Source organism: Nonlabens sp. Ci31, from assembly GCF_012974865.1.
In the GTDB taxonomy this organism is placed as follows: Bacteria; Bacteroidota; Bacteroidia; order Flavobacteriales; family Flavobacteriaceae; genus Nonlabens.
This window is the reverse complement of record NZ_CP043633.1, coordinates 1326443-1384113: the sequence shown is the minus strand read 5'-3', so window position 1 is coordinate 1384113 and position 57671 is coordinate 1326443. Positions and strand designations below refer to the sequence as shown.

Annotated in this window: 59 protein-coding genes (2 of these 59 running past the window's edge); 16 read left to right on the top strand and 43 right to left on the bottom strand. The window is 36.6% G+C overall.

Features of this window, described 5'->3' with window-relative positions:
• The 3 genes from F0365_RS06215 to F0365_RS06205 all read right to left on the bottom strand — a co-directional run.
• A protein-coding gene (locus tag F0365_RS06215; protein WP_169932907.1) for a hypothetical protein crosses the window boundary here: on the bottom strand, positions 1 to 403 show its 5' portion. It extends 1007 nt beyond the left edge of the window; the window shows 403 of its 1410 coding nt (coding positions 1-403); it begins with the start codon at positions 401 to 403; its stop codon lies off the left edge, out of view.
• A gap of 278 nt (positions 404 to 681) precedes the next feature.
• Complete coding sequence (locus F0365_RS06210) at positions 682 to 981, bottom strand: hypothetical protein (RefSeq protein ID WP_169932906.1); 300 nt, start codon at positions 979 to 981, stop codon at positions 682 to 684.
• Between the two features lie 116 nt (positions 982 to 1097).
• Positions 1098 to 1448, bottom strand: a complete 351-nt coding sequence (locus tag F0365_RS06205; protein WP_410505481.1) for a DUF6973 domain-containing protein — start codon at positions 1446 to 1448, stop codon at positions 1098 to 1100.
• 218 nt (positions 1449 to 1666) lie between these two features.
• Between F0365_RS06205 and F0365_RS06200 the strand changes: the two genes are divergently transcribed.
• Positions 1667 to 1876: a hypothetical protein gene (locus tag F0365_RS06200; RefSeq protein ID WP_169932904.1), complete on the top strand. Its 210-nt coding sequence runs from the start codon at positions 1667 to 1669 to the stop codon at positions 1874 to 1876.
• A gap of 2 nt (positions 1877 to 1878) precedes the next feature.
• On the opposite strand, the gene F0365_RS06195 is transcribed toward F0365_RS06200, so the two are convergent.
• Positions 1879 to 2331 carry a hypothetical protein gene (locus tag F0365_RS06195; protein WP_169932903.1) on the bottom strand — a complete coding sequence of 151 codons (453 nt, stop codon included), beginning with the start codon at positions 2329 to 2331 and terminating at the stop codon, positions 1879 to 1881.
• Positions 2328 to 3086 (bottom strand): hypothetical protein, encoded by a 759-nt coding sequence (locus F0365_RS06190; RefSeq protein WP_169932902.1) that lies wholly within the window; start codon positions 3084 to 3086, stop codon positions 2328 to 2330. Before F0365_RS06190 ends, F0365_RS06195 begins: the two co-directional genes overlap by 4 nt.
• 40 nt (positions 3087 to 3126) lie before the next feature.
• Here F0365_RS06190 and F0365_RS06185 point away from each other — a divergent pair, with 40 nt between their 5' ends.
• On the top strand, positions 3127 to 3336 hold the full coding sequence (locus F0365_RS06185; RefSeq protein WP_169932901.1) for a hypothetical protein: 210 nt from the start codon (positions 3127 to 3129) through the stop codon (positions 3334 to 3336).
• A 2-nt stretch (positions 3337 to 3338) separates the two neighbouring features.
• Here F0365_RS06185 and F0365_RS06180 read toward each other — a convergent pair whose 3' ends face one another.
• From F0365_RS06180 to F0365_RS06100, 17 genes are all read right to left on the bottom strand, one after another.
• Positions 3339 to 3788, bottom strand: a complete 450-nt coding sequence (locus F0365_RS06180; RefSeq protein WP_169932900.1) for a hypothetical protein — start codon at positions 3786 to 3788, stop codon at positions 3339 to 3341.
• A complete protein-coding gene (locus tag F0365_RS06175; protein WP_169932899.1) occupies positions 3785 to 4531 on the bottom strand; it encodes a hypothetical protein in 747 nt (248 codons plus the stop codon). The genes F0365_RS06180 and F0365_RS06175 overlap by 4 nt, the downstream gene beginning before the upstream one ends.
• A 30-nt stretch (positions 4532 to 4561) precedes the next feature.
• Positions 4562 to 5425, bottom strand: coding sequence for a hypothetical protein (locus tag F0365_RS06170; protein WP_169932898.1), 864 nt, complete (start codon positions 5423 to 5425; stop codon positions 4562 to 4564).
• A 588-nt stretch (positions 5426 to 6013) separates the two neighbouring features.
• Positions 6014 to 6385, bottom strand: a complete 372-nt coding sequence (locus F0365_RS06165; RefSeq protein ID WP_169932897.1) for a hypothetical protein — start codon at positions 6383 to 6385, stop codon at positions 6014 to 6016.
• A 5-nt stretch (positions 6386 to 6390) separates the two neighbouring features.
• Entirely contained in the window at positions 6391 to 7290 is a 900-nt protein-coding gene (locus tag F0365_RS06160; RefSeq protein WP_169932896.1) for a hypothetical protein, read from the bottom strand.
• Positions 7291 to 7296: 6 nt separating this feature from the next.
• Positions 7297 to 8109, bottom strand: coding sequence for a hypothetical protein (locus F0365_RS06155; RefSeq protein WP_169932895.1), 813 nt, complete (start codon positions 8107 to 8109; stop codon positions 7297 to 7299).
• 644 nt (positions 8110 to 8753) lie between these two features.
• Positions 8754 to 10307 (bottom strand): aldehyde dehydrogenase family protein, encoded by a 1554-nt coding sequence (locus F0365_RS06150; protein ID WP_169932894.1) that lies wholly within the window; start codon positions 10305 to 10307, stop codon positions 8754 to 8756.
• A gap of 16 nt (positions 10308 to 10323) precedes the next feature.
• A complete protein-coding gene (locus F0365_RS06145) occupies positions 10324 to 11319 on the bottom strand; it encodes an NAD(P)H-dependent glycerol-3-phosphate dehydrogenase (protein WP_169932893.1) in 996 nt (331 codons plus the stop codon).
• Between the two features lie 401 nt (positions 11320 to 11720).
• Positions 11721 to 13568 carry a SulP family inorganic anion transporter gene (locus tag F0365_RS06140; RefSeq protein WP_169932892.1) on the bottom strand — a complete coding sequence of 616 codons (1848 nt, stop codon included), beginning with the start codon at positions 13566 to 13568 and terminating at the stop codon, positions 11721 to 11723.
• A gap of 110 nt (positions 13569 to 13678) precedes the next feature.
• A complete protein-coding gene (locus tag F0365_RS06135; RefSeq protein WP_169932891.1) occupies positions 13679 to 14437 on the bottom strand; it encodes a hypothetical protein in 759 nt (252 codons plus the stop codon).
• A gap of 1 nt (position 14438) precedes the next feature.
• Positions 14439 to 16205 carry a BatD family protein gene (locus F0365_RS06130; RefSeq protein WP_169932890.1) on the bottom strand — a complete coding sequence of 589 codons (1767 nt, stop codon included), beginning with the start codon at positions 16203 to 16205 and terminating at the stop codon, positions 14439 to 14441.
• Positions 16205 to 17053 carry a tetratricopeptide repeat protein gene (locus tag F0365_RS06125; protein ID WP_169932889.1) on the bottom strand — a complete coding sequence of 283 codons (849 nt, stop codon included), beginning with the start codon at positions 17051 to 17053 and terminating at the stop codon, positions 16205 to 16207. Before F0365_RS06125 ends, F0365_RS06130 begins: the two co-directional genes overlap by 1 nt.
• Positions 17046 to 18077, bottom strand: coding sequence for a VWA domain-containing protein (locus tag F0365_RS06120; RefSeq protein WP_169932888.1), 1032 nt, complete (start codon positions 18075 to 18077; stop codon positions 17046 to 17048). The genes F0365_RS06125 and F0365_RS06120 overlap by 8 nt, the downstream gene beginning before the upstream one ends.
• A 331-nt stretch (positions 18078 to 18408) precedes the next feature.
• The gene (locus F0365_RS06115; protein WP_169932887.1) at positions 18409 to 19422 is read right to left on the bottom strand and encodes a vWA domain-containing protein; all 1014 of its coding nucleotides are present in this window, start codon (positions 19420 to 19422) and stop codon (positions 18409 to 18411) included.
• Complete coding sequence (locus F0365_RS06110) at positions 19422 to 21068, bottom strand: hypothetical protein (protein WP_169932886.1); 1647 nt, start codon at positions 21066 to 21068, stop codon at positions 19422 to 19424. Before F0365_RS06110 ends, F0365_RS06115 begins: the two co-directional genes overlap by 1 nt.
• Complete coding sequence (locus F0365_RS06105) at positions 21065 to 21928, bottom strand: DUF58 domain-containing protein (RefSeq protein WP_169932885.1); 864 nt, start codon at positions 21926 to 21928, stop codon at positions 21065 to 21067. The genes F0365_RS06110 and F0365_RS06105 overlap by 4 nt, the downstream gene beginning before the upstream one ends.
• A gap of 204 nt (positions 21929 to 22132) precedes the next feature.
• Positions 22133 to 23137 carry an AAA family ATPase gene (locus F0365_RS06100; RefSeq protein ID WP_169932884.1) on the bottom strand — a complete coding sequence of 335 codons (1005 nt, stop codon included), beginning with the start codon at positions 23135 to 23137 and terminating at the stop codon, positions 22133 to 22135.
• Between the two features lie 348 nt (positions 23138 to 23485).
• On the opposite strand from F0365_RS06100, the gene F0365_RS06095 reads away from it, so the two are divergent.
• The 4 genes from F0365_RS06095 (at position 23486) to F0365_RS06080 (ending at position 26597) form a co-directional block, all read left to right on the top strand.
• On the top strand, positions 23486 to 24238 hold the full coding sequence (locus F0365_RS06095; protein WP_169932883.1) for an SDR family NAD(P)-dependent oxidoreductase: 753 nt from the start codon (positions 23486 to 23488) through the stop codon (positions 24236 to 24238).
• A 185-nt stretch (positions 24239 to 24423) separates the two neighbouring features.
• Positions 24424 to 24810 (top strand): hypothetical protein, encoded by a 387-nt coding sequence (locus F0365_RS06090; RefSeq protein WP_169932882.1) that lies wholly within the window; start codon positions 24424 to 24426, stop codon positions 24808 to 24810.
• A gap of 1 nt (position 24811) precedes the next feature.
• Positions 24812 to 25786, top strand: coding sequence for a porphobilinogen synthase (hemB, locus tag F0365_RS06085; RefSeq protein WP_169932881.1), 975 nt, complete (start codon positions 24812 to 24814; stop codon positions 25784 to 25786).
• Between the two features lie 334 nt (positions 25787 to 26120).
• Positions 26121 to 26597 carry a regulatory protein RecX gene (locus F0365_RS06080; RefSeq protein ID WP_169932880.1) on the top strand — a complete coding sequence of 159 codons (477 nt, stop codon included), beginning with the start codon at positions 26121 to 26123 and terminating at the stop codon, positions 26595 to 26597.
• Between the two features lie 97 nt (positions 26598 to 26694).
• Here the strand turns inward: F0365_RS06080 and F0365_RS06075 are convergent, their stop codons facing one another.
• The 7 genes from F0365_RS06075 to F0365_RS06045 all read right to left on the bottom strand — a co-directional run bounded on the left by F0365_RS06075 (position 26695) and on the right by F0365_RS06045 (position 33545).
• Entirely contained in the window at positions 26695 to 27567 is an 873-nt protein-coding gene (locus tag F0365_RS06075; RefSeq protein ID WP_169932879.1) for a cupin-like domain-containing protein, read from the bottom strand.
• Positions 27568 to 27617: 50 nt separating this feature from the next.
• Positions 27618 to 28706 (bottom strand): biotin synthase BioB, encoded by a 1089-nt coding sequence (gene bioB / locus F0365_RS06070; RefSeq protein ID WP_169932878.1) that lies wholly within the window; start codon positions 28704 to 28706, stop codon positions 27618 to 27620.
• A gap of 79 nt (positions 28707 to 28785) precedes the next feature.
• Positions 28786 to 29907, bottom strand: a complete 1122-nt coding sequence (locus F0365_RS06065) for a beta-ketoacyl synthase N-terminal-like domain-containing protein (RefSeq protein WP_169932877.1) — start codon at positions 29905 to 29907, stop codon at positions 28786 to 28788.
• A 222-nt stretch (positions 29908 to 30129) separates the two neighbouring features.
• A complete protein-coding gene (gene bioA, locus F0365_RS06060; RefSeq protein WP_169932876.1) occupies positions 30130 to 31407 on the bottom strand; it encodes an adenosylmethionine--8-amino-7-oxononanoate transaminase in 1278 nt (425 codons plus the stop codon).
• A complete protein-coding gene (gene bioD, locus F0365_RS06055) occupies positions 31404 to 32021 on the bottom strand; it encodes a dethiobiotin synthase (RefSeq protein WP_169932875.1) in 618 nt (205 codons plus the stop codon). The genes bioA and bioD overlap by 4 nt, the downstream gene beginning before the upstream one ends.
• A complete protein-coding gene (locus F0365_RS06050) occupies positions 32014 to 32427 on the bottom strand; it encodes a hypothetical protein (protein WP_169932874.1) in 414 nt (137 codons plus the stop codon). Before F0365_RS06050 ends, bioD begins: the two co-directional genes overlap by 8 nt.
• Positions 32424 to 33545 (bottom strand): aminotransferase class I/II-fold pyridoxal phosphate-dependent enzyme, encoded by a 1122-nt coding sequence (locus F0365_RS06045; protein ID WP_169932873.1) that lies wholly within the window; start codon positions 33543 to 33545, stop codon positions 32424 to 32426. Before F0365_RS06045 ends, F0365_RS06050 begins: the two co-directional genes overlap by 4 nt.
• Before the next feature lie 470 nt (positions 33546 to 34015).
• On the opposite strand from F0365_RS06045, the gene F0365_RS06040 reads away from it, so the two are divergent.
• The 4 genes from F0365_RS06040 to F0365_RS06025 all read left to right on the top strand — a co-directional run bounded on the left by F0365_RS06040 (position 34016) and on the right by F0365_RS06025 (position 35865).
• Positions 34016 to 34555 carry a DUF2975 domain-containing protein gene (locus tag F0365_RS06040; RefSeq protein WP_169932872.1) on the top strand — a complete coding sequence of 180 codons (540 nt, stop codon included), beginning with the start codon at positions 34016 to 34018 and terminating at the stop codon, positions 34553 to 34555.
• A 2-nt stretch (positions 34556 to 34557) separates the two neighbouring features.
• On the top strand, positions 34558 to 35091 hold the full coding sequence (locus tag F0365_RS06035) for a DUF2975 domain-containing protein (protein WP_169932871.1): 534 nt from the start codon (positions 34558 to 34560) through the stop codon (positions 35089 to 35091).
• 3 nt (positions 35092 to 35094) lie between these two features.
• Positions 35095 to 35298 carry a helix-turn-helix domain-containing protein gene (locus F0365_RS06030; protein ID WP_169932870.1) on the top strand — a complete coding sequence of 68 codons (204 nt, stop codon included), beginning with the start codon at positions 35095 to 35097 and terminating at the stop codon, positions 35296 to 35298.
• 138 nt (positions 35299 to 35436) lie between these two features.
• On the top strand, positions 35437 to 35865 hold the full coding sequence (locus F0365_RS06025) for an ankyrin repeat domain-containing protein (protein WP_169932869.1): 429 nt from the start codon (positions 35437 to 35439) through the stop codon (positions 35863 to 35865).
• A 307-nt stretch (positions 35866 to 36172) separates the two neighbouring features.
• On the opposite strand, the gene F0365_RS06020 is transcribed toward F0365_RS06025, so the two are convergent.
• The 5 genes from F0365_RS06020 to F0365_RS06000 all read right to left on the bottom strand — a co-directional run bounded on the left by F0365_RS06020 (position 36173) and on the right by F0365_RS06000 (position 42643).
• The gene (locus F0365_RS06020; RefSeq protein ID WP_169932868.1) at positions 36173 to 36448 is read right to left on the bottom strand and encodes a F0F1 ATP synthase subunit epsilon; all 276 of its coding nucleotides are present in this window, start codon (positions 36446 to 36448) and stop codon (positions 36173 to 36175) included.
• Between the two features lie 74 nt (positions 36449 to 36522).
• Positions 36523 to 38034 carry a F0F1 ATP synthase subunit beta gene (atpD, locus tag F0365_RS06015; protein WP_169932867.1) on the bottom strand — a complete coding sequence of 504 codons (1512 nt, stop codon included), beginning with the start codon at positions 38032 to 38034 and terminating at the stop codon, positions 36523 to 36525.
• 284 nt (positions 38035 to 38318) lie between these two features.
• Complete coding sequence (glmS, locus tag F0365_RS06010; RefSeq protein WP_169932866.1) at positions 38319 to 40166, bottom strand: glutamine--fructose-6-phosphate transaminase (isomerizing); 1848 nt, start codon at positions 40164 to 40166, stop codon at positions 38319 to 38321.
• 12 nt (positions 40167 to 40178) lie between these two features.
• Positions 40179 to 41810: a DUF4270 domain-containing protein gene (locus F0365_RS06005; protein ID WP_169932865.1), complete on the bottom strand. Its 1632-nt coding sequence runs from the start codon at positions 41808 to 41810 to the stop codon at positions 40179 to 40181.
• On the bottom strand, positions 41807 to 42643 hold the full coding sequence (locus F0365_RS06000) for a glycogen/starch synthase (RefSeq protein ID WP_169932864.1): 837 nt from the start codon (positions 42641 to 42643) through the stop codon (positions 41807 to 41809). The genes F0365_RS06005 and F0365_RS06000 overlap by 4 nt, the downstream gene beginning before the upstream one ends.
• 108 nt (positions 42644 to 42751) lie before the next feature.
• Here F0365_RS06000 and panC point away from each other — a divergent pair, with 108 nt between their 5' ends.
• A complete protein-coding gene (gene panC / locus F0365_RS05995) occupies positions 42752 to 43609 on the top strand; it encodes a pantoate--beta-alanine ligase (RefSeq protein WP_169932863.1) in 858 nt (285 codons plus the stop codon).
• 3 nt (positions 43610 to 43612) lie between these two features.
• Here the strand turns inward: panC and F0365_RS05990 are convergent, their stop codons facing one another.
• The 4 genes from F0365_RS05990 to F0365_RS05975 all read right to left on the bottom strand — a co-directional run bounded on the left by F0365_RS05990 (position 43613) and on the right by F0365_RS05975 (position 45415).
• Positions 43613 to 43990: a hypothetical protein gene (locus tag F0365_RS05990; protein WP_169932862.1), complete on the bottom strand. Its 378-nt coding sequence runs from the start codon at positions 43988 to 43990 to the stop codon at positions 43613 to 43615.
• 173 nt (positions 43991 to 44163) lie between these two features.
• Entirely contained in the window at positions 44164 to 44511 is a 348-nt protein-coding gene (locus tag F0365_RS05985; protein ID WP_169932861.1) for a hypothetical protein, read from the bottom strand.
• A gap of 1 nt (position 44512) precedes the next feature.
• Positions 44513 to 44956 (bottom strand): hypothetical protein, encoded by a 444-nt coding sequence (locus F0365_RS05980; protein WP_169932860.1) that lies wholly within the window; start codon positions 44954 to 44956, stop codon positions 44513 to 44515.
• Positions 44957 to 44959: 3 nt separating this feature from the next.
• Entirely contained in the window at positions 44960 to 45415 is a 456-nt protein-coding gene (locus F0365_RS05975; RefSeq protein ID WP_169932859.1) for a hypothetical protein, read from the bottom strand.
• 947 nt (positions 45416 to 46362) lie between these two features.
• Between F0365_RS05975 and panD the strand changes: the two genes are divergently transcribed.
• From panD to F0365_RS05950, 5 genes are all read left to right on the top strand, one after another.
• Positions 46363 to 46713, top strand: a complete 351-nt coding sequence (gene panD, locus F0365_RS05970) for an aspartate 1-decarboxylase (RefSeq protein WP_169932858.1) — start codon at positions 46363 to 46365, stop codon at positions 46711 to 46713.
• A 3-nt stretch (positions 46714 to 46716) separates the two neighbouring features.
• The gene (locus tag F0365_RS05965; RefSeq protein ID WP_169932857.1) at positions 46717 to 47700 is read left to right on the top strand and encodes a YbhN family protein; all 984 of its coding nucleotides are present in this window, start codon (positions 46717 to 46719) and stop codon (positions 47698 to 47700) included.
• A gap of 30 nt (positions 47701 to 47730) precedes the next feature.
• Positions 47731 to 48906, top strand: coding sequence for an alpha/beta hydrolase (locus F0365_RS05960; protein ID WP_169932856.1), 1176 nt, complete (start codon positions 47731 to 47733; stop codon positions 48904 to 48906).
• Positions 48907 to 50277: a DNA repair protein RadA gene (radA, locus tag F0365_RS05955; RefSeq protein WP_169932855.1), complete on the top strand. Its 1371-nt coding sequence runs from the start codon at positions 48907 to 48909 to the stop codon at positions 50275 to 50277. It abuts the gene before it with no gap.
• A gap of 322 nt (positions 50278 to 50599) precedes the next feature.
• Positions 50600 to 51133 carry a TlpA family protein disulfide reductase gene (locus F0365_RS05950; protein ID WP_169932854.1) on the top strand — a complete coding sequence of 178 codons (534 nt, stop codon included), beginning with the start codon at positions 50600 to 50602 and terminating at the stop codon, positions 51131 to 51133.
• Between the two features lie 89 nt (positions 51134 to 51222).
• Here the strand turns inward: F0365_RS05950 and F0365_RS05945 are convergent, their stop codons facing one another.
• The 5 genes from F0365_RS05945 to F0365_RS05925 all read right to left on the bottom strand — a co-directional run.
• The gene (locus F0365_RS05945) at positions 51223 to 51579 is read right to left on the bottom strand and encodes a hypothetical protein (protein ID WP_169932853.1); all 357 of its coding nucleotides are present in this window, start codon (positions 51577 to 51579) and stop codon (positions 51223 to 51225) included.
• 67 nt (positions 51580 to 51646) lie between these two features.
• A complete protein-coding gene (locus F0365_RS05940; protein WP_169932852.1) occupies positions 51647 to 51979 on the bottom strand; it encodes a hypothetical protein in 333 nt (110 codons plus the stop codon).
• Positions 51980 to 52029: 50 nt separating this feature from the next.
• Positions 52030 to 52818 (bottom strand): hypothetical protein, encoded by a 789-nt coding sequence (locus F0365_RS05935; protein ID WP_169932851.1) that lies wholly within the window; start codon positions 52816 to 52818, stop codon positions 52030 to 52032.
• The gene (locus tag F0365_RS05930; protein WP_169932850.1) at positions 52808 to 53827 is read right to left on the bottom strand and encodes a hypothetical protein; all 1020 of its coding nucleotides are present in this window, start codon (positions 53825 to 53827) and stop codon (positions 52808 to 52810) included. Before F0365_RS05930 ends, F0365_RS05935 begins: the two co-directional genes overlap by 11 nt.
• A gap of 568 nt (positions 53828 to 54395) precedes the next feature.
• Positions 54396 to 57671, bottom strand: the 3' portion of a protein-coding gene (locus tag F0365_RS05925) for a hypothetical protein (protein WP_169932849.1). Its footprint extends 132 nt past the window's final position; only the last 3276 of its 3408 coding nucleotides appear in the window; its start codon lies off the right edge, out of view; it ends in the stop codon at positions 54396 to 54398.

The window sequence follows — 57671 nt, the reverse complement described above, 5'->3', positions numbered from 1 at the left end:
TTAAATCTGCATCTACATTGTTTTGATAATAATAGCTCAACAAATAGGATTCAAAAGTACCATCCATCTGTTTTTCTAAAAACACGTTATACAATACGGTAGAATCTTGGTTTATTTTATACGCAGGTATATTATAACTTTCATAATCACCACTTATAATTTGACTTGCATAAGTGTCATCAATAAACAATTGATTGACGCTGTCATAAACGCTAAGAAGTTGATTCTTTGATTTAGAGGTAATTTCTGATAGCGATCTCTTTAACTCATGGTTAGATAACATTTGTTCTTTGGTTATCTTATTAACTTGTATGGTACTTTCTTTTAGATTGGTTTCCTCTTCTATAACAGCATCTCGCTCACAACTACTTACAATAAAAATGAATGCAGTGAGTGTGAACAAAAACGGTATGACCCAGTTAAATTTCTGTGTTTCTGTGTTTAAACATAATTTAAAGGTTTGAATTAACTCTTAAATATAAAGAGTTTTGAACTATTAAAAAAATGGGTGTTGACAGTTAAATTTACTTGTCTAAATCTTTTAGATTTCTATAGAATTAGTTACAAAAAAACCGCCTTATTTCTAAGGCGGCCCTAAAAAGTCTTATTCTATTGTTTTACAACTTCAGATCCTGCGGAAATACTCAAGGTATCAGTAAAATAAACATTATATTCTATGTTTTATATGGAACCTAAAGCATCAAAATAACCAAAATGTAATGTCGTATCTTTTTCTTTGATAATTGCATGCAAACCAAAACTACCTTTAACCTTCATCTTTTCCCATTTTAAATTTACCCTTTTATCGGTATTTGCATCTAGTCTATCTAATCTCAATGAGTCAACACCGTTGGTAATTATAATTTCTTCGATAGGTTGAGAACTCGAGTTTTTCAAATTAAAGAACACAGATTGATTATCAAAAAAGCTACAAGCTATTAGATTGATAACTATAAATAATATTAAAAGTTTATTTTTCATTATTGATCAGTTGAAAATTGACGAGTTAAATCAGATATTCCATGATTGCCATCTCTAGGCTCTGGTGTTATAGGATTATCCATAAAGTTGGGGTCATTATAATCTATAGGAAGTAACTAATTTAAGTCACCATTTACAGCAGCATCCCAAACTAATAACTTTAATACTGCATGACTTAAATCTCTATTACTCTCTCCTAGGTTATGACCAACATTGTTATTAAACAAATCCATTTCTCTTTCTTTAATCCACCTTAAAGGCGTTCCTGTTTCATGAGCATTTGAAAATTGTTCTGCAATAAATCTACCTGCAAATTTTGTGTTTATTGCATTGAAAAATGCATGCCTAAACGCATCTTTCTTATCATTAATACCATAATAAAGGTGTGGTGCATTATTACTTGGGAAGAACTCTTCTGTTATATCAAAGGCAACTACTCTGTTTTCAGACATAAAATAAGCTTGTATTGAATATTGCTAATCTCTTTTCCTCTTCGGTTAGCGCTCCCCAGATTCCATATGGGTCTTGTTCATATATCTCTACTATTGTTCTACTTTGAAGTTCTAGGATTAATTCTAAAGTAAATTCCTGTGCCTCTTGGGAATTATATTCTGACCTTATAAAATTATTAATGTTGTTTCTCAACTCATTCTGAAGAAAATTTTGAATAAAATTATAGAGAGCTATGTCTGTAGGGTTATTTAAAGTATTAAAAAATGCTTGGGTAGTATCAGAAACTGTTACTAATGGTCTGACTTCTCTTCCATCATTGGGTTCTACTGGAATCACAAGGTCATCAGATAAACTGCCACCAGATGAATTACGCGTTCCAGAATCATCAATTACTCCGTCTGAATCTCCACCACTACAGGCACTGTCTCCAGCTTCTAGTTGAGCTCAAGGCCTAACTTCTTCTATCCATTGCTCTAGATCACCTATTTGTTCTTTTACAAAGGTTTTCCAATGAGTTGTATGAGTTAAGCCTTTTTCTTCTAGTGCATCTAGATACCATTTTTTATATATAAACATAGGAAGTCCATCGAACTCATGGGTTTCTGTTCCTATTTTCCAAACTTTTCTTAGAAAAGCAATTAATTCGGTTTTTTCAAAGTTTGTTTTAGAAATGTTTGGTGTTTCTTGACCCCAGTGAAATACTTCTATTAACTCCATATCGCATAATATCTCAACAACTTTCAGTCCATCTGCACGAGCTTGGGCTGTAAGATGTGATTTATCATTTAAAACTTGATAGTATCCAATATTAGCCAAGATAAAATGAATAAATTCTATTCCATCTGGAGTGAAAATATTTAAATTTTCTTCATTAAATAAATTTGACTTTTTTATCATAAGCTAGTGAACTTGATTATCCTTGGATTATTATAGATACTCGGAAAATTTAATTGAAGGGTTGCAGGGAAATTGGATCCTGAAGCGGTTACTGGTCTGAATGTAATAAAATTTCCATTGCCCATATTTGCTATTCTTGAGCCATTGGATTGAATTACCAAATTACCTATTTTATCTTTAGTAAGTGCGGTAAATGTTTCACTAGCTTTTGATACTGGAGCATTGGTTTTAAATATTCTAATCGAATTGTTTCCACCACTTCTAGTTCCCCATAATCCAACTTTACTAACTGTATTATTTAAACGCGTTCCCCTCAAAACCCAGCTTATTGGAATCTTTTGCAGTAATTTTATAGCAGCTGGCGCACCTACTTCAAAAAGTGCAATTTCAAGTAATATCTCTGCTACATCAACATAAGCTCCAACAATAGCCGCCGTCATTTGAGCATTGTACTGTCGAGTTATGGATTTAAAAGTATCATATATATCTTGTATATCACCATTAGTGTAATCGAATGAATTTTCTATATCTGTAACTACATCTTCAAAATATGATGCAGTAACATCTCCTTCAGGTCCATGAAATCTTCTCAACCCTGCAGCCATAGTATTGATTGATGCAAGGCAGTCGTGATCCAATCCACAAGGTATTCCTTCTTCATTAAGAATTTCAAAATCTATTAACCATTTTACAAAATCTTGAGCCTCTTGGGAATTATATTCTGACCTTATAAAATTATTAATGTTGTTTCTCAACTCATTCTAATGAAAATTTTGAATAAAATTATAGAGAGCTATGTCTGTAGGGTTATTTAAAGTATTAAAAAATGCTTGGGTAGTATCAGAAACTGTTACTAATGGTCTGACTTCTCTTCCATCATTGGGTTCTACTGGAATCGCAAGGTCATCAGATAAACTGCCACCAGATGAATTACGCGTTGCAGAATCATCAATTACTCCGTCTGAATCTCCTCCACTACAGGCACTGTCTCCAGCTTCTAGTTGAGCTCAAGGCCTAACTTCTTCTATCCATTGCTCTAGATCACCTATTTGTTCTTTTACAAAGGTTTTCCAATGAGTTGTATGAGTTAAGCCTTTTTCTTCTAGTGCTTTTAAATACCAATCTTTATATTTAATCATAGGCATGCTGTAAAAATCTTGTGTACTAGCACCAACAAACCAAACTTCTCTCAAATATTCAATTAATTCTCTTTTAGAAAAATCTCTTTTAGAAATTTTGGGAATATGAATCCCCCAGCTAAATATTTCAATTAGTTCTAGATTGCATAGAATCTCAATTGATTGCAATCCATGGCTCCTAGCTTCTTCTGTAGTAAAATTCTTACTAAAGTCCTTATAATAACCCAAATTTTCTAGAACATTGTATATAAATTCAACTCCATCAGGTGCAAATAACCCAATTTTATCTTCTTTAAATAGATCTTTTTTAATTATCACGGTGTTATAAATTTTACATTTCTGACTTGAGTCCATATGCCTCCAGCCCTGAAGTCTAAAGAAATTGTTGCTGGAAAATTAGAGGTAGATGCTGTTACAGGTCTATAAATAATAAAATTACCACTCCCCATATTTGCACTTATAGAACCGTTTGAACCGGTTACAAAATTACCTATTTTATTTTTAGTCAAGGTATTGAAAATACCTCTTGAATTAGCTACGGGTGCATTAGTCTTAACTATTCTAATAGAATTTTGAGCACCAACTTCACCCATCAAGCCCACTTTCCTGACTAAATTATTTAACCGGTCACCTCTAAGAACCCAAGAAAGAGGTATTCTTTGAAGAAGCCTAACTGCTATGGTACCACCAACCTCAAATAATGCTATTTCAATTATAGGGGTTACTCCGTCTACAAACCCTACTACTATTGAATGTATCATTCTGCTGTTATACTGCTTAGTAATATTTAAAGCAACATTATAAATTTCCTGTATATCATTAACCGTATATTCTGAGGGGCTTGTATTAATATCTGATAGTACACTTTCAAAATAGGCCGCAACTTCTGCCCCTTGTGCTCCATGAAACCTTCTTAACCCTTGTGCCATTCTATTTATTGACACCAGACAATCGTGGTTACTGTTCCATCCGCAAGGAGTCGGATCTTCTTTTATAATGGCAAAATCTATTAACCATTTTACAAAATCTTGAGCCTCTTGCGAGTTAAGCCCTGACCTCAAATAATCATTTATTTCTCTTCTTAACTCATTCTAATGAAAATTTTGAATAAAATTATAGAGAGCTATGTCTGTAGGGTTATTTAAAGTATTAAAAAATGCTTGGGTAGTATCAGAAACTGTTACTAATGGTCTGACTTCTCTTCCATCATTGGGTTCTACTGGAATCACAAGGTCATCAGATAAACTGCCACCAGATGAATTACGCGTTGCAGAATCATCAATTACTCCGTCTGAATCTCCACCACTACAGGCACTATCTCCAGCTTCTAAAAAAAGCCATCGAGTAACACACATTTCATAAGCTCTAATTTCTGCAGAACAATCAAGATCTTCAGGGTCTGTATGTTGACCAGGTCTATTGCAATGAACCATATAACAACTAGTGTATGGAATTGTAATGGTCGAAGAGCACTTCATGAAACTAGGCAATAAGTCATCCCCAAAGACTTGAGTTAAACTAATATGATCCATATCGTAAGCATGTCCTGATAGAACTGTATAGTCAACTAAATGCTGGACGTAAGTGGAATCATTAACTACGGTGAGTATATAATTTCTCAATACAAATTGCTTCTCTATACTATCTTGTACTACTTGAAAGGTATAAGAATCATACTGGTTTGTTTCGATAATTTTTACAAAACTAGTGTCAATTTGTATGGCTGAACTATTGGTAGATTTGTTTTGACTATTAGACGATAATGACAGGATTTTATCCCTTAATGCAGGTTGTCGTAGCAATTCCTTTACAGTTGTCGTTCTGCCTTCAAGTTTAGGAAAGTTAATTTCAGAACTAGCTTCTTCTAATTGTTCCCTCTCACAACTCGTAAAAAAAATTAGCGTTGTTATGACGGTTATTAAAACAGAAAAAATCCATTTTAGGTTATTGCGCATCTTATTATAATTAAGGCTTTTAACATTTATCTTGTTGTATATTAGTGATTAACTTCAATAAAATTATATTTTTATATCTGATAATCCGTCATATAAATCTATGTACTGGTCTATATTCATGAATGTCGACTAATTTTACTGCCTTATTTATCCTTGTAGTATTTGGATCAACTAAGGCTACATCACATCCTACTCTTATTCTCGTAGATGGTCGAAGCTTAACAATGGTGACCATCAGGTACTGGAGTTAATTATAAGAGGATTGATATATTCATATCCTAGATGCGTACCTAAGTCTGCATCTAGGATTGTATTTCTGGATTTCATCAACATCTTCTTGATGAAATCCCCGCGGTATTTGCGCGAATGTTTGCATGTAGCATCCAAAAGGTTGAAATAAAAGTCACAATGAGCTTGTCGAAGTGTAGCTTTATTTTGTTTCAGATTCTATTTTACATAAAATAAATCCCGATAGGATTCAGACGATGCCAACATAAATAGTTGGCATGTCGAATCTGAAAAGCTGAAATAAAAGCACAAAAAAACCACCTTATTTCTAAGGCGGTTTTGAGAATAGTATAAAAATCATTAATCTGTAAAAATAAAAATTCCTTTATCAAACTTCTCAGGATCAAATTCTCGAGGTTTTTTAATGATAAAAAATATAGCATTTTCCTTATCTATTTGGTCTCCATTTTTCCAATGACTCCTCAACATTCTAATCCATTCCTCTTCTGATTTCAAAGGTTTTCCGTCAATATCCTCATCTAAAAAGCTAACATTTTCAGATCTGTACATAATTCTTACGATAAATACTAAAATTTCCAACAACTCTTCATCATTGTTATATAAATCTGGAGCAAATTTCTCTAAGAAATTAATCACATCACCTAAACAATCTGTATGCTTTTGATATGTAGACAAAAAGATGACTTTTGATAGCCCTGTAATATTCATCATTTACTTTAATTATTAAATCTAAATTTACCAATTTCTACTCCATTTCTAAAATAACTAATCGTTTTATCTAAGCCAGCACTTGTAGCAAAGTCTCTAGCTACATATTTATAATTTCCATCTATAATTATTTGAAGTGGTTGATTGTTGGAGTTTAACCTATCTACCCATGGTTTATTTAGCTTATTACTGATCAAGTTTTTGAAATCTGCCATTGTTCTATTTTGAATTTGAATGTTTACAGTCGCTCTAGATCCCGAAATTGAAGTAAATCTTATTTTATTCGTGTTGTTTGCTAAAGGAGTAGCCGAGTGTACTGACCTTACATTTGTTGAAATACCCACGAACACATGTGCAGCATATATGTAATAAGTGGGGTCTGTTAAAGCTTGCGCCCATAAATTACTTAATCCATTAATAAAATCCCCTGATGCCATGGCGATATCTCCTTCAGAAGGAATACCTCTGATATAAAATATATTTGCTGCAGCTCTATAAGTTTCAATTTTTTCTCGAAAATCATCAAGAGCATCTGCTTTTACTAAGTACTCAATATCATTTAAAAGTGATCCGTTAGAGTTATATCTCGCTGCGGTGTAGAATGATAAATTGTTGTCGCTATCATAATGAGGTAATAATGTATAGTCTTGAACTGTAACAGAATTTCCACTCATTGAATAAGAAGAAGTTTCAACTAATAGATATCCTTTATATCTGGATATCAAATAAAATTCTATTGCATCGCCAAATATGGGGTCATCCAATCTATCAATTGCAAGAGCAGTTGCGATTACATTAATATCATTTTCATTCTCTGATGTAGCTCGTCCAATAACCTGTCTAACATACGCCAGTGCCTCTTGGGAATTATATTCTGACCTTATAAAATTATTAATGTTGTTTCTCAACTCATTCTAATGAAAATTTTGAATAAAATTATAGAGAGCTATTTCTGTAGGGTTATTTAAAGTATTAAAAAATGCTTGGGTAGTATCAGAAACTGTTACTAATGGTCTGACTTCTCTTCCATCATTGGGTTCTACTGGAATCACAAGGTCATCAGATAAACTGCCACCAGATGAATTACGCGTTGCAGAATCATCAATTACTCCGTCTGAATCTCCACCACTACAGGCACTATCTCCAGCTTCTAAAAAAAGCCATCGAGTAACACACATTTCATAAGCTCTAATTTCTGCAGAACAATCAAGATCTTCAGGGTCTGTATGTTGACCAGGTCTATTGCAATGAACCATATAACAACTAGTGTATGGAATTGTAATGGTCGAAGAGCACTTCATGAAACTAGGCAATAAGTCATCCCCAAAGACTTGAGTTAAACTAATATGATCCATATCGTAAGCATGTCCTGATAGAACTGTATAGTCAACTAAATGCTGGACGTAAGTGGAATCATTAACTACGGTGAGTATATAATTTCTCAATACAAATTGCTTCTCTATACTATCTTGTACTACTTGAAAGGTATAAGAATCATACTGGTTTGTTTCGATAATTTTTACAAAACTAGTGTCAATTTGTATGGCTGAACTATTGGTAGATTTGTTTTGACTATTAGACGATAATGACAGGATTTTATCCCTTAATGCAGGTTGTCGTAGCAATTCCTTTACAGTTGTCGTTCTGCCTTCAAGTTTAGGAAAGTTAATTTCAGAACTAGCTTCTTCTAATTGTTCCCTCTCACAACTGGTAAAAAAAATTAGCATTGTTATGACGGTTATTAAAACAGAAAAAATCCATTTTAGGTTATTGCGCATCTTATTATAATTAAGGCTTTTAACATTTATCTTGTTGTATATTAGTGATTAACTTCAATAAAATTATATTTTTATATCTGATAATCCGTCATATAAATCTATGTACTGGTCTATATTCATGAATGTCGACTAATTTTACTGCCTTATTTATCCTTGTAGTATTTGGATCATCTAAGGCTACATCACATCCTACTCTTATTCTCGTAGATGGTCGAAGCTTAACAATGGTGACCATCAGGTACTGGAGTTAATTTTGGAGGATTGATATATTCATATCCTAGATGCGTACCTAAGTCTGCATCTAGGATTGTATTTCTGGATTTCATCAACATCTTCTTGATGAAATCCCCGCGGTATTTGCGCGAATGTTTGCATGTAGCATCCAAAAGGTTGAAATAAAAGTCACAATGAGCTTGTCGAAGTGTAGCTTTATTTTGTTTCAGATTCTATTTTACATAAAATACATCCCGATAGGATTCAGACGATGCCAACATAAATAGTTGGCATGTCGAATCTGAAAAGCTGAAATAAAAGCACAAAAAAACCACCTTATTTCTAAGGCGGTTTTTGATAACATATAAAGAAATTACTTCTTACAAATCAAATTTGATTCCCTGCGCAAGAGGCAACTCAGTAGTGTAATTGATCGTGTTGGTCTGTCTTCTCATGTAGATTTTCCAAGCATCAGATCCAGACTCACGTCCACCACCAGTATCTTTTTCTCCACCAAAGGCGCCACCTATCTCAGCACCACTAGTTCCTATGTTGACGTTTGCAATACCACAATCAGATCCTCTTTGAGATAAGAAATGTTCTGCTTCTCTTAGGTTATTGGTCATGATCGCACTAGATAATCCTTGTGCTACACCGTTTTGTTGTTCCAAAGCATTTTCTACCGTACCAGAGTATTTTAATAAATACAATACCGGAGCAAAAGTCTCGTGTTGTACGATTTGCATATCGTTAGTAGCTTCTGCAATCGCAGGTCTTACATAACAACCGCTTTCATAACCAGCACCAGAAAGTACACCACCTTCTACAAGAACTTTACCGCCTTGTATGACAACTTGCTCTAAAGCATGGTTGTAGTTAGCAACAGCATCTGTATCGATTACTGGACCTACGTGGTTGTTCTCATCTAATGGGTTACCTATTTTTAACTGGCCATAAGCCGCAACTACGGCATCTCTTACTTTATCATACATAGATTCATGAACAATTAGACGACGTGTAGAAGTACAACGCTGTCCAGCAGTTCCTACAGCTCCAAAAACGGCACCTATTACAGTCATTTTTAAATCGGCATCTGGAGTTACTATAATGGCATTGTTACCACCTAATTCCAATAATGACTTCCCAAGACGTTCTGCTACTTTACTGGCAACAATTCTTCCCATACGAATAGAACCTGTAGCACTGATAAGTGGCACGCGCTTATCTGTAGACATCATTTCTCCTACTTTATAATCTCCATTTACTAGGGAAGAGATTCCTTCTGGCAGGTTGTTGTTTTTAAGAACTGTTGCGATGATATTCTGACAGGCCACACCACAAAGAGGTGTTTTTTCACTTGGCTTCCAGATACACACATCACCACAAACCCATGCAAGCGCTGTATTCCAGGCCCAAACAGCCACTGGAAAATTAAAAGCACTAATGATTCCTACTATTCCTAATGGATGGTACTGTTCATACATTCTATGTCCAGGACGTTCTGAGTGCATGGTTAAACCGTGCAACTGACGAGAAAGACCAACTGCAAAATCACAGATATCGATCATTTCTTGAACTTCTCCTAAACCTTCTTGATACGATTTACCCATTTCATAAGAAACCAGTTTACCTAGAGGTTCTTTTAATCTTCTTAATTCATCACCGAATTGACGAACAATTTCACCACGCAAAGGCGCTGGTTTCATTCTCCAATCTTTATAGGCAGCCTGTGCGCTAGTGACTACTTTTTCATAGTCTTCTGGACTTGTAGTGGTTAACTTTCCTATAACCGCTCCATCTACCGGAGAAGAAGAAGTTATAGTAGCTCCATTACCGAAGTGATGATTACCAGTTGATGTTCCGTGGTTTGTTTCTTTGAGGCCTAATTGCTCTAGAGCAACGTCCATCCCAAAATCTTTTGCAAGTGTTGACATTGTATTGTTTTAATTTTTAATCCAGCTTATCAGCCAGTTTATTAAATACCTTTTTAGGGTTTTTATTATCGTATAAAATGCTGTAAACAGCATCTAGAATAGGAGTTTTAGCTCCTTTTTCTTCATTGATTTTAAAAGCACTTTTAGTAGCGTAATAACCTTCGGCGACCATATTCATTTCCATTTGTGCACTTCTTACGGTATATCCTTTGCCCATCATATTACCAAACAATCGATTGCGCGAGAATCCAGAATATCCTGTTACCAGCAAGTCGCCCAAATAAGCGCTGTCATTAATATTGCGTTTCATTTTATGTACTTTCTTGATAAAACGCTTCATTTCACGTATGGCATTACTCATCAATACACTCTGGAAATTATCACCATAGCCTAAACCATGAGCTATTCCAGCAGCAATGGCATAGATATTCTTCAACATCGCAGCATATTCTGTACCTATGATATCATCGCTGATTTTACAATTGATATAATCGCTTTCTAAACGCTCTGCAAGAAACTTTGCTTTTTCTTCATCTGCACAGGCGATAGTTAGATAAGAAAGTCTTTCCAAGGCTACCTCTTCTGCATGACAGGGTCCAGTAAGAACACCTATATTTTCAAATTCAATATCATAATGCTCATGGAAATGCTCTCCTACTATAAGACCCGTTTCTGGAACGATACCTTTTATGGCGCTGAATATTATTTTATCCTTTAAAGAAACCGTAAGCTTTTCCAATTCTTTAGAAAAGAAAGCACTAGGTACTGCAAATATACAAAGATCTGCTTGGCTTACTATTTCATTAATATCGCTTGAAAGGCATAATTGCTCTGGATTGAACTCTACAGAGCTCAAATAACTAGGATTGTGATCGTTGCGTTTGATGTGTTCAATAGCGTAATCGCTACGCATATACCAATAGACGGTATCGAGGTTTTCGCAAAGCATTTTTACTATGGCCGTTGCCCAACTACCACCGCCAATTACAGCAATTTTTTTGGTCTGATCCATATTAAATAATTTTGGTATAAAATTTTGGCATAAAATTCCTTTCTTTTTCGCCCATACTTGGACGGCGCTCAGCACTAGTACTTCAATATAAAATTAAAACCTAACCGACATTATGAGTGGATTTTCTGTCTCCTTTGACAAAAAATCATTCCAATTATAACTACGAGATTTAATATGAAAATCGCATCGATATTTGGACTTCAAAGATAGCATTTTTTTAAGGTATTAAAATTATGAATACCCCATGGATACTGTGCGTGAATAACGAATTTAACAAAATACTTATTTTATACGCGTTGAAAATGACCAACTTGCAAGGTTGTACTTTATTTTCATAAATAGACTGCTGTATAAGTGATGGATGATGAATTCGCTTTCGCGAAAGCGAGATTTGCCAAATCTTAATTCTCTACAGCCGGCACCGTATCACCTACATTTGCAGTTATCCATTGCAGACAAGCATCGTAATTTTCAAAAATATGCTCTTTGCCTACCAAGTCTGGAATGATATCTATGGATTCTAATCGGTATAATGGTTGCTCTTGGACCCCAATCAACAAGGGTTGAATTCCTTTTTCTACCAAATTCTGCAGGACATCTTCAAAAGCAAACAATCCGGACTGATCAATAAACGGCACCTTTTTCATACGAATGATCGCATGAGTGGCGCGTGGAGGAATATCGCGAGACATGGATTGAAAATCACTGGTATAACCAAAGAAAATAGAACCGCTCAGTTCTTTAATGAATATTTCTTCTCTCCATTTAACAGGAATACGAGAATAGTCTGCGTGATCCATATACTTGGTACCAGATAATCTTTTGATCCCGGATTTTACGTCATTAGAATCGCCCATCTTTTTCATGAAGATTAAACTGGCGATGACTAATCCTATCCCAACGGCGTAAACCAAATCCCAAAAGACGGTAAGCAGTAAAACCACAAACATGACTACTACATCACTTTTAGGAATAGAACCTAGCACTTTGAGTCCTTTGTAATCCATCACACCTATACCTACAGTAATTAAGATTCCTGCAAGAACTGCGCTAGGTATATTCTCAGCAAAACCACCTAAAGCGACCACTATAATTAACAACATTGCTGCGGCGATCATACCAGAAAGCTTAGTTTTTCCACCAGAATTGATGTTGACTACCGTACGTATGGTCGCACCTGCACCAGGAATCCCTCCAAAAATAGCAGCAATACTGTTTCCTATTCCCTGACCAATGAGTTCTTTATTGGGATTGTGTCTGGTTTTTGTCATGTTATCTGCCACAACACTTGTCAGTAAAGAATCAATAGCACCTAAAAATGCTAAGGTCAATGCCGTAAAAACATAGGGTACGATAGCAGTGAAATTAAATCCAGTAATGATTTCAAAATTAGGAATCGGCAAATCTGTAGGGATCTCTCCTATCGTTCGTACCTCTATATCCATAAAATATACGGCAATAGAAACGCCTAGCAATGCGACTAGTGTAGAGGGAATAGTAGTCGTAATGCGTTTGAATCCAAAAATAATAAAGATGGTGATCAAGGTCAGTCCTAATTCCAGCCAATTGATTTTTTGGATTCCAGTAGGCAGTGTTTTTAAAGCTCCTATGACACCGCTGCTTTCTTTTTTAGCTAGTATTATGGAAGCCGTAAGAATTTGATCTGGCGTTATTTCTTTTGCCTTTTCAATTGTTACTTTAAGGTTTTTTAGAACTAATACGTTATCATCAACGTCGTCTTTAAGAATATTTTTTAGTATAACTTCCTCTGCAGCTGGTCTGAATTTTTCAATAAACTGCTCGTCTTCTACTGGGTAGTACCCTATAGCAGGAAGCAATTGAGTGATTAATATAATAACGCCTATTCCTGTCATAAATCCAGACACCACAGGATAAGGAATGTATTTGATGTACTTTCCCAGTTTTAGGATCCCTAAAGAGACTTGCATAATTCCAGCCATAATGAATACAGAGAGAATGGCTGGTAGTGCGTTTGATAAATCGCCTTCGTATACTTGTACAATTCCAGCTATTACCACCATACTTACGGCCGTCATTGGTGCAGTAGGACCTGAAATTTGCGTATTGGTACCGCCAAATAGAGATGCGAAAAAACCTATAAAAATGGCTCCGTATAATCCAGCGATTGCTCCCATACCAGATTGTACTCCAAAAGCCAGTGCTAAAGGTAAGGCTACAACTCCAGCGGTTAAACCACCAAATAAATCTCCTTTTAAATGCTTGAACATAGATTACTATTTAGATACCTTTTAAAAAAACGAGTAAGTGAAACTTCTTAAAATTTAGACACTTAAAAGTAATAAGGTTCCTGGATATATAGGTCGAAGAAGTAAAAAAGTTATAATTTTTTGATCTTATCCAGCGGCATCCATGCTTTATTTCCATTTGAAAGTAGCACCAGCGCCCATTCATTAAACTCTTCCAGTACTTCTACTTTTGTACCTTCATGTAGAGTGAAACTAGGTGCCGACTTTTCTTTAGGCTCTTCTCTTGTGGTAAACTCTGCCGTATAAACGATCGCGTATTGTTGGTCCTTTAAACTGTCCTTTACATAAAATGCTGCTGCGATAGAAATTGCTGAAAATAGAATACCCAAAAAAGTCACTATAAAAAACAGGCGTTTTTTGCCCACAGTTTGAGCATAGAAATAAAGTACCGCCATTAAAATGGTAAACAAAAGGATCACTATACTAAAATAGGCCCATTCATCAACACTTAGGGAGGTAACAAAACTAGATAAATCAGACTTCAAACTTTCCGAATTTGCAGCTTCTATAGCATCAATTTTCATTTGGTTTGCAAATTTAAGATTGTTGATGACATCTATATTTTCTGAATCGAATTGTAATGATTTTTCGTAGTTATAGATCGCTGGACCTACGGCGTTAATTTTATAATACGCATTCCCTAGGTTGAAATATACCTCAGCGCTGTGTTTTCCTGTTTTTAAAATTTGCTCGTAACCGGCAATAGCCAAGTCATAATTTTCGGCTGTGTATGCTTGGTTTGCTTTCGCGAAAGCGGCCAACTCAAAAGAATCTTGAGCATTAGCTATAAAAACAAAAAGCAAACATACTATGTGCAACGCCTTCTTCATCTTACTTCTTTATCTGTTTATCAATGTCGTTTAAAACGCGACCCGCTTTTTCATAATCTTCTTTCATACTGGTTTCAGAAGATGGTGTAAACCTCGCAAATTCACAGCTGGCTAGCAGCTCTATAAATTCCTTTCTAACGCCCTCCACCGCTCCTCGCTCTGCAAGTAAAACCGCAACTTTATCTTTAGACATTTCTGCAGTTTGCATACGCAGTTTAGATTTGAGGTAATTGTGCAAAGATTTCTCCAAAGAAATGTAAAACAACTCGTGATTTCCTAAATTCTTCTTAGCAGTACTTAGGTACTTTTTGCTCAATTTATTAGCTGTTCTGATTCTATTACCTACTACGTCTGAATCGCGTTTTTCTTGTTGCCCTCTTATTAATAAAACTAGTGGTAAAATTAAAAATGTTCCTCCCAAAACCGACCAATAAGTTACCGTATTAAAAAAATAGGTTTTGGTTTGATTTTCTAATTGGGTTTCTGCTTTAATAAAGGCAAAGGCTGCGTTATTCTCTATTAGGTTTCTCTTTTCATTTCCAGAAGAAGCAACTGTATTTGCTCCTGCTGTAGTAGGCGCATCGCCATCTACCATCAACAACATCTCAGCGCTATTCTTAATAAAATATTGCTCTTTTGTAGGATCAAAATAAGAGAATTCTACTGGTGGAATCACATACTTACCACCGTATTGAGGCACTACTGTGTAACTATCAGCAATACTACCACGCATCCCGTATATGTTAGTTGTCACATTGTTCTTGCGTTCTGGTTCGTAAACTTCAAGACTTTGCGGAGCTTTTAATTTAGGAAGCTCCATTAACTTTAGATTTCCAGAACCAGAAACACTGATACTAGCCGTTAAACTTTCTCCAGCATCGAGTTGCGCACGATCTATTTCTACTTTGAAGTCAAAATCGCCTACTGCCCCAGTAAAACTTGCTGGTCTACCTACTGCTGGTAAATTCTTAACAGTAATCTCGCGTTTACCGGCACTAACCGTTTTACTGACAGTTGTAGTATAAGGCCTTCCGAAAAAGTCTCTTCTATTAGTAGGTACTTGAACTTGAACATCTAAAGTAAGCGGCTCAATTTCGAGCTTTCCTGTTTTTTGTGGATACAATACTGCTTCTCTTAAAACCAAGTATCGATATGGCTCTCCTAAATAGGTTCCATTTTGAACTTGTCTATTGCGATTATCAATATTTTGTGACCAGAAGTCTCTGTATTTGGGACTGTCTAATTCATTCCACCCCGTAACACCTGTCTGGTTAGAAACATAAATTTTATAAACCACTCGTATGGCTTCATTTAAATAAGGATTGGAATTAGAAACTTCAGCGACTAAATGTATGCTGTCATCTGCGCTAATGGACTGGTCATCTGGACCCTTTGGTGTTTCTACCGCACCGGTGACATTGATGATTTGTGGTATGGTTTTATATTCATTTTCGTCATAAGTCATGACCGCTTGCTGTATGGTGAGTTTTCCTGTCTTATTAGGCTTAAGCACATAGGTATACGACTTAGACATGCTGCTTTTTCCATTGATCCAGCTTTGTGAAACTGACTGACTAGGCCCGGCAACGACTTGGAATCCAGTAAAATTAGGAGGAGTAAAATTATCTCCATCTACATTCATTTTAAATTCAATACGCAAACGTTCATTTATCGCAATTTTATCACGACTGGCCTCAGCCGTAAAGTCTACTTGTGCGAGACTTAAACTGCTTACCAAAAAAAATACCATGTAAATCAAATTCTTCATTACCAATCTTTTTCAGATTTTTTTACAGGACCTTGAGCTTTCTTTGCGTTTACTTTATCTCTAATTTTTTGTTCCTCATTACTCATTGCCTCTAGTATCTGACTTATTTGTTGAGGGGTCATTTTACCTTCCACGCGTTGAGGTGCCTTTTGGTCTTGTTGTTTAGGCTCTCCATCGCCATCTTTTCCATCCTTAGGCTTCCCATCTTGATCTTTATCCCCTTCTCCATCACCTTTTTTCTTGTCGCCCTCTTTCTCGTTTTCTTTACCGTCATTTTTACCGTCAGACTTCTCGTCTTTATCACCTTCTTTATTGTCCTGATCTTTGCTCTGGCTATCGTCTTTCTTATCTTTTTCATCATCACCGCCACCGCCACCGCCGCCTTGCTTTTCTTCTTCTTTTTTAGCAAGCGCTAGATTGTATCGCGTTTCTTCGTCTGTAGGATCATTTCTCAACGCATTTTTATAAGCCTCTACTGCCTTTTTATATTCTTTGTTTTCCAGTAATAGATTTCCCTGATTGTGAAAAATTCTATGTTTTTCTTCTTTGGTTGTAGCAGTTTCAGCAGCTGCGACATAACTGCTAGAAGCGTTGTACTTCTTTGTATTGTCGTAGTATAAATTTCCTAGATTATAAGCTGCATCTGTACTCTGGGGGTTTACTGCTTTTGCTTTTTTATAGGCTGCTTCTGCAAGGTTAAAATCACCATCATTAGCATATTCCTGAGCCTTTGCTATCGCATTTTCATACACTGGATTTGTTGTAGGTGTTTGTTGCGCTTTCGCGAAAACGTTACCACCCATAACCACCAGAACTACTGCTATCTTTCTCATCATCTTCTTACTCATTAAATAAATTCAACTTCTTCAACCAGACAGTTTTTTTCTCTAGATAAAATACATCCAAGAATAAAAAGAACAATCCAAAACCTAAAAACCACTGAAATTGCGATTCAAAATCGGCATATTGCTGTGATTCAAAGGCCACCTTATCTATTCCAGCAAGCTCCTCCTTCAATTGTTCTATTACCGTTGCAGTAACCGTACCATCTATATAAACACCATTTCCAGCCTCAGAAATTTCTTTTAATGTTTCGGCATTGAGCTTAGTGATAACGGTTTTCCCATCTCTATCTTTTTTAAACTCTCTAACTATTCCATTTCTTTTAATAGGAATCGTGGTTCCTTTTTCAGTTCCTACTCCTATGGTAATAATGCGTATTCCTTTCTCAGCAGCTGCCTCAGCAACGGCAACACTCTCTCCTTCATGGTCTTCTCCATCGCTAATGATGACTAAAATTTTTGCAGCTTCTGTGTCGTCGCTATAATAACTTTCTGCCAACTGTATCGCCTCGTTAATAGCGGTTCCTTGGCTGGAAATCAATTCGGTATTCAAAGATTGCAAGAACATTTTTGCACTTCCATAATCGGTAGTAATCGGTAATTGTGGCACGGCGCTTCCGGCATAAGCAATTAGTCCTATGCGATCACTTGCTAAGTTGTTGATGATCTCCGTAACTAAACGTTGTGATTTTTCCAATCGGTTAGGAGCGATATCTTCAGCCAGCATAGATTTTGAGACATCTACTGCAAAAACAATATCCACACCTTCTCGATTTACAGTTTCTGTTTTTTCGCCTGCTTTAAGGTTGACCAACGCCAAAACCAAAAATACAATTCCCACACAAACAGTCACTAATTTTAGAATAGGCTTGAACCAAGAGCGGTCTGGAATCAAATGATCCAGCATTTGCTTAGTAGTATATTTTTTTTGCGCGCGATACCTCCAGTAAGAAAGTCCTATAAATAGAACTATCAACACTGGGATAAGGCACAAAAGCCAGAAATATATTTTTTCTTCTAGTATATACACGTTCTACTGTTCGTTTTCTGTTATTAGTTATCTGCTTGCCACTACTTTCTTCAACCACTTCCACAAGCTCAGTGCAACGCCTCAAGGGAAGGAACTTTTACTGAGGCGATTCTTTTCACACCATTTGTCATTCCAGAAAATTTGGCTTCCCAAAATTCTTTTTATTCTTAATAGCTGGTTCCAAATTTGTCTGGAATCCAGTATGCTTTATCTGTGTTATTTACAAGCTTATAACCTGTGAGGTTGTCCTAAAAGCTTTCTAATTGCCTCTCCATCCTCTATAGTCAACTTATATTTCACCATTCAAAAAACTCTGAACTCATAACTTTTTCTACGCCGCCGTCTTGAAAATGGTATATCGCAATAACATTTCTAATCCGATAAAGATCAAAGCTAGCAAAACAAGATCTCTGTATTTTTCTTCAATGTTATAGAATTCAAATTGCTCGATCTCTGTTTTTTCTAATTTATCAATCTCATCATAAATTTCTTTAAGCTTTTTATTATTATCTGCTCTAAAATATTTACCACCCGTATCAGCTGCGATTTGTTTCATGAGCTCTTCATCAATTTCTACGGGAGCCATTCTAAACTGGAATCTGCCATCAGGTAATTGAGCATATGGAGACAATGCGTTGCCGTTAGTTCCTATTCCAATGGTATAGACTTTAATACCAAACTCTACCGCTAACTCACTAGCTATTTTAGGATCGAGAAAACCGCTGTTGTTCACTCCATCTGTCATTAAAATAATCACTTTACTCAGTGCTTCACTTTCTTTCAGTCTATTTACTGCGGTAGCAAGTCCCATTCCTATGGCTGTTCCATTTTCTAGAACACCGTCAAATTTGATATCTTTTATGGCTTTAAGCGATATCTTTTCATCGGTTGTGATAGGTGTTTTTGTATAGCTTTCTCCAGCATATACAACAACTCCTATACGGTCGTTAGGTCTTCCATTAATGAAGTCTGCGGCAACTTCTTTAGTGGCCTCTAGCCTATCAGGTTTAAAGTCTCGTGCCAGCATACTCGCACTTACATCTACCGCAAGAACGATGTCTATACCGTTTGTTGTTTTTGTTTTTGTAGTAACGTCAGTTGTTTGGGGTCTTGCAAGAGCTGTGATGATTAAAGCCAAAGCCAGCAGTCTAAATACAAAAAGTAAGGGTCTCAACTTTCCTAATAGAGATCCTTTATTTTGAAACCCCTTAATAGAAGAAACTTGTATTTGCGCATTCTGTTGATTAAAAGTCCAGATGTAAAAAGCGATCACCACAGGCAATGCCAGCAGCAACCAAAACATTTCTGGTGAAGCAAACTTGATATTTGTAAACCAGTCCATCATTATTCTTTCTTCTTTTTACCATCATCAAAAGATGGAAATACAATAGAACTTCTTACCCGTTCTCTCAAAATTCTTCCGAATTCGCGATCAGAATCTTCTTCATCGTCCTTTTTATTACTGATAATTATTTGATCTATTCCTACTTTATTGAGCATCATGAGAATTTCATATTCATAATCCTCACCATCTAGATTATAAGTACCTTCTAGCGAAACTCCATTTATACCATTAATTTCTACGTCATCATCGAGCATTAAAATATCAGTAGCTCCCATTCCATCAAGCATTTGAATCATATTATCGTGTGCCATTTCTTTAGATAATTGACTTTCTTCTTTAGGACCTTGACCCTTTAAAGTAAATGTGATCACACCTATATAAAAATCATCAGAGAGTTCTCCAGACGCAAATTGATCTACTGTGGCGGCAATAACAGAGAATTGATCACTTAAAACGGTAGTGTCTTGACGTACCAAAATATCTGGTGAATTCAATTGAACAGGCGGCATCCCGTATTCACTAGTCAACCATGTTTGCTCTGTAAGTGCTCTTTGAGAATTCCCAAAAACCTTGTCTTTTACATTATCAAATCCTGATAGGTAGCCCCAGATTCCAGCCGCAATTCCCAAAGCAACAACACCTACTGCGATACCGATTAATAGGTTGCGAGTGCGTTTTTTAATTTCTTGCTTGCGTCTGTAACGCGCATCCTGCATGAGTTCTTCTTCAGTAGGCGGTGGTAGTACTTGATGGATATTATTAATAATTTCCATAGTGCGCTGTCGGTCTTCCTTAGCACTTATCGCATCTCCACTGGCAGTAGCAAATTTTACCAAATCGGCTTTTTGAAGGATTTCTTCTAGCCTGGATTGTGTTTTATCGGTAATGTGCATGTCTTTTTCTGACATCGCAATTTTCAGCTCTTTAATCAATTGTCCAGTGGTACTTTCCAGCGTCTGACCGTAGACTTTAGAATCGATGTACCTTCTAATAATATACGTAAGCTCTGTATAATATTGCTTCCATTCGCGGTTTTCTAAACGACCACTTTCGTCCAGCAGTTTGAGACGATATTTGGTCCACTCGTAAGGTTGTAACGTTTCTTCATAGGTTTTTTGTTCCCGCTTTCGCGAAAGCAAAACTACTAAAAGCCCCACAGGAATTAATAGCAATAACCACCACATCCAGCTGTAAGAAAGAGTGGATTGATCTTCTATATCTACCGAATCCTTTATAGGAAACATGCCTTGCTTAGTAGTGTCAACAACCACTTCTCTCACGCTTATCAGTACAGAGTCTGATTGTATGCTTCGGCTGTTTTTCAATATCTGCAATCGTGGCACCCAGTAGTCACCCGAGTCAAATTGCGTAATGCCGTATTGCTTGAACAACCTGATTTTATCGGCAATTCTCAAGCTATCTACTGGGTAACTTTGCAGCACTTCCATGGCACCCATAGTTTGTTGTTCGGGAAAAATGATCAAATCACCTAAGTCAGCTTCTACACTGATTCCTAGTTTTACTTCTTCCCCTATTTTGATCAAGTCGCGATCTACCTTAGTAACCACCTCTTTCTTTGTCTGATCTTGAGCAGTAGTTATGGCGATGCATAATAAAAACGATATGTACACTAGTTTTTTGATCATCGTGCTTTAAAGTATCCTAATAGTTTCTTGGTATAATTCTCTTGTGTTTCTAAATCTATGGCGCCTGCATCAGATCTTGTAAAAGCATCTTTAAAATAAGCAGCGCATTCTTTGTGATAAGCGGCATATTTAATGCGTACCGATTTAGAACTGGTATTGATCAACTGTGTTTTTCCTGTTTCTTGATCTTTGAATTGTACGAGTCCCATTTTAGGCATTTCTGCCTCACGCTGGTCATAAACTCTAATTCCAGTGACATCGTGTTTGCGTCCTGCAATTTGAAGCGTTTTTTTATAATCGGCACTCATGAAATCTGACATCACAAATACGATGGCTTTTTTCTTAAGGACACCGGCTAGAAACTTCAATGCTCCAGCCACATCTGTTCCTTTACCTATAGCTTTAAATTCTAGCAATTCTCTTATAATTCTAAGAATATGAAATTTCCCTTTCTTAGGCGGAATGTACAATTCTACCTGATCAGAAAATAAAAGCAATCCTACTTTATCATTGTTTTGCATAGCGCTGAATGCCAGTGTAGCGCACAACTCTGTTATAATTTCTTTTTTGATTTGCTCTTGAGTTCCAAAAAGTGTAGAGCCGCTAATGTCTGCTACCAACATTAAGGTCAACTCCCGTTCTTCCTCAAAAACTTTGATATAGGGCTCACTGTATCGAGCGGTTACGTTCCAATCGATATTACGCACATCATCACCAAACTGGTACTGCCGCACCTCGCTAAAAGTCATTCCGCGCCCTTTAAAAGCACTGTGGTACTCGCCACCAAAAACAGCATCGCTCAAGCGACGCGTTTTGATCTCGATCTTACGTACTTTTTTAAGGAGTTCTTGTGTGTTCATGGCTCGGTGTACTCGTGGTTATTAGTTATTAGTTGTTAGTTGTTAGTTGTTAGAAGTAAAAAAACTCCACTTAAAATTAGTATCGAATTGGTTTCAAAAATCGAGTTTTTATACACACTTGATCAATACTTATCATGAGAATGCGCAGCAGTGTCCAACATTTTGCGATACGACAATTAACTGACAACCATTAACAAACAACTATTATGGTACCTCAATCGTATTTACGATCTTGTTTACGATGTCTTCTGTGGTGTAGTTTTCTGCTTCAGCTTCGTAAGTGATTCCTATTCTGTGACGCAAAACGTCTAGTACTACGGCGCGTACATCTTCTGGAACTACATAACCACGTCTTTTTATAAAAGCATAACATTTTGCAGCCTTGGCAAGGTTGATCGATCCACGAGGCGATGCACCGAAGGAGATCAATGGCTTCAACTCAGCCAGGTTGTATTTTTCTGGGTAACGAGTCGCAAAGATGATGTCTAGAATGTATTTCTCGATCTTTTCATCCATGTAAACAATTTCTACCGCATCCTGAGCACGTAAAATTTGTTCTACTGACACCACTGCATTAGGCTCGGGAAAATCCTTTTTTAAATTTGCTCGCATAATGTGCTGCTCGTCTGCAATGCTAGGGTAATCGATCACCGTTTTTAACATAAAACGATCCATTTGTGCTTCTGGCAATGGATAGGTTCCTTCTTGATCTACTGGATTTTGTGTTGCCATTACTAAAAATGGCTTTTGTAATTTAAAAGTGGTATCCCCTATAGTTACCTGCTTTTCCTGCATAGCCTCTAACAGCGCACTCTGTACTTTAGCTGGTGCACGGTTGATCTCATCTGCAAGTACAAAATTGGCAAATATGGGTCCTTTTTTGATATTGAATTCGCCATCTTTCATGTTGTAAATCAATGTACCTACCACATCTGCTGGAAGAAGATCTGGTGTAAATTGGATTCTTGAAAAAGAACCGCTTACGGCTTTAGAAAGTGTTGTAATAGCAAGTGTTTTTGCAAGTCCAGGAACTCCTTCTAATAGAATGTGCCCACGACCCAAAAGGCCTATAAGCAAACGTTCTATCATGTATTGTTGACCTACAATTACCTTGTTCATTTCATTAACGAGTAAATCCACAAACTGGCTTTCCTGTGCCACTTTTTCATTGATACTCGCAATATCTACCTGCGTGTTTTGTTGATCCATAAGTATATTTTCTTAAATCTTATTTAGTAAACTCGTTAAAACTTTAAGCTTCCCTTATTCATTAATGACTAGCGACGTCAAGGAATTACAAAAATGCCCAATCATAAAAGATAGAACTGTTTAAAAGTCGTTAAAATTAACCCCCGCTTCTGTAACTACCAAATTTAACTAAGGACAGGTTGATATACTTCACAGAAGTATATTTTTATGTTATCGATTGTTAACGCTGGTGCTTTCTGATAAATGATGATTTTTTATCCACTTTCCTTTTCTTAGGAAATAAAAACCCTAACATAATTCCAACATATCGACCGTACCTTTTCCTTATTTTTGTTAGAAACATCAGATATGAAAACAGCACTGATTACTGGAGCAACAAGCGGAATAGGACTAGCTACAGCACAAACACTTGCCAAAAATGATTTTGCTTTAGTGCTTTGTGGCCGTAACAAAGAAAAACTAGCCGAATTAAAACAAGAACTTTCTCAACTGGTCCCTATACAAACGCTTTGCTTTGATGTGCGCGATCAAAAAACAGTAGAAGAACAAATACATAGCCTTACCGAACCTCCTTTCCACAAGATCGATATCTTAATTAATAATGCTGGTAATGCTCATGGCTTAGACCCTATTGACAAAGGTAGTCTAGAAGACTGGGACGCGATGATAGATATTAATGTCAAAGGCTTGCTTTATGTAAGTCATGCGGTAATGCCACAAATGCGCGAGCGTAAAAGCGGGCACATCATCAACATAGGTTCTACGGCAGGAAAAGAAGTCTATCCTAATGGAAATGTATATTGCGGTTCTAAACATGCGGTCGATGCTATTACTACTGGAATGCGACTGGACTTAAATCCCTACCATATTAGAGTAGGTGCTGTAAATCCAGGGCTCGTACAAACTAACTTTAGCGAAGTGCGATTTAAAGGAGATGCAGAAAGAGCAGATAAAGTATATCAAGGTTACATGCCCCTGCAACCGCAAGATGTGGCTGATGTCATTCTGTTTGCACTGACCCGACCGGCACACGTAAATATTGCTGATTTAACAGTAATGTGCACCGCACAAGCAAGCAGTACGGTTTTGAATAAGGAATGATAGTGACGGCCGACTGGTGACGGTAGACGATTGACTTAAAGCGTTTTCCTAAGGGCAGAGTTCATGCTGCCCCTAGGAAAAAAAACTAGATTGGATACCAGACAAATTTGGAAACGCATGATAGATCAATTCTAAAGTTCTACGTCCAAATTTTCTGGAATGACAAAAATTATAAAGTACCAGTTATGAGAAAGGTAATAATTCTTCTTGGTTTTTTGAGCTTCATCTCTTGCCAGCAAACCGCTGATGTCACCACAGAGAACATCAATTCGATATTTCAAAGTAAAGATTTTACGATAGAGTATATTCTAAATGATGACACAACAGCATCCATGAGCTTTATAGAAGATTATATCGTTTATAAAAAGGCTGAAGAAGTTGTGAGAAGAACCATTACTTATGATGAAGCGCTTCTTATCAATGATTTTATACAAAACCAATTCCGGTTTCATAATGACAGCAACTCAGAAACTCCCGCTATCATTATTTTAAATACCGCAAAGAAGGTAACTTTGAAGATTCCTAATTATGAAATGGATTACCGCAACCTCATCAATAAACTAGATTTATAATATGTATCCGCTAAGAAGAAATAGAAGATTAAGAACCAGTGCCACGGTAAGATCTCTGGTGCAACAGACCTTGATTTCACCAAGTGATTTTATTGTACCCTTATTTATAGTAGAAGGAAAAGGTATCAGGGAAGAAATCGCGTCCATGCCTGATTATTACCGTTACAGCCTGGATATTTTAAAAAAAGAAGTGCAATTGCTCTGGGATATGGGACTGAAAAGCGTGTTGCTATTTGTCAAAGTACCGGACGAATTAAAAGATAACAAAGGAACAGAAGCTTTAAATAAAGAGGGCCTTATGCAACGTGCTATCAAAACCGTTAAAGAAGTCGCTCCAGAAATGTACGTCATGACAGATGTAGCGTTGGATCCTTATTCAAGTTTTGGCCACGATGGTATTGTAGAGAATCAAAAAATAATTAATGATGCTACTTGTGAAGTGCTCGCTCAAATGAGTATCTCACACGCACAAGCAGGAGCAGATATGGTGGCGCCCAGCGATATGATGGATGGCCGTATTCTTTATATCAGAGAAGCGCTGGAAGAAGAAGGATTTATAGATATGGGTATCATGAGCTACTCGGCAAAATATGCGAGTGCTTTCTATGGTCCTTTTAGAGATGCGCTGGACAGCGCACCAGGTTTTGGAGATAAAAAAACCTATCAAATGGATCCTGCCAACCGCAGTGAAGCCATCAAAGAAACATTAATGGACATCAATGAAGGAGCTGATATCGTCATGGTAAAACCAGGATTGTGCTACTTAGACATCGTTAGAGATATTAAAAACGAAGTAGATGTTCCTGTAAGTGTTTATCAAGTAAGCGGCGAGTATGCTATGCTTAAAGCAGCGGCCGAAAGAGGCTGGCTCAACCATGATGCCGTAATGATGGAACAAGTCACTGCCATAAAAAGAGCTGGCGCCGACTTGATTGCGAGTTATTTTGCTAAGGATGTAGTAAAGTTGATTTCTTAGAAGAAATATAGATTCCCCTTTTCATAAGGGCAGCATGAACTCTGCTCTTATGAAAGCAAAAAACAACAGTTGAATAGTCTAGCCCCAATAAGCTCAGAGTGATATTTTAAATTTCAATTAATACCTTTGAGATATGAAATACAAGAAATGGGGTTTAGAATTAAAGTTAGAATTTAATGGAGAGGAAGAAGTTTATAGAAAGCATGCATATTAAAACCAACTAATTTTGAAATACCTACTCGCCAACAACAAAAAAGAACGACTTAGTTTTAAACCAGTTCCTATAGCATACTTTGAAACGCTCCACCATTCTTTAAAACGGAATAAATAACTCATGTCCAAAGACACCTACACCGTTGAAGAAGCGACTCGTTCTATAGAGCGGTACTGCGCTTATCAAGAGCGCTGTCATAAAGAGATAGAAGATAAATTGAAGAGTATGGGAATGATCCAACTTGCGATAGATGAAATCATCCCGCATTTGATCCACCACAAGTTTTTGAATGAAACACGCTATGCCGAAGCTTTTGCTAGAGGGAAATTCCGTATTAAAAGTTGGGGCAGAGTTCGTATCGTACGCGAACTTAAAATGAAAGGTTTGAACGAGCGTACTATAAAAATAGGTCTTAAAGAGATTTCTAATGATGATTACGAAATTGCTTTTGATAGGCTTTCGCGAAAGCGGTTACAACAACTCACAACGGAAACCGATACATACAAAAAACGTAAAAAACTAGCCGATTACCTTCTCTATCGCGGTTGGGAAAGCCACCTGGTTTATGCCAAAACAGTAGAGCTCATACCTAATTAGTTTTACCATACGCTGTCATTAAATGGAATTTCTTTTCGAAATTATTGAGACAAAAAACAATATGATTTCTATAAGAGCTTTTGAAACTGGTGCTCAATCAACTATCCCTCTTTAAACGCTCGTGTGTCCTTATAATAGCCTGATCATTTTTATAGTCGATCCATTCCTGCCCTTTACGTTTGCGCATGAAATTATCATAATGACGCATAAATAATAGATGATACAGCGCCTTTCCTAAATTTTTAATCTTTCGAGGATAGGACCTCAAGCTTATAGAAAAACCAGGTGTGAGGTAATGCATGTAGTGCCAGTATCCTTCTGGCATGTACAACATTTCCCCATGTTGAAGCTCGCAAACATAGCCTTGCGCTTTCAGTAAAGCAGGCCATTTTTCAAAATCTGGGTCGGTAAAATCAATATCTTCTCTAGCGATTAAAGAATGTGGAACGCGATACAAATAAGGTGACTGATCAGGCGGGAAAATAATACACCTCTTTTTACCGTGAAATTGAAAATGCAGGATATTCGTAAAGTCTATATCAAAATGCATAAACACCTTAGAATCGGTTCCTCCAAAAAACATCATAGGCAAGCCTTTGATCAATTGCATTCCTAACTTCGGAAATTTATAATCGGCTTGAAGGACTGGAACTTCTTTTAATATATTGTAAAGAAAAATTCTAAAGTTAGTGGGCTTTTCTTCCAACAGATCTAAGTAATCCGACATCTTCATTTCGGTTTGTGCATCGTTAAAACCTTCATCGTGCTTTACTGGGCGGTCATCATACAAAGGCACTGTTTTATTTCCGGCTACTTGTTTGATGTATGCTAGATTCCACTTTTCATAAGCCGGCCAGTCTTCTGTTAGTTTTTCAATGATTACAGGTTGTTGTGGCTGGAGATGATTTTTGATAAAATCATCTTTACTCATTGTGGATACACGCGGTATTTTTTGAAGATTAAGCGCCATAAATAACTAGCTAAATTAGGGAGTTAAAGGAACTAATGCAACTCCTATAACTATGCTTTAACCGCTTTGCCAGCTTGTTTTGCTTGCTCGTTACGTTCAATTTTATGATCTGGACGGGTCCATCTAGGTTTCTCTCCTTGATCTTTATATTCAGAATATTGAGCTTCTACTGTTTCTGGTTGTGACTTTTTTACAAACGGCTTCATAGGCTCTAATCCTAACAATTCAAACATTTTCATGTCTTCATTTACATCTGGATTAGGAGTCGTCAGTAATTTATCCCCCGCAAAAATAGAGTTGGCTCCAGCAAAGAAACACATCGCTTGTCCTTCACGACTCATGTCCATACGACCGGCACTCAACCTCACCTGAGTTTGTGGCATAACGATACGAGTAGTAGCCACCATACGTATCATTTCCCAAATAGAAATTGGTTGTTGCTCTTCTAGTGGTGTTCCTTCTACAGCAACTAATGCGTTGATAGGCGTACTTTCTGGCTGCGGACTTAGACTAGCTAAAGCTACCAACATTCCTGCGCGATCCTCTATATTCTCTCCCATTCCTATAATTCCGCCGCTACAAACAGTAACATTGGTCTTACGTACATTACCAATCGTATCTAAACGGTCTTGATAACCACGAGTAGAAATAACCTCTTTATAGTATTCTTCAGAACTGTCTAAGTTGTGGTTATAAGCATATAATCCAGCCTCAGCAAGTCGGTGTGCTTGATTTTCTGTGATCATACCTAAAGTACAACACACTTCCATGTCTAATTTATTAATGGTACGAACCATTTCTAGGACTTGGTCAAATTCTGGTCCGTCTTTTACATTTCTCCATGCTGCTCCCATACAAACACGAGAACTACCACTAGATTTTGCTCTTAAGGCTTGTGCTTTTACTTGCTGTACAGACATCAAGTCGTTTCCTTCTAAGTCTGTATGGTAACGAGCAGCTTGTGGACAATACCCACAATCTTCTGGACAACCGCCAGTTTTAATGGAAAGAAGTGTAGAAACTTGTACTTGATTTGGGTTGTGAAATTCTCTATGAATCGTTGCCGCATCATATAACAAATTCATAATCGGTCTGTTATAAACCTCTAATACTTCTTCTTTAGTCCAGTTGTATCTCATAATCGTATGATAGTTGAATAAGTAAAAATAGGGTTTCTTGAAGTATTAAGTGGCAAGTATAAAGTACAAAGATTGGAGTTTATTTCTCGACCAACAAACTCACTGCGTTACCTCCAAATCCCGTTGCATTGATCAAAATGCGGTTAGGAGCTCTTACATCTCCCCGCGGGTTTACCAAGGCTTCTTCTAAATAAGGAATTTTAAAAATAGTTTCTGATTGCAGCATTTCGATTGCCATGTGTAGATTAAGGGCACTACTTGCCCCAAGCGAGTGACCTAATTGCCATTTGTTATTACACAAGTGTGGATAACGATCTCCAAAAACTGCTTTTATAGCAGTAAACTCTGCTTTATCACCTTTAATAGTTCCAGGCGCGTGTGTAATGATCGCATCTACCGTTTCCAGATCTATGTGCTGTATAGCCTGTCTCATGGATTCTTGCAGGCATTCTCCACTTTCCGTAAGAGAAGTGGGACTATTTAATTTTTCGATGGCACTTCCGTATCCAGTGATTTTGGCAAGGCTGTTCTTGTCTTCTTTAGAAAGTAAAAAACAGGCTGCTGCCTCCCCTAAAATCATCGAATTTTGTGACTTATCTAAATCCAATGACCTGCACGGATACCGACCGGTTTCTCTTGAATAAATGCGCAAGGCTTGCATTTGGGCTATGGTAAAATCAGTCAATGGCGCTTCACTTCCGCCAGCGATAAAACTCGTTGCCATACCGCTTTCTAGCCAAGCGATAGCATTGAGGATGGCATGCGATGCCGTTGCACAAGTAATGCTATGAGAAAAAGCTGTTCCTTTCAATCCCAAATCTTGAGCTACCCAACTAGAGACATTCCCCAAAGTAGTTAATGGAGAAGTTGCTGTTGGAACTGTTCCGCTTTCGCGAAAGCGAGAATAATATTCCTCCCACAATCCAGTAGCACCGCGACTAGAACCTATATTTACCGCCGTTTGCTCTGGAATATGGTTTAAGGACCTCGCTGCAAAAATCGCCAGATGCACACTGCGATCCAACGATTTATAAGCATCATGATCTCTTAAAAAAGCTTGCAATTGATCTTCCTTTACTTTTGAAATAGGACTGATCCAAGCCTTATTTTTTTTCTTAAAAAAAGGAGCTGACTCTTGATTCGTAAATGAATCTATCGCAGCAATCATCGCTGCATCGTTGATGTAAATAGGGTTTTTCACTGGCTTTTTAACTCTTGCAAAAATCGTCAAAAGAAGTTAGACTTAGAATGAATTGTAGAAAAAAAATCCTAAGCGTTACACCTTAAAAATAGAGCATTAGAAGTTCTAGAGACATTGTAAAACCTCCTTGTTTTTTTGATATTTTTTATGTGATCATCAACATTTGTTTAAGCATATAAGGGAACAACTCCACTTAAATCTCACTGGTGACGATGGAAAAAATTAGACCACCTGACCTAAAAATTCCTCCAATAACTTATAAACAAAATTCATTTCTTGCTCCGAACTCGTAAAAGGCGGCACGATATAGACTGTTTTACCTAAAGGTCTTAAAAATAAACCGCGTTGCCAAAACCATTGAAACATCTCATTGCGTTTGTTTCCATAGCGCTCCATTTCGATCGCAAGGTCCATCGCAAGAATGACTCCTTTTGTTCGCACTGCAGAAACGGATGAATGGGCTTCAATTTTTGTTTGAAAGGCTAGATTAGACCTTGTTATTCGTTTGATGTTTTCCTGAATCTCTTCAGAAATCAACAAGTCTATTGCCGCACTAGCAACAGCACAACCTAATGGGTTTCCAGAATAGGTATGACCGTGAAAAAGACCTTTGGCGAGCTCATCATCGTAAAAAGCGTCGTAAATATCTGAAGTACACGAAGTAATTGCCATAGGCATGATTCCACCAGATAGCGCTTTAGAAAGACACATCACATCTGGTTTGGCACCTATTTGATCGCTGGCAAAGTACGTTCCTGTTTTCCCAAAACCAGTCATTACTTCATCGGCAATAGCAATCACCCCGTGTTGCTGGAATTTGTTGATCACTTGGCACAAAGCCTCATTATCGTTGAGCTGCATCGCTGCGGCTCCTTGAACTAATGGTTCATAGATAAAACTAGAAATTTGCTGTTGTTCTAAGATGGTATCAACGAGTAGTAAGACCTGCTCTAAATTCTCTTTTGTAGGTGCTGGTATACGCACCACATCAATAAAGAAATCTTCAAATGGTCCATTATAAACCGACAACCCACTGGCACTCATAGCTCCAAAAGTGTCTCCGTGGAACCCATTTTCTAATGCTACCACTGTATTTCGTTTCTCGCCTTTATTGAAATGGTATTGAAAAGCCATTTTTAAACCTATCTCTACACTGGTAGATCCATTCTCAGAAAAAAAGAGCTTCTGCTGGTTATCTGGCAAAATTGCTATCAGTTTCTTTCCTAAAGTTGCCGCTGGCTCATGCGTCATTCCAGCAAAGACTATATGGTGCAATTGATCGACTTGATTTTTGATCGCACTTGTCAACGCAGGATTGGTATGCCCATAACTGCAGGTGTACCAACTCGATATCCCATCAAAATAGTTCTTCCCATCAAAATCATACAAGTAATTTCCCTTAGCATGGGAGATGGCAAGAGGTGCTGTCGCCGTTTTATGTTGCGTAAGCGGATGCCATATAAAACTTGCATCATTTTTTAGAATCTCTTCCTTTTTCATAATGCTTTTAGCGTTTTTTTAAATTTTGAAGCATATTTAGAAACAATAGCCGCACTTATTTCTTGTTCTCTTGTTATGTGACCCAAGGTTTTTAATCCTGTCATTTTTTCAATCACTTCGATGGTACCATCAAGATCAACGTGGTTGTAAATAATCCCTACACAGTTCAAGCCTTTAGCTTTTAAAAGCGCTGCGCTCAATAAGGTATGATTGATACTTCCTAAATAGCCCGAACTGACTAGAATCACTTGATCCTCAGGAGCAATCAAATCGACAATAGTTTCTTGATCATTAATAGGAACCAGCAAGCCTCCAGCACCTTCTATAACTAAAGTGTTTTCTGTTTTAGGACGTATAATTTTAGTGCGGTCTATGGTAATTCCATCAATTTCAGCCGCCTTATGCGGACTCATAGGCGTATGAAGTCGGTAGGCTTCTGGATGGATCACTGTTGTGGCATTGTCTATAAGGCCAGCAATAGTAGCTTTATCTGTTTCTTCCAGACCACTCTGTATGGGTTTCCAGTAATCGGCTTGTAGTGCTTGTGTTACAATGGCTGCTACAACCGTTTTACCTACATCAGTTCCTATTCCGGTAATAAAAATACTACTCATTTACATCAAATTTAGTTTGACAGTTTTTACACTCGTAATTAAACGAATTTGTGAAAGGAAAAATACTCAACCCTATTGCTGTCATTTTTTCAGATAACGAGCGTGCCGTTTCTATATCTCTCATTTCTCTCGCCTCCCGTTTACCGCAGTTGGGACATTTTATATATTCCACGCGATGCTTTAGCAGGTCTGGATTAGACTGCTCGAGGATCCCCATTGCTTTGATAAAATCTTCTTTATACACCTGCATTTTCACACCGCCTATAGCATTGGTCGCAAAAGGATCTGCCGCTACAGAAAATTCGTCCTTGAGGTATACATGCACGTTTTCACTTTCCAATTTACCTTTTACGACTACAGCCTCTGCAGGATAGGCAAATACCGCCACGGTTCTGAATTTACTCATAGATTTTTTAGGGTTTTGGCAAGCAATTTCAGCATGTTTTCCATTTCATTTCCTGTATTATAACTATGAATACAGACGCGCAATCGTTCTTCTCCCTGACTTACTGTAGGAGAAAGAATGGCTCGTACATCATAGCCATTTTCTTGTAGTACACGTGCTGCCTTTTTTACTTTGTCGTTTTTTGGAATGATACATACTTGGATGGCTGTCTCGCTTTCGCGAAAGCGTAGTCTCAAACCATTTTGCAGCACCAATTTATTAAAAAGTCCTATGTTATGGGTTAATCGAGAGACGGCATCTTCCCCCTGACTCAAAGTGCGGTAACCATAAGCAATAGACCGCAACGAATGCTCTGGAAGTGCGGTTGTATAAATAAAGCTACGGGCATAATTGATCAAATATTCCTTAAGATCTCCACTTCCTAAAACAGCCGCACCATGACAGCCCAAGCCTTTGCCAAAAGTGACCACTCGAGCAAAAATATCATTTTCTACATCCAGTTCATGGGCGAGACCAGCACCGCTTTTTCCTATAACACCCAAGGCGTGCGCCTCGTCCAAAATCAAGTGTGCATTTTCAAATCGCATTACTAATTCTACCAATTTCTTAAGGTCTGGCATATCGCCATCCATAGAAAAAACAGACTCTGTAATGACATACACCTCGCGCTCTTCTTCCTCGCTGAATTTAGACAATAAAATCTCGAGATGATCAAAATCGTTATGACGGTATTTAAGTGATTTAGCCTGCGACAATTGAATTCCATCACGTATGCTAGCATGAACCAACTGGTCAAAAAGGATCAAATCTGCGCGATCTGTTAACGCAGGGATGAGTCCTATGTTTGCGTCGTAACCCGAATTAAACAGTAATGCTGCTGGTGCATTGTGAAACGCTGCAATTTGATTTTCTACCTGATTGTGCAACTCGCTGTGTCCAGAAATAAGCCTGCTGCCCGTCGCACCATTTGAAGAGTGTGATGCGGTTACCGGTAACTTTGAAAAACCTAGGTAATCGTTAGAAGAAAAATCTACCAAACCTTTATTTACAGTGAGTTTACGCAAACTTCCTGAAAAGTGACGCATACCTAAAAGAGCTTGTAGTTTATCTGGAAGCATGGTGTAAAAGTAAGGAAAGAAAGAGTTCTAAATTCCAAATCGCAAAATCAAAATCAAAACGAAAATCAAAAAGAGCTATAACTCGACTTTTAATTTTAAAAGCTCCTTTCCTTAATCCCTGATAATTTGTTACGACAAATTTCTGGAATAGGAAAGATGGGCAAAGAGAGTGCAACGAGCTAAGCTCGGAAAGGTTGATGCGGTGCTGGAAATTTATCTAAGATTCCAATTAAATTCTCAAAACCAGCACCGTGTCAAACCCTTTTGGTTTCCAACAAAACCATTATTGATGACTTCATTTTAATGCAGAGCGAAATCGGTTAGAGCCCCTGTCGATTTCACCTTAAATTTCAAAAGTGCAACTATCTCAACATCCGTATATAACATATTTTTATTATTCTTTTTCGATAATTTATTATTGTTTATCAATAAGTATATAGTATGTTTGTCATCGATAAACGATAATAATTATGAAAATAAGTTGGTTAAGTATGCTTAGAGCTATTATGACTTTGGTCTACTTTTTTACGTGGATATCAGCCGTTTTGGGCCCTGTAGCATTTTTTGTTTTTGTGGATAATTACGAGACGGGCTTTGACAATTTTGGAGTTGACCTATACAATGTTCATTGGACATTTTATGTGGTGTTAGCGCTTTCAGTTATGGGTTACTGGATGTTCCTAGCGATGGTGTATCATTTAAGAAAAGTGTCTTATAGAATTTCGCCGTATCGATTTATCGATGTAGAAATAGAAAAACATTTTTATCGAGCAGGCCTTTTTTGTGTTATCGGATCATTGATTACTAAAATACCTTCCTTAATTTACAAATACGCTACAATGGCTGTTGTAAAATCAAATGCGATTTCAATGAAGAACGTTTCTATTGACTTGGGTTTTTCATTTGATTCTTTTCTAGTCATTATTGCCTTTGGAATCTTCTTAATTATCATATCTAAGATCATCAACCAGTCTATTAAAATTCAACAAGAAAACGACTTAACTATATAATTATGAAATACATACTTTACTGGTTCTCAAAAATATTTTTTTACTGCTTTACGATATGGTCTATTTTCTTCGTCATCTGCTGCTCTTTAGGCTTTTTTGAATTTTATCTAGGATGGGATATTCCTTTTGTAGAAATAAGTATGCTCAAAGGAAAAGAAATGATCAGCGTTGTGGCACCTGATATTGAAATTAGCATGATATTCCAGCCCAGAGCCATTATAATGATTGCTATATTTCCGTTTTTTAGCTTTTACTTTTACCTGATGCACCGATTTTTTAAAGTTTTTATTGCGGACTCTCTATTTCATGAAAAAGCAATCAGAGATTTATGCCGGTTTTTCTATTTGAATCTAGCGGCCTTACTTATAGCTTTTATAGCTGCTATAGCCTCAACTATTTCTCGAGGATATTTTAAAATAGAAGAGTCAGTAATGTTTATAATTATTCATGGTTTTGTCTCCATCATCTCTTATTTGTATATAGACATGGCAAAAAAAGGAGCTGATTTAAAACAAGAAAACGACTTAACCATATAAACCATGTCCATATACATCAACCTAGACATAGTACTGGCACAAAAAGGCATGAAAAGCAATGAACTAGCAGATCTGGTAGGAATCACCACTGCAAATCTTTCTATTTTGAAAACGGGAAAAGCAAAAGCGGTGCGATTTTCTACTCTTGAAGCTATTTGTGAAGCCCTGGAATGCCAGCCTGGGGATATATTAGAATACAGAAAATAATCTTGAAAAATTAAATAATCTTTGGCGCTAGGTGATATGTTCCTCTTTCGCGAAAGCGGTATCCATATGAAATCAATTATAAAACTGCTAAAAGGTTTGAAACGATAGTGTTATCTTAGCAACTCTTAAAACCTAACAATGATGAAAAAAGTTCTTTTTATTCTCGCTCTTATCCTAGCAGGAACGGTAAGCGCTCAAGACCTAACTAAAGACATGACTATTGCTCTTAAGAACGATAGCCCTAGAGATCTTAAAGTTTTAGTTAACGACACCAACAAAAACGAATGCCTACAAGCCGGCACAAGGAAAGCAACACTTTTACAACTAGCTATTCAAATGGAAAGCTCTGATGTTGCCTTATACCTTATCACAGAAGCTGAAGTAGATGTCAACATAGCATGTGATGATAACACTCCCTTAATGTGGGCCGCAAAAATGGGTCGTACTGATTTAGTGGCTCAACTATTAGATGCAGGAGCTGATAAGTCTGTTCAAGTTGACGGAAAAACAGCCCTTCAACTCGCTATGACCAATGGTAATGAATCTGCGATTAAGTTGTTGAAATAAAAGCAACTCCACTCTGTAGAGTCGTTCTCCATAAGACCGACTATTTTAAATAATTAAATCCTTTGGAGCTCGCTTTAAAGGATTTTTTATTGAATACTAAGAAAGATAAGGGAGCCTAGTCCCTGATAGGAAGTTTTCATGTGATCAGGGCTTATGACTGTAGAGGCTAGCTTTTTACTTTCAACTCCTTGTATGGTCCTGAAATAAGCGAGCCGGATTTCGGCTAGGTAGAGCAGCTTGCTATCATAAAAAAAACCTCTATCAAAATGATAAAGGCTTTCCTACTGTTTTTAAAACAAGTCTTGCTTTAGTCTGCTAAAACAATCGCTTTGTTATCTTTCATTTCTAGAACTCCGCCAGTAATGGCAAAATTAGTAGTGCCGTCTGCTTTGGTAAACAAATCAGCGACCGATTCTTCAAGTTGTACACTTCCAAAAATCCTAATAGCTCCCTTAGCAAGCAGGGATACCACAGGCGCATGATTATCTAGCATCTGAAACTGACCGTTAATCCCAGGTACAGAAACTGATTCTACCTCACCTTTAAAAAGGGTCATCTCTGGTGTAACTATTTCTAAAATCATCTTTGTATAGTTATGAGTTTAGAATTAGGAGTCTAGAGTTAATTACAACTCTGAACTCCTAACTCCTAACTTGATTATGCTTCAGCAAGCATTTTTTCTCCTGCTTCAATTGCTTCTTCGATAGTACCTTTAAGGTTAAATGCACTTTCTGGAAGGTGATCTAACTCACCATCCATAATCATGTTAAATCCTTTGATCGTATCCTTAATATCAACTAACACACCTTTAAGACCAGTAAACTGCTCTGCCACGAAAAATGGTTGGGATAGGAAACGTTGCACACGGCGTGCACGACCTACCGCCATTTTATCTTCTTCAGATAATTCTTCCATACCTAATATGGCAATAATATCTTGTAATTCTTTATAACGCTGTAGTAACTCTTTTACACGAGTTGCACAATCATAATGCTCATTACCTAATACGTCTGCTGCTAGAATACGAGATGTAGAATCTAGAGGATCTACTGCTGGGTAAATACCTAGCTCTGCAATCTTACGAGAAAGTACTGTAGTTGCATCAAGGTGAGCAAATGTAGTTGCTGGTGCTGGATCGGTTAAATCATCTGCAGGTACGTAAACCGCTTGTACAGATGTAATAGATCCTTTTTTAGTAGAAGTAATTCTTTCCTGCATCGCACCCATTTCTGTTGCAAGCGTAGGTTGGTATCCTACTGCAGACGGCATACGACCTAAAAGAGCCGATACCTCAGAGCCTGCCTGTGTAAAACGGAAGATATTATCTACAAAGAAAAGAACATCTTTTCCTTGTCCTTCTCCAGCCCCATCACGGAAATATTCTGCAATTGTAAGACCTGAAAGAGCTACACGAGCACGTGCTCCTGGTGGCTCATTCATCTGTCCAAATACAAATGTTGCTTTTGATTCTCTCATTCCGGCTTTATCAACCTTTTGAAGATCCCAACCGCCTTCTTCCATAGAATGCATGAAGTCATCACCATACTTGATAATTCCAGATTCTAACATCTCACGTAAAAGGTCATTTCCTTCACGTGTACGCTCACCAACTCCAGCAAATACGGAAAGTCCACCGTGACCTTTTGCAATGTTATTAATCAATTCTTGAATCAAAACTGTTTTACCAACTCCTGCACCGCCGAAAAGTCCAATCTTACCACCTTTTACATAAGGCTCGATAAGATCAATTACCTTGATACCAGTAAAAAGCACTTCCGTAGAAGTAGAAAGATCTTCAAATGCCGGTGCATCTCTATGAATAGAAAGTCCATCTTTTCCTGTTTTAGGAAGATTCCCTAAACCATCAATGGCATCACCGATCACATTAAATAGACGGCCGTAAACATCAGCACCTACAGGCATCTTGATAGGATTACCAGTAGCAAGAACCACGGTACCGCGACTAAGCCCATCTGTAGAATCCATTGCGATAGTTCTTACTGCGCTCTCACCGATGTGAGATTGTACTTCAAGTACTAGTAAAGAACCATCTTTCTTTGTGATTTCTAGTGAATCATAAATTTTAGGAAGTGCGCCTTCTGCACTGTCAAATGTTACATCTACCACCGGTCCGATGATTTGTGAAACGCTACCTGTAATTTGAGACATTTATATAATGTTTTAAAACTTAAAAAGATACAGCTTTTAGCGGCTGTTTTTCGTCGCGCAAAGATACTGCATTCCTATTTATAAAAACATGGTGTTTTTCAATTTTTTTCTTGCGTAACTCGCACGAAGCTTCTCCTCCCCGTTTCTAATGGACAGAGGTTCATTGTAGCTGTTGTAATGCTAGCTTCTGCTTTTGCCTTGAGCGATGTCCATAGCAGTTAGTGCCTAAACAAAAAAGCCGCTTCCATAGGAAGCAGCTCTATAATAATATAAACTTAATGGTTTTATTCTACGGTAACACTTTTAGCTAAGTTACGGGGTTGATCCACATTTTTACCAAGCTTAACAGCGATATGGTAAGAGAGCAACTGTAAGGGAATAGTAGTTAATAAAGGCGTCATAAACTCAATAGTTTCTGGCACTTCTATCACGTGATCTGCGAGGTTTCTCACATCCACGTCGCCTTTAGTAACAATACCTATAATCTTACCGCTACGGGATTTAATCTCTTGTATATTACTGACCACTTTTTCATAATGTCCCTTTTTAGTAGCAATTACGACCACTGGCATTTGCTCATCAATAAGCGCAATCGGACCGTGTTTCATTTCTGCGGCTGGATAACCTTCGGCATGAATATAGCTGATTTCTTTAAGTTTTAATGCTCCTTCTAAAGCTACTGGAAAATTGAAACCACGACCTAGATAAAGGCAGTTTTTAGAATCTTTATAAATTTCTGCAATCTTCTCAATATGATCATTTGAAGTTAATGCTTCAGCAACTTTATCTGGTATGGAAGCTAATTCCTGTAAGTAATTGTGAAATTCACTGGTAGAGATCTTACCTTTTTTCTTAGCGATCTGTAAAGCAATTAAGGTAAGCACTGTAATTTGAGTAGTAAATGCTTTTGTTGAGGCCACTCCTATTTCTGGACCGGCATGAGTATAGGCTCCAGCATGAGTCTCTCTAGAAATAGAACTACCTACAACGTTACAAACTCCAAAAACAAAAGCCCCATTTGCTTTGGCAAGTTTAATTGCTGCCATAGTATCTGCTGTTTCTCCTGACTGAGAAATGGCAATTATAACGTCATCTTTGTCTATTACAGGATTGCGGTATCTAAACTCGGAAGCATACTCTACCTCAACAGGTACACGCGCTAGTTCTTCAAAAATATATTCAGCTACTAAGCCTGCATGCCACGAAGTCCCACAGGCAACTATTACTATACGTTTTGCATTGATAAATTTATCGATATGATCATCGATTCCAGCCATTTTTATCAAGCCTTGATCAACTAACATACGCCCTCTGAATGTATCTTTAATGGCTTGCGGCTGCTCGTAAATCTCTTTCAGCATAAAGTGCTCGTAACCACCTTTTTCTATTTGCTCCAAGTTCATTTGCAATTCTTGAATATAAGGAGCTACCAAAGAATCGTCTTTAATTTTTCTAATCTTCACATCCTTGTGAGTGCGTACTACTGCCATCTCACCGTCTTCCAAATAGATTGCATTTTTAGTGAATTCTAAAAATGGACTTGCATCACTTGCAATAAAATACTCATTTTCCCCTACACCTATAGCAAGAGGAGAGCCCAATCGGGCTACCACAATTTCGTTAGGTTTTTTACGATCAAAAACGGCAATTGCATAAGCGCCTATTGTTTGATTAAGCGCTATTTGAACTGCTTTTCCTAACTTGACATTCTCTTTAGTTTGCGCATCTTCTATCAGGTTAACCAGCACCTCTGTGTCTGTATCTGATTGAAAGGTATAACCTCGGTTTTTCAACTCTTGTTTTAACGGCTCATAATTTTCTATAATACCATTATGGATGATCACTAGATCACCATTATTTGAAAAGTGAGGATGCGAGTTTACATCATTAGGTACCCCATGAGTTGCCCATCTGGTATGACCTATTGCAATAGTTCCTACTGTAGAAATTTCAGCTTCAAGCTTTGATTCTAAGTCAGCTACTTTCCCTTTTGTTTTGGAAAAATTAAGTTTTTTCCCATCATAAATAGCAATTCCAGCACTGTCATAGCCTCTGTATTCTAGCCTTTTAAGACCATTTAAAACTATTGGATATGCCTGTCGATGCCCTATGTAGCCTACAATTCCGCACATAATTAATTTATTTTAGTTGATTGTTTCAGAATAAAAAACCTTTAACATAGGTTTTTTAGGTATAGCCTCTCCGTTTACAGTTTGCTGAACAAGGTTTCCCTGGGCAAGATTTCCGTAAAGTACTGTTCCTTCATGAGATATAGCGGCGCTAATCGGTATAGATTCTAGATCTGGATTAGGGTTTACTGTATTCAACACTCGATTATTTCCTACTATTGACACATTTTGACTAACTACAATTGCCAATCTATTGTTTTCAATATTACCTTGTATAATATTGCTTAAATGTTGCGTGAGTCTTATTCTATATTTAATACGATCAGTAGAAGTATCATCAGGATCAATTCTTTCCAACCTACCTAAGTGAGACAAGTTGCTATCAAGCCCATTAGAACCACCAATCGCGTAATCTGATAGCAGTCTCTTGGTATCATAATCATAGATCAAGATACGCTCTGGATCCTTAGCGCTAGCCGCAACAATAGATCTGTTCACGTAAAATTCTATATAGGCATCATTAATCAACCAATCGTTTTCTATAGCCTCCGTAAGCGCTGGTGCCTCACCATTTGATCCATTTGTCGCCTGACCAAACAACTCTAAGACAGCTATTGATCCAGGACCCCCTTTTAAATAAATATTTTCTGCTCCATTTATAGGATCGTTAGAATCTGCCATGTCGCTTTGAACGCTTGCGCTAAAGTCGTTCTTTACAAAAACTACCTTATTACCATTAAAGTTTAAACGAAAATTTGACGTGATATTATTTAATTCTGTAGTATCCCCATCATCGTCAAAATCACTTAAATCAGGGAAATCAGAGTTAATTTTAATATCGATTTTGGCATTATTCAAATCTAAATGAACGAGGTTAGAAGAACTTGGCGCTCCAGCAATCTTAAAATACAAACCTCTAAAATAGTTTTGAAAATTACTAATACTTTCCAGATTAGCACTTCCTTCCTGATCCACAATTACTGTTTCCCAATAATCTACAGGTAGAGAAATTCTAAGCCTAGGAGTTAGTCTCTCTGAAACCGTTAACTCGCCTTCATCATTAGTCTCAAAAAGATCAATCTCTTGATTATCTGGAAGGAATAAAGTGTTCTCATAAATTAAATCTCCTCGATTCATGTCTATAACACTTTCAAAATCCGAATAATAAATTGCATTTTGAGTTATGTCTTGGTCATCAAAACCACTCAAAAAGTAATTGTTTCTATAGATCTGAAAATGAGTTGGCCCTATACCGTATAGAGAATCGATTCGGTACTCTCTTTCTTCGCCGTTAATACCTGTTAGTACTGAATAATAAGGTACTTCTAAAATAACTTCTTCTACCACCTTGTTTTGTCCAAAAGACGGACTAGTAAAATTTGGATTTATTTGAGCCACAAACGAATAGGTTGTTCTTCCGTAAGCTGGATCATCATACACTCCAAAAGGTGTCGAATTAAAGTTATTCGTTTGGACGGTATTCACAGGAACGCTGTACGCCTTCACATCAAACTCAGCCTCTTTAATAACATTTGCAGGATCATCTCCTAAAAAGTTAGCTCCCAAAGGAGTTAATTCATTTTCACAGGACACCACTCCTAAAACTACCGCGATTACTATCGCAGCATTACATAACATTTTTTTCATTTTTCTTGAGCTTCTTCTTTTTCGTTTAAAACTTGATCAAGGTAGAACTCCTCATATGCATCAGCAAATTCTTCTGGGGCATAGTATTTTAAGATAGGCTTATTTTCCTGCGCATCGATATATTGATCAATTTCTGGATCTAGCTCCTCACTACCTTTAATAATAGCATCACTGTATTTAACAGCGCTTTTCATCAAATTAATATAGGTAGGGTCATGGAACTCTTCTAAAGCCTCGTCTTCTAATGCATCATATTGAAGTTTCTCAATCATCTCATCATCTAACGCTCCTTCAAAGGATTGATTATAAATAGAGGTCACTATTTTACTTTCCTCAAATAATGGATCGTTCCCATAATAGTTTTTAAGGTACAATGGAAGCAAGCTAGCTAACCATCCATGGACATGAATAATGTCTGGTGCCCAATTTAATTTTTTGACTGTTTCAATTACTCCTTTTGCAAAGAAAATGGCACGCTCGTCATTATCTGGGAAAAGGTTTCCATCTTCATCTGTTAATGTAGCTTTTCTTTTGAAATAATCTTCATTATCGATGAAATATACTTGCATACGTTCCTTGGGGATTGACGCTACTTTAATGATAAGCGGCATGTCTAAATCATTGATAATTAAATTCATTCCACTAAGGCGTATCACCTCGTGTAGTTGATGTCTTCTCTCATTAATATTTCCAAATCTCGGCATGAAAATACGTATTTGGCCACCGCGATCATTTACCATTTTAGGAGCAAAATAAGACATGGAGGAGGCCTCAGTCTCAGGTAAATAGGGTATAACTTCAGATGATACGTATAAAACTCTTTTTTCCTTCATAGATAGATTTATTGATGCCTAACTTTAAGCAAGTTGCAAAAATAAGCAATTTCTTGCACTTTGCTTTGTAAACCTTATGTTTGTAGGCCTTACCATATTCAGATTGTTATGATTTTTAAATCTCATAAATTACTTGTCGAACATCTTAAAAAAAAGGTTAAAAGCTCTGAAACCATAAGCTTTGTCCCAACTATGGGTGCTCTACACAATGGCCACATCTCTTTAATGAAGGAAGCTATTTCCCAATGTGATCACCTGGTCGTATCTATTTTTGTAAATCCTACACAATTTGATAATAAAAAAGATCTGGAAAAGTATCCGCGAACGGTAAATAACGACGTCGCACTTATCAAGAAACATATAAACACCCATAAACTAACCGTCTATGCCCCTGAAGTGAAAGATGTTTATGGAAAACAAACTGTCGCAAAAACATATCACTATGACGGTTTAGAAAATGTAATGGAAGGGAAAAATAGACCAGGACATTTTGATGGTGTAGGGACTATTCTCGAGTTTCTATTTGCGGTGGTACAACCAGATAAAGCTTTCTTTGGAGAAAAAGACTTTCAGCAATTGCAGATTGTAAATAAACTCGTTGAAAAACTTCAATTAAATATTGAGGTTATAGGCTGCCCCATAGAAAGAGAACCACATGGCCTGGCAATGAGTTCAAGAAATGAACGCTTATCTCCCAAAGCTCGTGAAAAAGCCCAATTTATTTATGCCACCTTGCAGCTGGCAAAAAAATATTTCAAACACCACAGTATAAAAAATACTCAAAAACTAGTAGAGGAGCTGTTTAAAAAAGAGCCTGATTTTGAGCTAGAATATTTTACCATTGCTAGCGAGGAAACCTTAAATCCTGTAACTCGCAAATATAAGAAGCATCATTATAGGGCTTTTATAGTTGCACATCTAGAAGGTGTGCGGCTTATTGATAACTTAAAACTTAGTGATCTTTAAATTTTAAGGCTCCACCTCAAATTCTAATATACCTGCCTCATTTATCCATGGAAAATTACTTTCTATGAAAAACCTATCACAATTCTCGCCTATAAAATCGAAAACATTGCCTATAAATATGTTGTACGTATCGACCTCGCTCAAAATTAGGTCAGCTTCAAATTCATAACAATCACAAATTGGATCGTACACGTCAACAAAAAATGGGCCGTCAAGTTCACCCTTTCTTACAATTAGCTCTTGGTCACCTATTAACTCTGAACCACTTCTAAATGACCACCTTGCCCTAGAGTTTGAGGTTTCTGAAAAAACATCTCGTTCATCACCATAAAAATGTTTACGGGACGGAATATTACAAGAAATTGTTAAAGTGTCATTCAATAAAGATGGAGACTAAACGGGTGTGATGCTCACTAATCCTTCAACGAAAATTTCTCCATCATTACAATCTTAATCTAAAGGTATACGGCTATTTAATGAAATACATGAACAAATTATTGTAACATAGTTTTTCATTTTGTTCATCATTTATTTTTGATTCCAGTTAATTAAATTTATTCAAAACAATTAATTCCATAAAATGAAAATAACTCATGGAGAGCCATTATATCACTAGGGTGTTGAGACTTCAATCGCTCATATAATTCACAACCATTTTCTATATCTCCATCCAATGCGTCAAAAACTGGCGCAAGATTAAATACATTACCAGCATTTGATATATCGCAGTTATCTATTATAAAATTTTCTCTATTCAAGTCATCACCACTTCTTAATTCTGAAAAAACAGTTGATATAGAGGAAGGGATTTCATTTCTATTATCCAATAAGTCCCACATCAAACCATGTAGAAACCAACTTCTTGTATCAGATCGATTAGCACTCATAGGTCGTTGAAACATATCAAATTTTTCCATGTCTATTGATAGTATTAAACCCAACTTCAGTAACAAAGGCATTATTCAAATAGGCACCACCATAAATCTCTGATGTGACTTTATATTCTGTAAAATTTCCCCATCCTTCAACTACACTAATTCTATCTGCCGCTTGATAAGAAGGTTGAGAGCTATCTCTATAAGAGTCTCCGCCTTGTAAACTAATGATAGTAGTAGCGATAGAGTTAGAAATTATTGCAGCTGCATTTTTTTCCCAATACAATGCATTTCCTTTTTTCGCATGAGAAAAATGTCCAGATTCATGAAAAACAACTTGATGTATTCGTATGGTACTGTTTATGGAATTGGAATTACTTATGGGCTTATCTTCCAGTCCACGGAAAGTAATATCTGGTCGCAAGCAGAAAGGGACTAAATTAATGCCAATTCCAGTTAAAGTTAAGGTCAAATTTTACCACACATTTGCTTGACCAATATTGGCAAGCTGTGTTATTAGCGCAAGCTGAGAATAAGTATACAGCATAGGCGCAGAAGCATTATTTCCATATGACCATGCCCATACGTTTGCATTTCTAACCGTCTCTGAGATACCATTTCTTAAACAATAATCATTATATAAAGCTATTCCATTATGAGAAGTAGCCTTTATCCAGAAATGCCTTCTTGAATCGTATAAAATAGTTCTTGTTCTATCATTACTTCCTCTAGTCACAGTCATTACGTGGTCAGAGACACCTACTCCTATTACTTCGTTCCAAGATTTTCTAATAGTAGCAGCAGCACTTCTAAATTTAGACCTGACTAATACCATTTCTCTATAGTCTTTAGACGCTCTAAAAGCCCCATTGATGTCTGTATAGGTATTAGTCCAGAAAAAGTTTCTTCCTATACTGATTTTTGCCCGCATAAATGGTTGTAAAGCACTGGGATTTGAATTAGTATTTTCAAAATTTATGTTACCTTCAGGGGTGTACTTTGCTGGTCTTGTAAAAGCTCTTCTTATCCATCGTCCTATACTTCTAAAAATTTTGGGTTAAAAATCGCCAGCATTTTGATCTTCTAATTCTTCTGGATGATTAAGAAAGTATATAAGATCATCTAGGTCTTCATCTGTAATATCTTCATCAAATTCAGCACTTAAATCATTATACCAACCTGTACTAAATAAAGAAACTATTTCTAAGAAATATTCTTCATTTGTGGGCTCTTATATCTCTGCTAGAATTTCATAATATAAGGGATTTGAAAATTGATAGTTAACAGGTATGACTGTAAAAACTGGATGATTAAAACGTATATCCTCAGAAGATGCTTCTCTATAATAATCGCCTTCTTGTATTATTTCTCGATCTAACGGATATTCAGGTAACACAGGCGCATCGATATCGTCAGATTTATCTAGATCATCTAGAAACTGTAAATCTTGATCGTTTACTGCTGTTATTTTAATATAATAATGCGTGGGTACACTAGTTAAATCTCAAACTGGACTGTCAGCTACCTTTTGGTTTAAATAATTGATTGTTGCACGCATGAAATCGATTTCATATAGGTTATTAAGTGATTCTCCCAGTATCATCTGCCTATATCCCTCATAATCATCATTAACAGATGTTATTGATTTTTAAGTTGTGATATTATTTTCAATTGAACCATTGTCTAGCGTGTTATCATCAACTTTATCTCAAGATGTTAATCCTAGAAATAGGGAAATAAGGAAATAAATTTTCGCATGATTTGTATTCATTTACTATAATAAAAATAAGTAACAACTGAATACTGACAAAGAATTATTTCAAAATTACCGTTTTAAAACAATCTTATTTTATTTATTACAAATCGTATCTTTGCAGTATGTTAATTACAGTTGTAAAATCAAAAATTCACCGAGTTAAAGTAACCGGCGCAGACCTTAATTATATAGGAAGCATTACTATTGATGAAGATCTAATGGACGGTGCAAACATTGTAGAAGGTGAAAAAGTACAAATCGTTAATAATAATAACGGCAATCGACTGGAAACCTATGCTATTCCTGGCCCGCGAGGTAGCGGAGAAATTACCCTTAACGGTGCAGCTGCTAGAATGGTTTCTAAAGGAGACGTACTCATACTTATTTGTTATGCTCAAATGACTATGGAAGAAGCCAAAAAATTTAAACCTACCCTTCTTTTTCCTAATGAAGAGGACAACAGGCTTTCTTAAGTAGTGAAAAAAACTCTCTTCAAAATATTAAAGATTGCTCTCCCATTATTCTTAGGCTTTTTTCTCATTTATTATTCCTACAACCAGTTTACAGATCTAGAGCGAGATAAAATTTATTCTTATCTCCTCGATGCAGACTATGCATGGATCATTCTCTCTGTAATTTTTGCTTTTTTAAGTCATCTATCTAGAGCATGGAGATGGAACTATATGCTGGAAACTTTGGGCGCAACACCTAAATTTATAACTAATGTTATGGCAATAGGAGCTGGCTACGCCATGAATCTTATCATTCCTCGCAGTGGTGAAATTTCAAGAGCTGCTATTGTTAATCGCTCCGATCAGGTGCCTATGGATAAAGCAATTGGAACTATTATTGCAGAGCGCGTGCTCGACCTTATGGTCCTTTTAATAATTACAGCGGTCGCTATTTTTACTGCTGGTGATGCCATTATTAACTTCTTTAAAGCTCGTTTAGATTCCGCTTTCGCGAAAGCAGAACCGTCAAAAATCTTGCTCTATTCTGGTATATTTCTGGTATTAGTTATTTTGATCGTTTTCATATCGAGACGTATGCAGCTATTTAATAGACTAAAAAGTTTTATCCTAGGCATGAAAGAAGGGTTTATGACCATCTGGACCATGAAGAAAAAATGGTGGTACTTCCTACATACCTTATTTATTTGGGGCATGTATTTACTCATGTTTTACGTTAGTATTTTTGCTATACCTGGAATAGCCACTATACCCATAAGTGCCATTCTATGTGCTTTTGTGGCTGGTAGCTTTGCTGTAGCCTTCACAAATGGCGGTTTTGGTGCTTACCCCTATTTTATAGCTCAGGTGCTGTTGGTTTTTGGTGTTTCAGAACCTTTAGGAACCTCTTTTGGATGGATTTTATGGTTGTCTCAAACCATTCTAGTTTTAGTTTATGGCTCCATATCTCTTCTATTATTATCTGTGAAAGGCAGTCTTTCAAGTAAATAATTGTAAATTCCGCTTCGTAATTTTTGTTTGATGAAAAACTTTATAGTGCTCGTAGTGACTTTCTTTGTAAGTCAATTGGCAATTTCTCAAGCTTTATATAGAGCTTTTCCTAGTGATGTTTTGGGGGAAGAACGCAATGTAAAGATCTTAAAACCTCGTAATTATGCTGCCAATCCTGAAAAAACCTATCCCTTAGTGATTGTTCTCGATGGAGACTTTCTTTTTGAACCAGTTGCAGGAACAGTAGATTACCTTTCTTATTGGGATCAAATGCCAGAATCTTTTGTGGTAGGTATCAACCAGAGAGAAAGTCGTTATGATGAAACCCAAATCAATCGAGAGTCTGGTTTTCCAGAACCTCAATCACTCCAATTTATGGACTTTGTTATGGAAATAAGACAGACCATGATGGATGAATATCGAGTAGCGCCATTTACCGTAATAGTAGGAAAAGACATCACCGCAAATCTTGCCAGTTTCTACCTCATGCGTAAAAAAATACCGATAAACGCATTTATTCAAATTGCCCCAGAATATTCAACACTGATTCAAGAAAACTTGATCAATAAAATAAGTCAGCTAGAAGAATACAACTATTTCTATGTGGCCACTCCAGAGAAGGACAATTTGCAAAGTGAGCTCATCACAAAAGAAACCGACTCCTTATTTGATACTAAGAAAAATTTACACCTTAAACACGAAACCATAAAAGGCTCTAATAAGTATACTGTTGCCGCTCATGCTATTCCTCGCGGACTCGAGTTTATTTTCAAAGAATACCAACTCATAGACGAGGAAAAACTGCTGAATGAAGACCTGGCTGAAGAGGTGAAGTTTGAAGGTCAGGAAAATAAAAAAGGCATGGTGCGAGTAATAGATCGCATTTTAGAAAAGTACCGCATGATCAAAGAAGTCTATGGCGTAGATATGAAATTACGTCTCGTAGATCTTGTTACTATTTCCAATTATGTAGCCTCTAAAAAGGATTGGGATCAACTCATTGATATAGGTGTTCTTGCTGACAAGGAATACCCAGACCTGCTTTATGGGAGTTTTATAGAAGGTTTAGGCTACGAAGGTCTAGGAAGACCTTCTAGAGCTATCAAAGCATTTAATATTGCTTATGGGCTGGAACCCGCCGCAGGAATCAATAAAGATGATGTGCTCGATAAAATAGAACTGCTTCAAATAAAAGAAAAAGAGTAAATGGCCAAAGTAAAAACGACTTGGTTTTGCCAAAATTGTGGCGCCCAACATTCTAAGTGGCAAGGACAGTGTTCGACCTGTAAAGAATGGAACACTCTGGTGGAAGAGATCGTTCAAAAAGAAACTAAAAAATCTTGGGAAAGTAATGTTGTAGATGTTCCGCTTTCGCGAAAGCGAGCCCCTCAGCCACAATTGATTTCCAAAATTGATGCCGCCGAAAGTCCTAGAATGGACACTACAAATGCAGAATTTAATAGAGTTCTAGGTGGTGGATTAGTCCCTGGATCGATCACCCTTCTAGGTGGAGAACCTGGGATAGGAAAATCCACTTTATTGCTACAAGTATGTCTCAATTTGCCCTACAAAACACTTTATGTATCTGGAGAAGAAAGTGCGCAGCAAATCAAAATGCGTGCTGACCGTATTAAAAATGAAGCAGTGAACTGCTATATTCTTACCGAAACCAAGACGCAAAATATCTTTAGACAAATCACTGAAGTAGAGCCAGATGTATTGATTATTGACTCTATTCAAACTCTACAAACAGATCATATTGAAAGTTCTCCAGGTAGTGTTTCACAAATTAGAGAATGTACCAGTGAACTCATCAAATTTGCTAAAGAAACCAACACACCCGTACTTCTAATAGGTCATATTACCAAAGACGGAAATATTGCTGGACCAAAAATTTTGGAACACATGGTGGATACGGTGCTTCAATTTGAAGGAGATCGCAATCATACGTATAGGATTTTGAGAGCCCTAAAGAATCGTTTTGGAAGCACCCATGAAATAGGTATTTATGAAATGCTCGGTCACGGACTTAGAGAAGTAGTCAACCCTAGTGAAATTTTAATCTCACAACGTGGCGCTACCTTAAGTGGTACGGCAATCGCCGCTACCATGGAAGGAATGCGACCACTTATGATAGAAGTGCAAGCATTAGTGAGTACGGCAGTTTATGGAACTCCTCAACGCAGTGCGACTGGTTACAATTTGAAGAGATTAAATATGATTCTTGCGGTTCTTGAAAAAAGGGCCGGTTTTAAATTAGGTCAAAAAGATGTTTTTCTCAATATTACAGGAGGAATCACTGTGGATGATCCAGCTATAGACCTTGCCGTAGTAGCTGCTATTCTTTCTTCTAATTTTGACATAGAGCTATCTTCACAACACTGCTTCAGTGCAGAAGTAGGTTTAGGAGGAGAAATAAGACCAGTAAGCCGCATGGAACAACGTGTGAATGAGGTCGCAAAACTAGGTTTTGAAAAAGTGTTTATCGCTCCAGGAAAACAAAGTTTTAAAAATGTAGGAACAGAAGTGCAAGCCTTCTCAAAAATTGAAGATTTAGTGAGGTATTTGTTTGCTTAAAGAGGCAATAGACATGTGGAATGAGAAATGAGGAATTTTTGAATTCATTGACAAAAAAAAAGCGGAATTCATTCCGCTAAATAAAAAAAACGCCGCAGGCGACCCCATAAAATCACAGCGGCAGACTTCCGTCTGCCAGCTAGGTTTTGAAATAAAATAATAACAAAAAAACCAACTACTTCGACAAGCTCAGTGCGATGACTAAAGGGCAAGATTTCTTTAAAATAGAAATATACCGAATTTAGCTGTGCTGAACTTATCTAAGAATTGCACTAAATAAAAAACGCCAAAAGCGATCAAAAATAATTTGAAAAATAAAACCATGAGAAACCTAGTTATCATACTTGCTGCCATTTTAATGACCAGTTGTGGAGAAAAAACTCCTGAAAAAAAACCAATCCTGAAATTTGCCAACGCTAATATCTCTAGCAACGACTCGGTACATTTAACTGATTTTGAAGACAATTATTACAACCTCGATCAAATCCTAGCAGCTCATAAAGGGAAAGTCGTTTATCTAGATATTTGGGCAAGCTGGTGTGGTCCCTGTAGAGCAATGATGCCTTATTCTGAGAAGCTGCAAGAAAAATATAAAGACAAGGATGTTACCTTCGTATTTATTTCTATAGATCAAGATCCTGGAAAGTGGGAACGCTCTGCTAGAAACTTTGATTTGATAGAGAATAGTTTTCTCGCCCGCAATTATCCTCAAGCAAAACTTTTTCAAGATAACAATGTGAGCTCCATTCCTAGGTACATGCTGTTTGATAAAAATGGTCGCCTTATAGATGATAACGCCAGAAGACCCAGTGACAAAGATCTTGAAACTACTATTGATGGATTTCTAACGATATAGTTATAGCTTTACTCATTCAAATAAATCAAAAATCCCCTAAAAAATTAATCGTAAGGGATTTTTAATTATCGTAAAAACAACTCCATATTTTATTTCTTAGACTTCTTTTTAAACCAATAGATAGGTGGATAAAGAACGATGGAGAGCTCACTATAGTTACCTGTCCATGTATGGCCACTTACAGCGTCTGTATTATTCTCACTATCTATAGCATTTATACGTGACCCTGCAATATTTGCATTATTAGCATGATATTTGTAGCCGAATCGCATAAAAAAATCATTTTTTAAATTTACGAAAGCAGATAATTCAAAGTTGTAACCACCAAACAACGACTGTTGCGTTTCTTCAAAAAAATGGTTGTAAACAACACTATTATTAATACGTACATCAAATTCATAACCTACTCCTATAGTAAAATAAACTTCATCACTAATTCTAGCCACATAGTCTACCATTATAGGCAAATGATATGTCCAGTTAGGACTATCTAACTCATCAGAATTTACTTGTCTAGGTATATTGTTGAAACCAGCTGGTATTACTGCAAATTCGTTTGAAAATGTTGTTTTTTGCAGATATACCGATTCTAAAATTAAATGTATTAGATTGATATATGTTGTAGTCAAATCCAAAAGTTAAAACAGCTACTTTTCTCCATTCATAAGTGATTAAACTATTAGGTGCATTTTTGTAAACAGATTGATCGAGACCTATTTTTAAACCTACTGGAAAAATTCTATCAAATAAATTTTCTGCATGTCTTTTGTTTTCTTGAGAGTAGGAAAAACTACTTGCAATTATAAAAACTACAAGTAGTAATAAATTTAATTTAATTTTTGTCATCCATTAAAATGATTGAAAACATTCTCTTAATTGTTTAAGCACCTATGAACTTATTTTTTTGATTTGCTTTTTAACCATCCAGCAGGTGGATAGAGTGAGATTCCAAATTGCCAATAATGACCAGTCCATGTGCTGGCACTAACTGCAGTTAGATTTCTATCGTTATCAAAACTTTGAATAGTTTCTCCAGCAATGTTGGTATTATTTCTATGATATTTTGCATTGAATTTCATGAAAAAGTTATTCTTGAGATCAACGGCAACACCTAGCTCAAAATTAAATCCACCAGTAAATGGTTTCTGAACTTCAGTATATAAACCATTATAAATAATTTGATCATTTAAAGATAGCCTCGTTTCACTAGTCCCTTCTGTAAATCCATAATGAGTTACTTCATAGCCCAAAGATGGCATAAAGAATATGTGTTCATTTATTTTTGCAACATAATCGACCATAATAGGCAAGTGATACGTCCAATTAGGCCCATCAGTACTATCTAGCTCAAATTGCCTAGTTAACCCGTTTAGACCAGGTGGGACTAATATAAACTCATTTAAAACACTGTTTTTCATGTAAAATCCAGTTCTGAAATTAAATTTACCTTTTTGATAAAAGTTATAATCTACGCCAAAGGCAAGACTATTTATATTGCGATATTCAAAGGTAATCAGTGAATTTTGCCTATTGTTATAAATATCTTGATTAAGGCTTAAGTACACTCCTAAATTTGATGTGCGATTAAATAATTCTTCAGCATGAGGTTTGTTTTCTTGTGAAAAAGATAAACTACTTGCAGTTATAAAAACTGCAAGTAGTGATAACTGTTTTTTAATTTTCATAATAATATCTAAATGTTTCGCCACGTTGCCAATGAACACTTTCCAATTTCTGAATTTCAGTTCCTAATTGAGAAGGACTATTGTAAGATTCTGGATTCACTCTAATGACAACTTTTCTTCTTCTTCTCTTTTTAATAGTGGATCTTTTATCTACTTCAATTAATGGACTGCCGCAACCTAAATATGGATCATGTCTTTCTCCAACAATCTTAGCATAACTTTTAATTCTTCTTTTTTTCCATTTACTTCCCTTCTTTTTATAGTTTTTAGTAATGGACTTGTATTTAAAATAGGCTTTCAAACCATTACCACCAACAGAATATCCACTCATGTGTTGTATTCCTTTTACTCTATAACGAGGATTAGATAAAATAAATCTTTTAGTGTCGGTAACTTTGAATACACATACTCCTGAATTGTCATAAATTACATGGTCAGTTATTCCACCTGGTTTCTCATTACTACCTGCAAATTGTGTCAACAACTCTTCAATAGGAACTCCATTGTTTGCACTATTCAAAATACTAGACGCATCTTGATTTTGAGAATCAATTACAATGACACCACCTTCCATATATTTAAATATAAAGCTACATATCATAACTTCATAATATTGATTGTATACTGTTTGTTCCGTTCCATGGATAAGCCAATCATTATCGGGATCATCGTCCCAAGTCCACCCTGATTGATCTGAGTTATCTAACCAATTATCTTCTTTAATTCTGGCAAATGCTCTTAAAGAAAAGAAATTATGACTGTTCTCATAATCAATAAGTGGCTGATCCTCCTCAAATCCTGAAGATTCCTCAAGATCATTCAAAGCGTCCTCAGAAAGCAAATCATTAGGAATAACAAAAGAATCTTCATGCAGCTCGACAAGATTATCAAGATGACCAATTGTATACTCAAAAGAATCCCATGAAGGAAAATGCATCATGTTATTACCAGTACTGGGAGAGACTCCATTGTCAAAATAAAGTCCGTGAGGTTCCAATTCACATTCCATATCTCCACCACCTTCTCCAGATTTGGCAGTTATCGTGTCATTTGTTATCTCATCTTCACAACTAACTAGAGAGAGAGAGAGAGAGAGAGAGAGTTAGTAATCCTATTGAAAAATATTTCAATAGATGTTTTTGTTTTTTCATCTTGTTGATTTTAGTGAATTAATAATTGATGATCGTATAGAGTGAAAAGTAACTTAAAATTTTGATTAATATTATGAGTAGAAACACCCAAATTCATTCTAGCGGCAATTATTTAACACAAGAAACGCACTCTTTTTCGAGATATATCTTTGCAAAAATCTTAATATCAGATAGTTATTCTCTCTTAACAATTAAGTAAAACAATTGGTAAATCAAACCTAAAATCCTTTTTTATCGATTAAATGAAAATAATGACTTGTTTTTTGTTGATTTTATGAGCCTAAGTGTCTTTAAAAGTAATTGTGTTTCAAAGAAAATTATATCATGGAATAGAGCTTTAAATTTAAAAAAGTCGCTTTTCAAAATTGATGACACTCTTACTTACCGATTAAAAATATACATCATGAAAATAGTATCTTCATTTCCCTAAAAAAAAGCCTTCAACTGCACATTACCGGTATGCACTGTTCTGGCGGTTTCACTTCCACGACCACTATAGCTCAGGTTTAAATCTAAAAATTTAGTGATGTTTTTTTGAAAAAGCAGGTTCCAAGTAAAATTAGTGCCTGGCTGCAATCCTTCCAGCATTTGAAAACCTACTGGAGAAAAAGCTTGACCTTCAAAATCGTTTTTTACATATTTAATCTCCCCATTTACAGCAAACTTTTGAGCTTTATTAAATGCCCAGCCTAAACCTATATTTTGCTGACTCAAAGTGGCCGTTTCATTGAGTTGATTGTCTTTATTCTGATATTGATAAAAGACTTCTAACCTATTGCTATTATCAAATAAATAGGATAGCTGTGGCTTTAACAACAGGTCATCAATCTTATAATTTCTATTCGTAAAGTTTTCACTACTGCTCGCGTTAATTCCTGATTGTGCATTTATGGTTACCAGCCACGTGTCCTCAATCTTATGTAAAAATCGCAATTGATGACTTTCTATGTCATTAGATATGCTCCCTATACTTTGTAAATTTTCATTTGCCGTACTTAAATAAGTGTAATTAGTAGTAAAATTTTGCTTGCCTCTATTAAAGAACAAACTGTTTCTAAAGCTAAGGTTCAATCCCAGTTGATTATCGCTGCTTTGAAATGGATTTAAGTCAAAATTTTCTCCTTCTCTCGCTACCATACGGTCAATTAAATAACTGGTCTGGTTATAAAATCGAGAAAAAAACTTTTTATAGCCTTTTTCATCAGTCCAAGAGATAGGATTTAAAGTCAGCGTTTGAGAAAATTTATTTTGGTGCGTGGGCAAGAACACCTGATTAGGCAGTAAAATCCTTACAAAACTCGCCTGATCTTGAAATTGAGCAACTTCAAATTCATTGAGGTCCTGAATACCATCGTTATTATAATCAATCCATGTAAAAGTTCCCTGACCAGGATTTACAGATACATAAGTAAAATCCTGTCTTGGAATACGCGCGCTATTGGTTTCATAAGTGGTGTTCCACAATATTTTACCATCATAAATCTTACGTTTATACTGTATTCTTGAATTAAAAGAAACCTCATCTGAAAAACCCTCTAGATCGCTTTTTAATTTTCTGTAGTTGGCAAATACACGTAACCTACTAAACTCATTTTTAATGGGTTGTGACTTAATGTAATAGTTGTTAGAGCTGTTTACTCTAGTAAGATTGCCCATTCTTAAACTGTCGTTTGTCCTATTTCTATAACCGATCTCTACAAAAGTCGTTGTCGTATCGCCACGTCCTGCATAAATTTCATAACCAGTAAATTTTTGAGATAGCCCAGTAAGCTCATCTGTAGCGGTAAGTCGTTGCTGATTATTTTCACTTTCTAATCGCGTCCCCACATAGTAGTTATTGATTTTCCTTAACACATCAACATTTACTCTATTAAATTCAGACTCTTGTTCTGTAGATTTTGTATTTAGTACGCTTCCGCGAAAGCGAGCCTTCCATAAACTATCTTGATAAGCAGCAGCAATTTCATGCCTGTTCCCTTTATAAAATCCGTCAAATTCTAAATGCTCCAATTTATAAGATGAAGTTAAGGTAGAATCCAGCTCATAATTGAGCCCTAAAGTGGTAAATAGCTGATTCCCCCTAGTCGTTTCTATATTCCAGTCTCTGTTAAATTCAATATTATAAACTCGCTCTACATTTCTAAAATTTTCTTGAATATAATCTGTGTTTAAATTTACATTCAACGACTGCAGGCTATCCTTTTTGCGCAATTGTTGTTGTACGGCGAGTTTTACGGCAACACCTTTATTATCATTATCGTCAATGGAAGAGAATTTATTTAAATCCTTATTACTTGCTGCGAGCTCTGTAAATATCTTAGTGCCTGTAGCAGGCTCATAACTAGCTTTAATTCCAGTAATAGTTAAAATTTCTGGGGAAAATAATTGGATAACTGGATCATAACTTCCTTGGGACACGCCATTTATAGGTGCAATGTATTCATAAATATTTGCAATAGCCTGTTCATTAATGAGTCGGTAATCCCCTTGATTTTCACCTAAAAAGCTGAATCTCACGTTAAACAGTTGTAATGTTCTATTTTGAGAAAAAATAAAACGCTCTTCACCGTTCACGACTTCTCTGCGATAAAGAATCTGATTTTCAGAAAACTCATTTGCTATGGCACTGGGCGCAATGGCTAGTTCTCTGTCATCTCCAGCATCTACCAAAATCGCTACTTGATCTTCGCTTAGGTTTTGTTGTAGCGGCTGGTTTTTTGCATCGGTTTCTGTGTAGATGTAAGAATCTATTTGGAATTTGTCAGACTTAAAGCCACCTGTTCCATAACCTATAAACCTGGTGAAATTACGCTCACTATATTGGTATTCTATAGAAATACGCATTTCACTAGTAATAGGAAATGTGGGGGTAAAACGCACTTCCCCGGCATTATAATCGATCACATAATCTTGATTTTCTCCTCTTTTTAAAGGGACACCATTTACAAAAACACGCTCACTTCCTGAAACCACTAGTATAAACAACTCTTCGTTCTGACCAGTGAGCTTATACGGGCCTTGATTCCCTTCCTGACCAGTAAATCTACTGATGTTAAAAGTACCTCTAACCAAAGCTCCAGAAGCACCTGCATAACCAGAAGAGTCGTCTCCATTAAACTTTACCTGTCCAGAAATTCCCTGAACGCGTTTTGTAAAGTTATTGAATTGGTAATTTTCTTGTATTAAGTCTACGTCTCCTGCTCTTATATTCCAGTCTTCACTGTATAGTTCTATAAATATTTGATCAAATTCATCCAGTCGTTGGGAATATCCATTTTGGGTTTGTGGTACGTTTGCATCTTGAATAGAAGCTCTCAGTGATACTTTATCACTGAGTTTTCCTGTAATTCTTAAATCCAGTTCAGAATCTACTACACTGTTTTGATTATTCCCTACGCGTACACCTCTGGTAATACTTCCAGAAGTTTGCAGACCATCAAAAGGAATAAAGGTATTTACTGCAGTCGGTTGCTGTAGTGCCACTAATTGTTCTTGTCTACTGTCATTATCTAGAATAATACTAGGGTCGTAGAATTGATAAGACTTGGTAAGAAAATCAGGTAATGGTAAATAAGTGACATCTATAGAATCTGTACCTATTTCCGTTTTATTTTTAAAGGTTAAAATAGAAGTGGAAAAATTAACGCTGTAACGAGAACTGTCGATAGTCCTACCTATTTTATCCACTACTTTAAAATAAGC

Excerpts from the sequence above, each read along its gene's own strand:
- F0365_RS06210 (WP_169932906.1), bottom strand. The coding sequence starts at position 981 with ATGAAAAATAAACTTTTAATATTATTTATAGTTATCAATCTAATAGCT.
- F0365_RS06200 (WP_169932904.1), top strand. The coding sequence starts at position 1,667 with ATGTCTGTAGGGTTATTTAAAGTATTAAAAAATGCTTGGGTAGTATCA.
- F0365_RS06195 (WP_169932903.1), bottom strand. The coding sequence starts at position 2,331 with ATGATAAAAAAGTCAAATTTATTTAATGAAGAAAATTTAAATATTTTC.
- F0365_RS06185 (WP_169932901.1), top strand. The coding sequence starts at position 3,127 with ATGTCTGTAGGGTTATTTAAAGTATTAAAAAATGCTTGGGTAGTATCA.
- F0365_RS06170 (WP_169932898.1), bottom strand. The coding sequence starts at position 5,425 with ATGCGCAATAACCTAAAATGGATTTTTTCTGTTTTAATAACCGTCATA.
- F0365_RS06165 (WP_169932897.1), bottom strand. The coding sequence starts at position 6,385 with ATGATGAATATTACAGGGCTATCAAAAGTCATCTTTTTGTCTACATAT.
- F0365_RS06155 (WP_169932895.1), bottom strand. The coding sequence starts at position 8,109 with ATGCTAATTTTTTTTACCAGTTGTGAGAGGGAACAATTAGAAGAAGCT.
- F0365_RS06150 (WP_169932894.1), bottom strand. The coding sequence starts at position 10,307 with ATGTCAACACTTGCAAAAGATTTTGGGATGGACGTTGCTCTAGAGCAA.
- F0365_RS06145 (WP_169932893.1), bottom strand. The coding sequence starts at position 11,319 with ATGGATCAGACCAAAAAAATTGCTGTAATTGGCGGTGGTAGTTGGGCA.
- F0365_RS06140 (WP_169932892.1), bottom strand. The coding sequence starts at position 13,568 with ATGTTCAAGCATTTAAAAGGAGATTTATTTGGTGGTTTAACCGCTGGA.
- F0365_RS06135 (WP_169932891.1), bottom strand. The coding sequence starts at position 14,437 with ATGAAGAAGGCGTTGCACATAGTATGTTTGCTTTTTGTTTTTATAGCT.
- F0365_RS06130 (WP_169932890.1), bottom strand. The coding sequence starts at position 16,205 with ATGAAGAATTTGATTTACATGGTATTTTTTTTGGTAAGCAGTTTAAGT.
- F0365_RS06125 (WP_169932889.1), bottom strand. The coding sequence starts at position 17,053 with ATGAGTAAGAAGATGATGAGAAAGATAGCAGTAGTTCTGGTGGTTATG.
- F0365_RS06115 (WP_169932887.1), bottom strand. The coding sequence starts at position 19,422 with ATGATGGACTGGTTTACAAATATCAAGTTTGCTTCACCAGAAATGTTT.
- F0365_RS06110 (WP_169932886.1), bottom strand. The coding sequence starts at position 21,068 with ATGATCAAAAAACTAGTGTACATATCGTTTTTATTATGCATCGCCATA.
- F0365_RS06105 (WP_169932885.1), bottom strand. The coding sequence starts at position 21,928 with ATGAACACACAAGAACTCCTTAAAAAAGTACGTAAGATCGAGATCAAA.
- F0365_RS06100 (WP_169932884.1), bottom strand. The coding sequence starts at position 23,137 with ATGGATCAACAAAACACGCAGGTAGATATTGCGAGTATCAATGAAAAA.
- F0365_RS06095 (WP_169932883.1), top strand. The coding sequence starts at position 23,486 with ATGAAAACAGCACTGATTACTGGAGCAACAAGCGGAATAGGACTAGCT.
- F0365_RS06090 (WP_169932882.1), top strand. The coding sequence starts at position 24,424 with ATGAGAAAGGTAATAATTCTTCTTGGTTTTTTGAGCTTCATCTCTTGC.
- hemB (WP_169932881.1), top strand. The coding sequence starts at position 24,812 with ATGTATCCGCTAAGAAGAAATAGAAGATTAAGAACCAGTGCCACGGTA.
- F0365_RS06080 (WP_169932880.1), top strand. The coding sequence starts at position 26,121 with ATGTCCAAAGACACCTACACCGTTGAAGAAGCGACTCGTTCTATAGAG.
- F0365_RS06075 (WP_169932879.1), bottom strand. The coding sequence starts at position 27,567 with ATGGCGCTTAATCTTCAAAAAATACCGCGTGTATCCACAATGAGTAAA.
- bioB (WP_169932878.1), bottom strand. The coding sequence starts at position 28,706 with ATGAGATACAACTGGACTAAAGAAGAAGTATTAGAGGTTTATAACAGA.
- bioA (WP_169932876.1), bottom strand. The coding sequence starts at position 31,407 with ATGAAAAAGGAAGAGATTCTAAAAAATGATGCAAGTTTTATATGGCAT.
- bioD (WP_169932875.1), bottom strand. The coding sequence starts at position 32,021 with ATGAGTAGTATTTTTATTACCGGAATAGGAACTGATGTAGGTAAAACG.
- F0365_RS06050 (WP_169932874.1), bottom strand. The coding sequence starts at position 32,427 with ATGAGTAAATTCAGAACCGTGGCGGTATTTGCCTATCCTGCAGAGGCT.
- F0365_RS06045 (WP_169932873.1), bottom strand. The coding sequence starts at position 33,545 with ATGCTTCCAGATAAACTACAAGCTCTTTTAGGTATGCGTCACTTTTCA.
- F0365_RS06040 (WP_169932872.1), top strand. The coding sequence starts at position 34,016 with ATGAAAATAAGTTGGTTAAGTATGCTTAGAGCTATTATGACTTTGGTC.
- F0365_RS06035 (WP_169932871.1), top strand. The coding sequence starts at position 34,558 with ATGAAATACATACTTTACTGGTTCTCAAAAATATTTTTTTACTGCTTT.
- F0365_RS06030 (WP_169932870.1), top strand. The coding sequence starts at position 35,095 with ATGTCCATATACATCAACCTAGACATAGTACTGGCACAAAAAGGCATG.
- F0365_RS06025 (WP_169932869.1), top strand. The coding sequence starts at position 35,437 with ATGATGAAAAAAGTTCTTTTTATTCTCGCTCTTATCCTAGCAGGAACG.
- F0365_RS06020 (WP_169932868.1), bottom strand. The coding sequence starts at position 36,448 with ATGATTTTAGAAATAGTTACACCAGAGATGACCCTTTTTAAAGGTGAG.
- atpD (WP_169932867.1), bottom strand. The coding sequence starts at position 38,034 with ATGTCTCAAATTACAGGTAGCGTTTCACAAATCATCGGACCGGTGGTA.
- glmS (WP_169932866.1), bottom strand. The coding sequence starts at position 40,166 with ATGTGCGGAATTGTAGGCTACATAGGGCATCGACAGGCATATCCAATA.
- F0365_RS06005 (WP_169932865.1), bottom strand. The coding sequence starts at position 41,810 with ATGAAAAAAATGTTATGTAATGCTGCGATAGTAATCGCGGTAGTTTTA.
- F0365_RS06000 (WP_169932864.1), bottom strand. The coding sequence starts at position 42,643 with ATGAAGGAAAAAAGAGTTTTATACGTATCATCTGAAGTTATACCCTAT.
- panC (WP_169932863.1), top strand. The coding sequence starts at position 42,752 with ATGATTTTTAAATCTCATAAATTACTTGTCGAACATCTTAAAAAAAAG.
- F0365_RS05985 (WP_169932861.1), bottom strand. The coding sequence starts at position 44,511 with ATGTTTCAACGACCTATGAGTGCTAATCGATCTGATACAAGAAGTTGG.
- F0365_RS05975 (WP_169932859.1), bottom strand. The coding sequence starts at position 45,415 with ATGCGGGCAAAAATCAGTATAGGAAGAAACTTTTTCTGGACTAATACC.
- panD (WP_169932858.1), top strand. The coding sequence starts at position 46,363 with ATGTTAATTACAGTTGTAAAATCAAAAATTCACCGAGTTAAAGTAACC.
- F0365_RS05960 (WP_169932856.1), top strand. The coding sequence starts at position 47,731 with ATGAAAAACTTTATAGTGCTCGTAGTGACTTTCTTTGTAAGTCAATTG.
- radA (WP_169932855.1), top strand. The coding sequence starts at position 48,907 with ATGGCCAAAGTAAAAACGACTTGGTTTTGCCAAAATTGTGGCGCCCAA.
- F0365_RS05950 (WP_169932854.1), top strand. The coding sequence starts at position 50,600 with ATGAGAAACCTAGTTATCATACTTGCTGCCATTTTAATGACCAGTTGT.
- F0365_RS05940 (WP_169932852.1), bottom strand. The coding sequence starts at position 51,979 with ATGACAAAAATTAAATTAAATTTATTACTACTTGTAGTTTTTATAATT.
- F0365_RS05935 (WP_169932851.1), bottom strand. The coding sequence starts at position 52,818 with ATGAAAATTAAAAAACAGTTATCACTACTTGCAGTTTTTATAACTGCA.
- F0365_RS05930 (WP_169932850.1), bottom strand. The coding sequence starts at position 53,827 with ATGGAATGTGAATTGGAACCTCACGGACTTTATTTTGACAATGGAGTC.